Genomic DNA, 55,883 nt, shown 5'->3' with positions numbered 1-55,883 from the left:
GTTCAGTCTGCTTGGTCTCAGTGCCATTCACGGTCCGGCGGCGGCTCAGGCAGAGGCTCCGCTGCTTCCTAAGGTGCCGCCAGGCACGGTGCTGACGATCGGCGATCCGGTCACCCAGAAAGCTCTCGAAGTGTCCGGCCTCGGCAAGGAGCTCAGTTTCGAAGTCAAATGGGCCAATATCAGCGGCGGGCCGCAGACTTCGGAAGCTTTCCGCGCCCATGCGCTCGATGTCGGGTCGGTAGCCGAGATCCCCTCCATCTTCGCCAATTGGAATAACCTGCCCGTCCGCAACATCGCCTATCGCGAACGCCGTGATCCGATCGCCAATCCCATCTACCGCTTCGGCATCGCACCAGGCGCGGCCGTCAAGACGCTGGCGGATTTCCGCGGCAAACGCATCGCCTTCAGCCCGGGGCAGGCCCAGGGCACGCTCGTTCTGCGCGCGCTGCACGCGGCAGGTCTGAAGAGCAGCGACGTCACCCTGGTAGAACTGCCAAGCACCAGCGACGTCTATCCGAAGGCATTGGCGAGCAAGCAGGTCGACATCGCGCCGCTCGGCGGCGTCTACATCAGGCGCTACATCACCCAATACGGGCCTGATGGCGCAACCCTCGTCGAGCATGGCCTGCGCGACGATCCGAGCCATCTTTATGCGCCGCAATGGGTTCTGGACGACCCCGCCAAGGCGGCAGCTCTCGCCGAATATGTCGGCCTCTGGGCACGCGCCACCGAATGGGTGAACCGCAATCCGGACCTCTGGATCAAGGAATATTACGTCGGTCAGCAGGGCCTCAGCCAGGAGGACGGGGAATTTCTCGTCAAGCTGACCGGCGAACAGATCGTTCCCGCCGGTTGGAGCGAAGTGAAGAAGCGCCACCAGGAAACCATCAATCTGCTGGCGGACGAGCTCGGCTACAAGTCTTTCAATGTTGAACAGCTTTTCGACAATCGCTTCGAAAAGCTCGGCGCCGCGGCTTTGGCCAAGAGCCAGTAACGCTCGACACCCTTCGGAGAGGAGATTTGAAGCATGGCAACCACTTGGGATGCAGATGAGGCGAAACTATCCCTGACATCAAGCGGGAGAATCGCACATGCAGGTTCACGCGCGACAAGGCCGGTTGGCTCGGCCGGCTCTGCTGGCCCCCGCGCCCGACGCAGGCTGGGTCCCGGACCCGCGATCCCTTTCGGGTTGCAGATCGGGCCGCTATTGCTTGTCCTGACCTGGGTCGTCGGTTCGGCATTGGGATGGATCGACCCGCGCATCCTGTCGGCGCCGTGGACTGTCATCGAGGCTTTCGTAAGGCTCGTAGAGCAAGGTCGCCTGCAGGACAATTTCGTGACGTCGGCGACGCGCGCCCTGCTCGGCCTTAGCATCGGATTGATGATCGGCACGATCCTGGCGGTTGTCGCCGGCCTTTCCCGGATCGGCGAAGCCCTGATCGATGGCCCTGTGCAGATCAAACGCGCGATCCCGACGCTGGCCCTGATCCCCTTGCTGATCCTGTGGTTCGGCATCGGCGAGAGCATGAAGGTTACGACCATCGCGCTTGCCGTGATCGTGCCGATTTACATCCACACCCACAATGCGCTCCGCAGCATCGACAGCCGTTATGTCGAACTGGCCGAGACCCTACGGATGAGCCAGAAGGACTTCATCCTTCAGGTGGTGCTGCCCGGCGCCCTGCCAGGTTTCCTTCTGGGTCTGCGGTTTGCCGTCACCCTCTGCTGGGTTTCTCTTGTCGTGGTCGAGCAGATCAACGCCACCAGCGGCCTCGGTTACATGATCGATCTTGCCCGCAACTACGGGCAGACCGACGTCATTCTCGTCGGCCTGGTGGTCTATGTGCTGCTGGGTCTCGTCTCGGACGGTCTCGTCCGCCTGCTTGAACGGAGGATCCTCTCATGGCGCCGCACCCTGGCAAACTGAAGCCCGAAACCAAGGCCGTCCACGTGCGAAATCTCGCACGCTGGTTTGCGACGAAGACGATCCTCGACGGCGTCGATCTCGATATCGAGGAAGGCGAGTTCGTCGCCCTGCTCGGCCGCAGTGGCTCCGGCAAAAGCACGTTCCTCAAGGCTCTTGCCGGTCTCGATCATGGTGTCGAGGGAACCGGCACCCTCGAGACGCCGGAGAGCCTTTCGGTGGTTTTCCAGGACGCCCGCCTGCTGCCGTGGCGTACCGTCATCCAGAACGTCACGCTCGGCCTACGTGGACCTTCCGGCCAGGAAGCCGGACGCAAGGCTTTGGCGGAGGTAGGACTTGCAGGCCGGGAAACGGCGTGGCCGAACCAGCTTTCGGGCGGTGAGCAGCAGAGGGTCGCTCTTGCCCGTTCGCTGGTGCGCGAGCCGGCCCTGCTTCTCGCCGATGAGCCGTTCGGCGCGCTCGACGCGCTGACCCGGCTGAAAATGCACGATCTGCTGCGGGAGTTGTGTGCAAGACACCGTCCTGCCGTACTGCTCGTCACCCACGACGTCGACGAGGCGATTTCGCTGGCCGACCGCATATTGGTTCTCGACGAAGGGCGCCTCATCGAGGATCTCAAGATCGATCTGCCGACGCCGCGCGATCACGGCGATCCGCGCTTTGCGCAATTCCGAATCCATCTCCTCAGCCGGCTCGGGGTCGAGCTTCCGGGCAAGGCCGCCTGACATCAGCAACAGCTTAATTTGATCTGGAGATAAGCCAATGAGCACATCGAAACGGCAAATGCGGCTTGGCGCGTTCATCATGGCGACGGGCCATCATATCGCCGCCTGGCGCCATCCCGAGGCGCAAGCCGATGCAGGTCTCAATATCGATCACTACCGCGACCTCGCACAGACCGCCGAACGCGGCAAATTCGATCTCGTCTTCGTCGCCGACAGCCCCGCGGGATGGGACCGTGCCAAGGACCCGGAAGCACTTCGCCGCACCGCCCAGGGCGCGCATTTCGAACCCCTGACCCTCTGGGCCGCCCTCTCCCAGGTGACCAAACATATCGGCTTCGTCGCCACCGCATCGACGACCTACGAGGACCCCTACCTTCTCGCCCGCAGGTTCGCGTCGCTGGACTATATCTCCAAGGGTCGCGCGGCATGGAACGTCGTCACGACAGGTGCGGATGTTTCGAAGAATTTTTCAATCGCAGGCCATCCCGCCCATGCCGATCGTTATGAGCGGGCCGAGGAATTCGTCGACCTGGTGAAGGGCCTGTGGGATTCCTACGAGGACGATGCCTTCATCCGCGAAAAGGAAAGCGGGGTCTATCTCGACCCGGACAAGGTGCACCTTGTCGATCACAAGGGCAAATTCTTCTCGGTGGCCGGTCCGCTCAACGTCGGCCGTCCGGTTCAGGGCTATCCTGTTATCGTGCAGGCCGGTGCATCGGAGCCGGGGCGCGAACTTGCCGCCCGTACGGCTGAGATGATCTTTACCGCCAACCAGACCTTCGAGGATGCGCAAGAATTCTATTCCGACGTCAAAGGGCGGCTGGCCCGCTACGGACGCCGGCCGGACGAACTGCTGATCAGTCCCGGCATATTCCCCGTTCTCGGCGGGACGGAAGCAGAAGCCCAGGCGAACTACGACTATATCCAGTCGCTGGTTCATCCCTCCATTGCCTGGAATATCCTCGCCCGCCATTACAAGGGCGTCGACCTTTCCGGCTACTCGCTGGATGATCCTGCCCCTCCCCTGCCAGAAAATACCGAACTCAACAAAAGCCGTCTCAAGCTGGTTTCCGACCTGGTGTTGCGCAACAATCTGACGCTGCGTCAGTTCTATCTGGCGGTTGCCACCGCTCGCGGCCATCGGACGGTTGTGGGAACGCCAGAGCAGATCGCCGATGCGATGCAGAGCTGGTTCGAGAACGGTGCTGCCGACGCCTTCAACATCATGCCGCCGATCCTGCCCACCGCTCTGACCGATTTCGTCGACCAGGTCGTCCCGATCCTGCGCAAGCGCGGCCTGTTCCGGCACGAATATGAAGGCACGACGCTGCGGGAGAATTTGGGCCTTCAGCGCCCGCCGAATGGCTTTGCGCTTCAGGCAGGGCAGCAGCAGAAGGTGCAGGCGGCCGTATGATTTCCCAGGGGGCTTCCCCCTGGTTTCCTTGTTCCAATCACACAGAACTGCAGCATCGCATGAGCAATAATTCCGAATTTCTCTGGTATATTCCCAACGACGTCAAAGCCGGTCATCGCGGCGATTCCGCCGTCGAGAACCACAACAGCCTGGATACGCTGACCAGCCACGCAAGGGCGCTCGAGGAGCACGGCTGGAAGGGTGCGCTCATCGGCACCGGTTGGGGCCGTCCCGACACCTTCACCGTCGCAGCCTCGCTCGCCGCCCGGACGACCACCTTTGAACCGCTCATTGCAATCCGTCCAGGCTATTGGCGACCGGCAAACTTCGCTTCCGCGGCGGCGACGCTGGACCACCTGACGGGCGGCAGGGTGCGGATCAACATCGTGTCGGGCAAGGACAACCTTGCTGCTTACGGCGACAGCGAGGGCGATCAAGCGCATCGCTACGGCCGCACCAAGGAGTTCATGCGGCTGGTCCGCAGACTATGGACCGAAGACAATGTCACCTCCGCGGGCGAGCACTTCCGTGTTGCCGAATCCACCGTGGTGCCGCGCATCCAGGTCCGCGGCGAGCGTCGGCACCCCAAATTCTATTTTGGCGGTGCCTCGGAGGCGGCCGAACGGGTGGCCGCCACCGAGGCCGATGTCCAGCTCTTCTGGGGCGAGCCGCTCGACGGTGTCCGCGAACGTATCGCGCGGCTCAAGGCGCTGAGCAGGGAGCTGGACCGCAACCTCCCGCCGCTGGAGTTCGGCCTGCGGATAACGACGCTGGTCCGGGACACCACCGAACAGGCCTGGGCCGATGCCGAGGCGAAGGTCGCCGAGATGGCGAGAAGCAAGGGCACCGGCTGGCACGATCACCAGCGCGTGCTCGCTGTCGGCCAGCAGCGGTTGCTCGAGCTGCATGAGCGCGGCGACGTCCTCGACGACAACCTCTATACAGCGCCGGGCAAATTCGGCGGCGGCGGTGCCGGCACCACGTGGCTGGTCGGTTCGGCGGAAGACGTCGCCCGCTCGCTGCGCAAATACCAGGATCTCGGCATCACCCACTTCGTGCTGTCCGACACGCCGTATCTCTCCGAAATCAAGCGGCAGGGCGATCAGCTTCTTCCGCTGCTACGCGGCTAAAGCCGGAAGCGCCAGCGCTCCGGCACCGCAGCTGCAATTCATGCCGATTGCCGAGACCTTTCAGCAAATCACTACCGATGCCAGGACGGCGTCGGGTAGTCGCAGGCAAGCCGCAAAGCCTTGTTGCGCAGGGGAGTCCGAGGATTTCGCAACCACCGGGAGAGCGCTCCTCAAATTGTCCGTCCGAAAAGCGCAAATGCTATCCAAATATGGCGATATAGCATGCGCCGCCGGCTCCGTTTACACTCTCTAAAATATATTCCTCTAATTTTTTTTAGATATCGGGACGACGGTCTTGAGGACCGTCACCTCCGCCATGATGGCGGGTCAGGCACCCGAATTTTGCATGAAATCGGCTTTTATTGCTTTGACGGATGTCCCGTATCTCAAGCGCGATTCCGGGCACAGGGGTGCCTGTCGGATGCACTCGGAGACACCGAGGTTCTGCATTTAAACGAGATATGACGAGCAATCCTGGCTGCCGAGACATCCTTCCAACAAACCTCACCGCGAGGGGAGAGTGCATATGAAGAATATCATGAGTTTCGGGGTTGTGGCCCGCCTGGCGCTTGGCTTCAGCGTTCTCCTTTTGCTGATGGTCGGCCTGACCATCTATTCGACGGGAAAAGTAGCGCAGATCAACGATAAGCTTGGAACCATCAACGACGTCAATAGCGTGAAGCAGCGGTTTGCCATCAACTATCGCGGCAGCGTGCATGATCGGGCGATTGCCATCCGCGACGTCACTCTGGTGACGTCTCCCGATGAACGGAAGGCCGCCGAGGCATTGATCGAAAAGCTTGCGGCCTCCTACGCCGAGAATGAAAAGCGCATGGCGGATATGGTTGCATCTCCGGCCGGCGCGACGGAACAGGAAAAGACCATTCTCGGTGAGATTGCAGACATCCAGGCGAAGACCAATCCATTGGTCGCCCAGATCATTGCACTGCAGGAGAAGGGCGACGGCGAAGCCGCCCGCAAGATCCTGCTCGAACAGGCTCGACCGGCCTTCGTTGCCTGGCTTGGCGCCATCAACAAATTCATCGACTATCAGGAAGCGCTGAACAAATCGATTGGCGGCGAGGTTCGCAGCACGGCAAGCGGCTTCAAGCCGTTGGCCCTGACCGCGCTTGGCATCGCGGCTGTTCTTTCACTCGTTGCCGCCGCTGTGACCGCACGCACGATCGTCGGCCCGCTGGCGAAACTTCAGCTTTCGCTGAAAGCGATGGCAGACGGCAATCTTAACGGCGATCGCCGCCTCGAAGCGCGGGGCGACGAGATCGGGAAACTCGCACGGGCCGTCGCCGGGCTGCGCGACGCAATTTCGGCGAAGGCCGAACAAGAAGCTGACGCGGAGGCCAAGAGAGCCGTGTCGGAGCGGCATCGGCTCGAGCAGGATGCCGATGAACGCCGCACCCTTGCCGAGCAGACGGACAAGGCTGTCGGCCAGCTTGGCGATGCGCTGCAGGCGCTGGCTGACGGCGACCTTACACAGCAGATCGGCACTCCGTTCATTCCGTCCTTGGAAAAGCTCCGCGCCGACTTTAATTCTGCGGTCGAAAAGCTCCGTGCCGCCATGCAGAAGGTTGCGCAGAACGCCAGCGCCATCGCGGCCGGTGCACAGGAGATCCGCTCCGCCTCGGACGATCTCGCCAAGCGGACCGAACAGCAGGCAGCCTCGGTCGAGGAAACTGCCGCTGCCCTGGAAGAGATTACGACCACCGTTGCCGACTCGAGCAACAAGGCTCAGGAAGCCGGCCAGCTCGTTCGCAAGACGAAGGACAGTGCCGAGCGCTCGGGCAGCGTCGTTCGGGATGCGGTCGATGCCATGGGCAAGATCGAATCCTCCGCCACCGAAATCGGCAGCATCATCGGCGTCATCGATGAAATCGCGTTCCAGACCAATCTGCTGGCGCTCAATGCCGGCGTCGAAGCCGCCCGTGCCGGCGAGGCAGGCAAGGGCTTTGCGGTCGTGGCTCAGGAAGTGCGTGAACTGGCGCAACGCTCCGCCAAGGCGGCAAAAGAAATCAAGGAACTCATCAATGCTTCGAACGGCCACGTCAAAAGCGGTGTGGCCCTGGTTGGCGAGACCGGAAAGGCGCTGAAGGAGATTGCCGAGCAGGTGCAGCAGGTCGACGGCAATGTGGGGGCCATCGTCGGCGCTTCGCAAGAGCAGGCGACGGGGCTGAAAGAAATCAATACCGCCGTCAACAGGATGGATCAGGGCACACAACAGAACGCCGCCATGGTGGAAGAAGCCACAGCGGCCGCCCACAACCTCGCCAAGGAAGCCGACGCGCTGTTCCAGCTTCTGGGCCAGTTCAACATTGGCGGAGTGGTGGCACCGAAGCGCACATCGCAGCCCGCAACCGCGGCGCCCCATGCTCAACCGGCGCCCTCGCCGGCGCGCCAGATGATTGCCAAAGTGGGCAAGTCGTTCCAGACGAACGGGAATGCGGCATTGGCCGGCGACTGGGAAGAGTTTTAAGTCGCCCTCCAGCTTATGCTGGAACGCCAGAGCGGCATAATTTTGCGAAGGGCAGCGTTTGCTACCCTTCGCATTTTTGGCTCAAAGAAGGTGAGCATGTCGTGGTCCCAAGCCGCTACACACTTTTGAGCGACATTAGGCCCGGGCCGGAGCCTTGGCCGGAAGCAAGGCGTTGACAACGACCGCAACGGCAATGTTGGCGGCAAGCGCCAGCAGTCCGGTATAGACGGTGAAGGGTTCGCCGCCGAGGCTGATCAGATGCAGCGGCTTCCAACCGGCATCCCAGACGAGGAAAGTACCGCCGCCGAAGCCGACGAACCAGCCGGCAAGCAGGCCGGGGGCTCGGAACCAGTTGGTGTACAGGCCGAAGACCAGGGCCGGAAGCGTCTGCAGGATCCAGATGCCGCCGAGCAGCTGCAGGTCGAGTGCGAATTGCGTCGGCAGGAAGATGATGACGAGCAGCGCCCCAACCTTCACCACCAGCGAGGTGATCTTTGCGACCTTGGCCTCGCCTGCATCGCTGACGTCAGGATCGACATAGGCTTTCCAGAAATTGCGGGTGAAGAGATTGGCGGCGCCGATGCTCATCACCGCTGCCGGCACCAGCGCGCCGATGGCGATCGCCGCAAAGGCGAAGCCGGAGAACCAGCCTGAAAACAGTGTCTTGAACAGCGTCGGAACGACGTCATTGGCGCTGTCGAGCTTCAGGTTGGCGGCATGCCCCATATAGCCGAGCAACGCCAGAAGGCCGAGCAGCAGCGTATAGGCGGGCAGCATGATCGCATTCTTGCGGATCGTCTTGCCGCTGTTGGAGGCAAAGATGCCGGTCAGCGTATGCGGATACATGAAGGCCGCGAGCGCCGAACCCAAAGCGAGCGTGGCATAGGCGACATACTGATTGCCACCGAGCAACAGGTTGCCGGAACCCTTGGCCTGGAAAGCCGCATCGGCCGAGGCGAAGACATTCGCGTAGCCTCCGAGCTTCGACGGGATCAGCGCGACGGCTGCGATCACGACGATATAGATCATGATGTCCTTGACGAAGGCGATCAGAGCCGGCGCGCGCAGGCCCGCGGAGTAGGTGTAGAGCGCCAGCACGATGAAGGCGATCGCCAGCGGCAATTCGCCATGCAGTCCGAGCGCCTTGAGGACCGCCGTCATGCCGACGAGCTGGAGGGCGATGTAGGGCATGGTGGCGATGACGCCCGTTGCCGCCACGGCGAGTTCGAGACCGCGCGATCCATATTGACCGTGGACGACGTCGGCGGCCGTCACATAGCCGAATTCCTTGGCGCGTTTCCACAGCACCGGCATGACCATGAAGACGAAGGGGTAGACGACGATAGTGTATGGCAGCGCGAAAAAGCCGTAGGCTCCCACGGTATAGACCAGCGCCGGGACGGCAATCACGGTGTAGGCGGTATAGAAATCGCCGCCGACGAGGAACCAGGTGATCCAGGTGCCGAAGTTGCGTCCGCCGAGGCCCCATTCGTCTATACTGGCCAGCGTTTCCGGTTTACGCCAACGAGAGGCGACGAAGCCCATGACGGTGACGAGAACGAAGAAGAACAGGAAGACGGCAAGCGCCGTGCCGTTGATGTCAGTCGTCATGGCGAGTGCTCCTGTAGGCGATCCAGGTCAGCGCTGCGGTGATCGGCACCCAGAGAAGCTGATACCAATAGAAGAACGGAAAGCCGAAAAGAGATGGCTCGCGGACATTGTAGAATGGCGGCCAGAGCAGACCTAGATAGGGAATGACAAGCAGCCAGAGCGCTGCCTTGCTACGTGGTTTTTCCATGTCGGGATACCTTTCAGGCGCCGCGTCGGCGGCCGCCATGTTCCAATTGTCGGCGTGGAAGGCAGGTCTTCAGCCGGCGGCCGCGGCAGGCACGGCTCGGGTCGCTCGAGGTTTTCCGACCGATCGGAAGCTGATGTAACGCATGTGAATTCCTCCCAACGGCTCGCACTTGGCCAGCCGTGGATGGAGTCCTATGGCGTTGGTTTTGTCCTCACAAGATGGGCGCGGCGCTGAAATGCCGGGGTCTACCCAGAAGTGGGTAGACGAGAGTGTCGCGTCTTTTCAGACGCGCGAAGGACGCTTTAGGCGCTTTGAATTGTGCAGTAGATTCACCCGACCTTCGAGACGATGCCGTGATCGAGCGCATAGCGGATGAGCCCAGCCGTGGTCGTAATGCCGAGCTTCCTCTTGAGGTTCTTGCGATGGGTTTCCGCCGTGGCGGAGGTGATCCCGAGCGTTTCGGCGATCTCCCGGTTGCTTCTGCCGGCAACGATCAGCCCGAGAATGTCGCGCTCGCGCGGCGTCAGGGGGGCGCTGCCGTCCTCGGCGCGTTCGCCCATCAGCGCGTCGAACACGCCGGACGAGAAATATGTACCCCCGCCCGCCACGGTCTCGATGGCCGAGACGATCTCGTCCGTCGAAACGTCTTTCAGGATGTAACCGGCAGCGCCGTGCATGACCGAGGAGGAAATATACTCGCGGCTGTCATGCATGGAGAGCATCACCACCCGCGCCTGTGGAAGTTCGTTCCTGAACAATTCGATCGCATCGATGCCGCTCAGCTTCGGCATGTTGATGTCCATCAGCACGACCTGCGGCAGAACTTGCCGGCCGATCTCCAGTCCCGTTTGCGCGAGCCCGGCCGTGCCGGAAACTTCGATATGGTCGAATGTTTCGAGCACCGCCTTCAACCCGTCCAGCACCAGCGGGTGGTTGTCGATCAAGAGCACCCTGATTTTCGGGCGTTCCGTCATGCGGCTTCCGCCTGCTGGTCGGCGGGACGATTGGCCGATTTCGGCATCATCGCCGTCAGCGTCGTGCCGGTCTCGCTGCTGTTGATCAGCAACAAGCCGCGGAAGTGGGCCATTCGCTCCTGCATGTTACGCAGGCCGAGACCTGATCTGCCGGAGACGCCGTCCTTGATGCCGTCGAAGCCAGTGCCGTTGTCGGTAATCGTCATGCGGGCGCGGCCGCCGTCGCTCCAGAGCTTGACCGCAAGCCTGGAGGCGCCGGAGTGCCGTTCGACATTATTGAAAGCTTCCTGGGCAACGCGATAAAGCGCGGTATTGGCTTCGGCCTTCAGCGTGTCGGTGAACCCCGAAGCGTCGATTTTCGTCTCGATCCCCGTCCGCTCGGCAAAATGATAGCACAGCGCCTCCAAGGCAGCCGTCAGCCCGAGGTCGTCGAGCACGCGCGGGCGCAGATCGTGCGACAGCCGTCTGATTTCCTTGATGGCGCCGTTCAGCGCCTCGATACCGCGATCGATGGTCAGTGCTGCATCGTCGACATTGGTCCTGACCTTGCGGCCGGCAAGATCCATCGCATAGCGCACACCGACGAGATTTTGGGAAATGCCGTCGTGCAACTCGCGTGCAAGCCGCGCGCGCTCTTCTTCCTGGGTATCGATAACCCGCTGCGTCAGCTGCTTGAGCCGGCCGTCGGCCATGCGGCGCTCGTGGAACGTCAGCAGCATGCAGGTGGTGAAAACGACAAGCACCGAAGGCACGGCGATCAGTGCGACGATGATGAAGGTCCGTTTTATGTTGGCGCGCATTCCGGCATTGGCGGCAGCACTTTGGGAAAAGACGTCATCCAGATAAACGCCGGTGCCGACGACCCAGTGCCATTTGTCGAGGCTGACGACGAAGGAGAGCTTGTCGGCGATCTGTCCGGTCGATGGCTTCTGCCATTTGTACTGATGCAGGCCCCCGCCCGCTTTTGCGGTAGCGATCAGTTCGGCAATAACCTTGTCGCCATCCGGGTCGGTAAGGTCGAGCCAGTTATGCCCATGGCGGAAACTCTGGCGCGGATGGACGATGTTGTTGCCGTCGTAATCGTAGACAAAGAAATATCCGTCCTTGCCATAATCGAGCGAAGTCAGGATCGCTGCCACCTGCTGCTTGGCAGCCTCGTCGTCGGCGCCGGCTTTGTCGTAGATGGTCTGGATGGCAGACAGGGCAAGGTTGGTCAGATTGAGGATTTCGGATTCCTTGGTTTTCAGCATGTTCTGCTCGAACGTGTCGATGCTGTTCTTGGCGAGGTTTGCCGATTGCCATGTGATGAAGGTGGTGATCGCAAGGATCGAAATGACGAGCGGAACGATCGCCAATGCGATGATCTGGTGTCGTAACGTCAACGATCATTCCTCCCGAGAATTTGCGCCGGGAATTATGCCCTTTGTCAAATGCGAGTCCAGCGGCTTGTCGGAACCAACGCCGGCGGAGCCATCGCGTCTGCGCTAGTCCAGCGGGACGAACAGGCCGAGCTTGACGTCTCGCAACACGACATTCGTGTGCATGCGGCGGATCTGCGGATTGTCAGCCATGATCAGTGCGGCGATATCGTCATAATGCTCGACGTCGCGGGCGGTGACGATCGCGATCAGATCGACCGCGCCTGTGACATAATAGACCTGTTGTATGTGATCCTGCTTCTCCGCCCACAGGCGGAACTTCGCCAGCGCGTCGTAATTGTCCCGCTCGATCTCCATCCCGACGATGAACACCATCGCTGTGCCCGTCGCCTTGCGGTCGACGACGGCTACCTCCGCCTTGATGATCCCTTCTTCGCGCAGCCGCTTCAACCGCCTCTGCACGGCCGAGACCGACAGCCCGATCCGTTCGGCGATCGTTTCGGCTTTCAGCTGGCAGTCGCGCTGAACGATATCGAGAATGTCACGGTCAAAACGATCGAGTTGTTCCATTGTCCAGTCCTAGTTCTCGCCGCAGCAATGCGCGCATTCTGCCGCACTTGCCGCACGAAGAAGATTATTTTGCATAAAATATGCAGAATAGATGAAAACTGCGCGAAAAACCGCGTTATTTTATCATTATCCTTCGCAAGCTCAATTCACCCGGAACCATGCATGCCAGATCAACCCTTTCCTGCTCTTCGCGTCGAAGATCTTCATAAAAGCTTCGGCTCGCAAGAGGTTCTCAAGGGTATTTCGGCTGAGGCCCACAAGTCTGACGTTATTTCGATCATCGGCTCGTCGGGCTCCGGCAAGAGCACCTTTCTCAGGTGCATCAATTTCCTGGAAACGCCGGATCGTGGCCGCATTGCCGTAAACGGCGAGGAGATCGCGCTGAAGATGGGGCGGGACGGCCGGCTACAGCCGCGCAGCTGGCGGCAGATCGAACGGATGCGGACCGGACTGGGGATGGTATTCCAGAGTTTCAATCTCTGGGCCCATCGGACGGTGCTGGAAAACGTCATCGAGGCGCCGGTGCACGTCATGGGCATTTCGCGGCGCGAGGCCATCGAAAAGGCCGAAGCCCTGCTCCACAAGGTCGGGCTGTTCGACAAGCGCCATGCCTATCCCGCTTTCCTCTCCGGCGGCCAGCAGCAGCGCGCGGCGATTGCGAGAGCCCTCTGCGTCGACCCTGATGTCATGCTGTTCGACGAGCCGACATCGGCGCTCGATCCGGAGCTGGTCGGCGAGGTGCTGAAGGTCATCCGCGATCTCGCGGAAGAAGGCCGGACCATGCTGATCGTCACGCATGAAATGCGCTTCGCCCGCGATGTCTCAAGCCGTGTTCTGTTCCTGCATCAGGGACGGATCGAGGAAGAAGGCCCGCCGGAGCAGATATTCGGGGCGCCCGTCAGCGCCCGCTGCCGGGAGTTCACCGGCCTCAGCGCCTACTGATGCGCATCCATCTATCATCGACAACACAAACCAGGAGAATCCTGCGAATGAAACTGCTCCCCACACTGTTCGCCGGCGTAGCGCTTGCGCTTTCCGCCGTCACCGCACAGGCCGAAGTCCGCTTCGGTGTCATGAACGAATCCTATCCGCCGTTCTTCGCCAAGGACGCCTCCGGCCAATGGCAGGGATGGGAGATCGACCTGATGAACGCTGTGTGCGAGGAGATGAAGGAGAAATGCTCGATCGTCGAGATTTCCTGGGATGGTCTCATTCCGGCTCTCCAGAGCAAGAAGTTCGACGTGATCTGGTCGTCGATGTCGAACACCGCGGAACGCTCGAAGGTGATCGACTTCACCGACAAATATTACAACACTCCGAGCACCCTGATCGGTCCCAAGGACCAGAAGCCGGGCGCCACCGCCGAGGACGTGAAGGGCAAGACCATCGGCATCCAGGTGTCGACGATCCAGTCGGAATATTACAAGAAGTACTTTGCCGAGGTTGCGGAGGAAAAGACCTATCAGACGCTCGATGAGGCTTTTCAGGATCTCGCTTCCGGCCGTATCGACTATGTCTTCGGCGATTCACTGGCGCTTGACGCTTTCCTCAAAAGCGATGGCGGCAAGGATTGCTGCGCCAAGATGGGCGATGTCGCCGACGACAAGGAGATTCTCGGAGCTGGCGTTTCGGGCGGCCTGCGCAAGGAAGACACTGAGCTGAAGGCCAAGCTGAACACGGCGATCGCTGCCGTCCGTGCCAGTGGCCAGTATGACGCCATCAACAAGAAATACTTCGATTTCGACATCTACGGCGCGAAGTAAGCAGTCCTGATAATGGCGACCGCGCAACAAGGTATTCTGGACCTGCTGTCTCCCTATCCTCCGGGATGGGGCGGTGTTCTTTTGGCAGGTGCGGTCTCCACGGTCGCCATCTCGGCTTGCGCCTTCGTGATCGGCCTGCTGCTCGGCACGGGCGGCGCGCTTGGAAAGCTTTCGGGCAATCGCATGCTTCGCCTCCTGCTCGATCTCTATACCACGCTGATCCGCGCGGTTCCCGAGCTGATCCTGATCGTCGGGCTCTATTATGCCGGCACCGATGGCCTCAACCGGCTGCTCGCCGCGTTGGAACTGCCGCCGGTCAATGTGAACGGCTTCGTCGCGGCCGTCGCCGTGCTGGGTTTCGTGCAGGGTGCCTACATGACAGAGGTGCTGCGCGGCGCGATCCTCGCCATTCCCGTCGGCCAGATCGAGGCCGCCAAGGCCTTCGGCATGGGGCCGGTACTGAGGTTCCGCCGGGTCCTGCTGCCGGCGCTCCTGCCAAACGCGCTGCCGGGCCTTGCCAATCTGTGGATGTCGGTCACCAAGGACAGCGCGCTGGTGGCGGTCGTCGGCTACCAGGAACTGGCGCTCGCCACCCGTCTTGCCGGGGCAAGCACCAAGCATTACTTCGTCTTTTTCCTTGCCTCGGCCCTTCTCTATCTCGCCATCACGCTCGCTTCCAACGTCGTCTTCAAACTGATCGAGGGACGGGTACGGCGGGGGCAGCCGCGCCTTGCCTGAAGAAAGCGCCCCATGAATTTCACCTGGATCTCTTCCTATTGGCCGCTGCTTCTGACCGGCGCCTGGCAGACTGTTTGCCTGCTGGTGATCTCGGTGGTGTTCGGCTTCGTCATCGCCATCGGCCTCGCCTTTGCGCAGGTCAGCGGCGGCAGACTGACCCGGCTGCTGGCGCGGAGCTACTGCACCTTCTTTCGCGGCACGCCGCTGCTGATACAGCTATGGCTTCTCTACTACGGGGTGGGTTCGCTGCTGCCGATGGTCCCCGGCATCCGCCAGAGCCTGTTCTGGCCGATCCTGCGCGAGGGCTTCTTCTTCGCGGTGGTCAGTTTTACCCTGAACTACGCAGCCTATGAGGCGGAGGTGTTGCGCGGCGCGCTGCTTGCCGTTCCCAAGGGCGAGCTCGAAGCCGGCCGCGCCTTCGGCCTGTCACCCTGGATGCTGACCCGCCGCATCTGGCTGCCGCGCGCCATTCGCATCGCCCTGCCGACGATTGCGGGAGAGATCGTCATGCAGCTCAAGGCGACGCCGCTCGCCTTTACGGTGACGGTGATGGATCTCTACGCCGTGGCAAACAAGGTTCGGCAGGACACGCTGCTCGTCTATGAACCGCTGCTGGTCGTCACCTTCTTCTATCTCGCCCTGACCGCCGTGATCGCCCGCGTTTTTCGAAGTCTCGAAGCGCAGGTGCCGGTTCGCCGCTAGGCCGATGGAAAGGGACTGGCCATGAACTCGCCGGCGCGCCGACGCGAGCCACGCACACCTCGCCCACCTTGTTATGAAAAGCCCGTCGCCGCTAACGGCGCGACAGCCTGAATGGAGACCTCTTCATGAGCACGACACGAATTCTCGATGGCGGCATGAGCCGCGAGCTGCTGCGGCTGGGTGCCGAACTGAAACAGCCGGAATGGTCGGCATTGGCGCTGATCAACGCGCCGGATATCGTCCGTAGAGTACACCAGGAGTTCATCGCCGCCGGCTCTGAGGTCATTACGACAAACAGCTATGCGCTGGTGCCCTTTCACATCGGCGAGGACCGGTTCCAGAAGGAAGGGGCGGAGCTGATCCGTCTCGCCGGTCGCTTGGCGCGCGAGGCGGCGGATGGCGCCACGGATCAGAAGGTGCTGGTTGCCGGGTCGCTGCCGCCGATCTTCGGCTCATATGAGCCTCAGAATTTTCAGCCTTCGCGGGTGCAGGATTATCTCGAGGTGCTCGTCGAAAACCTCGGCCCCTTCGTCGATATATGGCTCGGTGAGACGTTGAGCCTGATCGCTGAGGCAGAGGCTGTCCGCAAGGCAGTGGCGACGTCAGGCAAGCCGTTCTGGATTTCGTTCACATTGGCAGACGACGAGGCAGCCATAAGGGGCGGTGAACCGAAGCTTCGCTCCGAAGAAAGGGTCGAGGACGCGGCATCCTGGGCGGTTTCATCGGGCGCAGAAGCGCTCCTGTTTAATTGCAGCAAGCCCGAAGTCATGGAGGCGGCGGTAGAGACGGCAATGCGTGTCTTCCGAAAGATGGATGCTTCCATCGAAATCGGCGTCTACGCCAATGCCTTCGAAGGGGAAACAGGCGACGCAGCCGCCAATGAAGGCCTGCACGATACCCGCGACGATCTGAACGACGACGCCTATTCGCGTTATGCCTGCTCCTGGGCCGAAGCCGGTGCGACCATCATCGGCGGCTGTTGCGGCATCGGCGCTGCCCATATCCATCGCCTGAGGAAGACGCTTTTGGATTGAAGCGCACGTCAGGAAATCGGCTATTTCGCAATTGTCATTTGGTGTTTGACGCCGTCTTCTGGAGCTCGAGGAGAAGCTCGATCAACTTTGGAGCCATCTCCCTTATTTCCGAAAGGTGGACGGCGCTCAGTCTCGTTAGAAGCGCATCCGCCTTGTCCGTCAGAAGAATCGTCTGGCGGCGTCTGTCGGCCGGATCGGCATGGCGTTCGACCAGTCCGGCATCCGACAACCGCCCGACAAGCTCGGTCGCCGTATGCGGCGCGATGATCAGCCGCTCGGCCAACATGCCGATGGTCATGGCTTCGCCGCGTTGTCCTTTGATCGCCAAAAGGGCCTGATGCTGCTGCGGGGGCAATCCCTCCGACTGGGCGGCGGAGGCGCTGAAGTCCATGAACTGGCGAAGCGCGAATCTGAGGTCGGAGAGAGCCTCGTAGTCCTCCTGTCTCAGCGGCGGCGCGGTCTTCTTCAAAGCTATTCTCCTCTGCCGCAACGGCTGCCAACGTCGGCAGCCCATGCCGCCATCATCGAATAGATGGGCAGTCGCCAGCCGGTCAAGTGAGGCATCTTCATGGGACATTTTCGTCTTCATGCTTTCACCCATTGATTTATATCGTATCACGATATATTGACGCGCCTCAAGCGTATCCATTTCCGGCGTATCAGAGGCTTCCATGGCGCAGCATCCAACCGGCCGCACGATTTCACGGGCGGTCTTTCCCGGCGCGAGGCCGGCGATTTCACCACCGACCGGCGGGTCCTCCTCCTGGTCGGCATGTCCATCATTGTCGGCACCGCCGGCGCGTTTGCCGCCTGGTGTCTCGTCAACCTCATCGCGCTGGTGACGAATATCATCTGGTTCGGAGAAATCGGCATCCAGCCCGCCTCGCTGGCGGCCGTGCCTCGCTCGCTGTGGGTGGTGCTGGTTCCGCCGCTCGGCGGACTTGTCATCGGGCTGATGGCGCGCTTCGGCTCGGAGAAGATCCGTGGCCACGGCATTCCCGAGGCCATCGAGGCCATCCTGATCGGCGGCAGCCGGTCGCCGAAGGTCGCGGTCCTGAAGCCGTTGTCCTCGGCGATCTCGATCGGAACCGGCGGGCCGTTCGGCGCCGAGGGGCCGATCATCATGACCGGCGGTGCGATCGGCTCGCTGTTCGCACAATTCTTTCACATGAGTGCGGCCGAGCGGAAGACGCTGCTGGTCGCCGGTGCGGCCGCAGGCATGACGGCCATCTTCGGTTCGCCGATCGCCGCGGTCATGCTGGCGGTCGAACTGCTATTGTTCGAATGGAAGCCGCGCAGCTTTATTCCCTTCGCCGTTGCTGCCTGCGTGTCGATCTGCTGGCGCCCGCTGCTGTTCGGCACCGGCCCGCTGTTCCCGACCCACTTCCAGGTGGCCTTGCCCTGGTGGGGGATTTTCGCCTGCGCGGCGATGGGGATCATCTCCGGCCTGCAATCGGGATTGCTGACGACGCTGCTCTACCGGATAGAGGACCTGTTCGAGGCCTTGCCGATCCACTGGATGTGGTGGCCCGCGCTCGGCGGTCTCGTCATCGGTCTCGGCGGCCTGATCGAGCCGCGGGCCATGGGAGTCGGCTACGACGTCATCGATGGCTTGCTCAACAACCGGCTGCTCGCCCCGGCAGTGATGTCGATCCTGCTGGTAAAGACCATTATATGGCTGTTTGCCCTGTCGTCGGGCACTTCCGGTGGCGTGCTTGCTCCGCTTCTGATTTTCGGCGGCGCTCTCGGATGGCTGGTCGGTCGATCCCGGCTTCTGGGCGCTGCTCGGAATGGCGGCGATGATGGGGGGAACCATGCGCGCGCCGCTGACCGGAACCTTCTTTGCGATGGAGATCACCGGTGACGTCAGCACGCTCGTTCCGCTGCTTGCCGCAACCGTGGTGGCCTATGCCGTCACCGTCCTTCTGTTGCGCCGCTCGATCCTCACCGAGAAGATCGCGCGCCGCGGTCAGCACATCACCCGCGAATATGGCGTCGACCCATTCGAACTGTGCCGCGCAAGGGAGATCATGATCAGCGATGTCGATACGCTTCCCGGCACCATGACGGTGGGAGAGGCGTGCGACTTCTTTGCCTCGCAGCAGAAAACGCACCGCATCTATCCGGTGGTCGACGCAGCGGGCAAATTGGTAGGCGTTGTATCGAGTGCTGACGCCCTGCTCTGGCAGGGGAATCGGGACCTCGCCAGTCAGACGCTTGCGGAAAACGTGACGGACGGTTCCGTTCCTGTAGGGCACCCCGACGATACGGTCGCATTCATCGCCGACCTGATGCTGTCGACGGGCGACGGACGCATTCCGATCGTCGATCCCACCTTGGGCAAGCTGTGCGGCCTGATCGCCCGCAAAGATCTGCTGCGGCTGCGCAGTTCCTACAGGTCGGCGGAACTGGATCGGCGCCCGTATCTCACCGCGGGGTCGAAGCGCAAGTCGCGATAGCCGTTTCCGGATATCAATAGCTGGACCCGCTCAGGCATCAGCCTCACTTTGGCCGGGTCGGGGCATGGTCGAGGCCGGCGGCGGCCTTCTTCAGGCAGTCGAGGTAGCGGTCGCGGTTGGCGATGCCATCGTCGCGCGGCGTGACGAGGCAGAGCGTTGCGGCTGCATGGCCTTCCTCGCCCCGCACCGGTACGGCAAAACAGTGGGTGAAGCTGTCGACGATGCTGTTGAAGGTGAAGAGACCTTCACGCTCGGCCTGGCGCACCTCGGCGATGAAGGTTTGCGGCTCGAGCCATTCGCCGTTCGGCAGGCGGAAATCCTGCGGCGGAATGAAGTTCAGGATTTCCTGATCCGACAGATGCGCGACGAGCAGGCGGCCCGAGGCCGTCCACGGGATCGGCACCGACTGCCCGACATCCGTCGAAATGCGGAACGGGCGTGCGCCTTCGCGCATGCGAACGACCGTGTATCTGTTTCCATCCAGCATGCAGAACTGCGCCGTCTCCCGCGTCTCGTCGGCAAGCTGTTCCAGCGCCGCCTCGCATTCGCGGGTGAAGTCGAAATGGTTCTCATAGGCTGCGCCGAGGAAATACAGTTTGCGGCCGAGATAGACACGCCCCTCGCCGCCGGTGAATTCCAGGATGCCATTCTGCAGCAGCAGGTTGACGAGTTCGTAAACCGATGAGCGCGGCGCGCCGATCTGCGCGGCGATTTCATTCGGCTTCAAAGCCTGCCGCTTCTGGCGCAGGAAATCGAGGATCTCGAAGGCGCGGTCGAGGCCTCGGGCGCGCTTGCCGGCTGCTTCGTCCTGAACTGCATCCATTGCTATCGATCCCTTTTTGTCCGGCCAAGCTTTTCAAGCCGTCTGCCGCATCTGTCAATCGATCCCGTCATTCATCGCGAATGAAATTTTTGCACCCCTCTTGCGAGGTAAAAAAATCGGCATAAGATCGCTTCGTCCGGTATATAGATCACATGTACGCTATATTGGACATTGATGGCAAGTCGTCAACGCTGCCGCACACAAAAAAGGGGATCGACATGAAGAATCTTGAAAACGGCATTTCCGCTTCGCTACGCCGCCGCCTTCTCGCGGGTGCCGCCGCTGCGGCGGCGCTCGTCGTCTTTTCGGCCGGCACGGCCTCGGCCGCCGCCAATTGCATCAAGGGTGACCGGAATGCGCCCTATACGATCGGCTGGGCGAACATCTATTCGGTGCCGACCTGGATGAAGCAGACCGAAGGCACCATCACGGCTGAAGTGGAGGAGCTGAAGAAGGCGGGCCTTGTGAAGGACCTGATGATCACGGACGCGCAAGGCAACGCCCAGACGCAGATCCAGCATATCCAGTCGATGATCGACGCCAATGTCGACGCCATCGTCGTGATCGCCGGTTCCTCCAACGCGCTCGACCGCGTCATATCAGATGCCTGCGACAAGGGCATCGCCGTCGTGAATTTCGACAGTCTGGTCAATACCGACAAGGTGACGGCGAAGATCAATACCGATTCCAACGAATGGGGCGCGACCGCTGCCAAGTGGATGGTCAGCCAACTCGGCGGCAAGGGCAAGATCATCATCATGAACGGCCCGGCCGGCATTTCGGTGAGCGACGACCGCCGCAAAGGCGCCCAGCCGGTCCTCGATGCCAATCCCGGTCTCCAGGTGATCACCGAGACGAACACGGAATATAACGTCGCCCCGGCACAGGAAGCGATGACCAGCCTGCTCTTCGCCAATCCCGAAATCGACGGCGTGCTGTCGCTCGGCGGTGCGCTATCGGCCGGCTCGGTGCTGGCCTTCGAGCGCCAGGGCCGCGACCAGGTGCCGACAACCGGCGAAAACGCAAGGCAGTTCCTGGAGCTCTGGAAGGAGAAGGGCCTGAAGGGCTGGGCCACCATGCAGCCCAACTGGCTCGGCGCGCTTTCCGTTTACACTGCCGTGGAGGCGCTGGAAGGCAAAGACGTTCCGGCCTTCGTCAAGGTGCCGCTGCCTGTCATCGACGACAGCACGATCGGCAGCTACCTCGCACGGGCCGACAAGTTCCCGGCTGACGGCTATATCTACTCGGACTACGATAAGGCGCTCTTCGACAAGCTGCTTGCCACCAAGTAATCCTGGGTTGAGGAAAGCCGTCATGACGGAAGAAAGACCCCTGCTGGAAGCCCGGCAGGTGTTCAGGGGATTTTTCGGCAATCCCGTTTTGAAGGGCGTCGATATCGCCCTTCTGCCGGGCAGGGTCCAGGCCCTGCTCGGCGAAAACGGCGCCGGCAAGTCTACGCTGATCAACCTCCTGTCCGGGGCTCTCAAGCCGGACGGTGGTTCCATCCTGGTCGACGGCAAGCCCGTCGGGCGCTTCAGCCCGGCGGCTGCGCGCGCGGCGGGTATCGCCGTCGTTCAGCAGGAGCTGAGCCTCACGACCAGTCTGTCGATTGCCGAAAACATCGGGCTCGGCGCCTTTCCGCGCCGGTTCGGTCTCATCGATTACAAAGCGCTCCATCGCGGCGTGTCAGATGTCTGCGACATGGTGGGGCTCACCGAGCCGCTCGACATGCCGGTCGCCGATCTGGCACTCGGCCGCCGTCAGATGGTGGAGATCGCCAAGGCACTGTTCCGCAAGCCGCGTGTGCTCATTCTGGACGAGCCGACCTCATCGCTCTCCGCGCACGAAGCCGGCATCCTTGCCCGCCTGATCGAGACGCTCAGGGACCGCGGCACGGCACTTCTCTATATTTCCCACCGCCTCAATGAGGTGCAGGCGCTCTGTTCGCATGTCACGGTGCTGAAGGACGGCTTGGTCACCGCCGACCAGTCGCTGTCCGGCATCGACGGCGAGGGCCTGGTGCGCCTGATGGTCGGCCGCGAGACCGGCGACCTGTTCCCGCCGCGCCTGGCGGCGGCACCCGGGGCGATGCGCATCAGCGTCGAAGGTTTTTCCGCCGGCATGGTGCGTGACATCGGCTTCTCCGCCCGCGCCGGCGAAATCGTCGGTATCGGCGGGCTGGTGGGACAAGGGCAGGAAGACTTGCTGCTTGGCCTTTACGGCGCGATTCCAGCCTCGGCTGGTCGGGCGGAGGTATCCGGCAAACCCGCCCTGCCCGCCCATGTCGGCGAGGCGAATGCCGCGGGCATCGTCTATGTCCCGGCCGACCGTAAGCATGAGGGGCTGGTGTTGCCCCACTCCATCGCATCCAATCTCATCCTGCCCTCGCTCGGACGGCTTGCCCGCAAGGGCTTACGCGACCGACCGGCGGAAAACGGCCTGGTCGCCGATCTCGCGCGCCGGCTGACGATCAAGGGCGACACGGCCCGCGCGGTGCAGGCGCTTTCCGGCGGCAACCAGCAGAAGGTGGCGCTCGCCAAATGGCTGCCGCTCGATCCCTCCGTTCTGCTGCTCAACGATCCGACGCGCGGCGTCGACATCGAGACCAAGCGGGAAATCTACCTCATGCTCCGCGCCTTCGCCGCCGAGGGGCGGCTCGTCATTCTGGCCAGTTCCGATACGCCGGAGCTCGTGCATCTCTGCGACCGTGTCGTGGTTCTGCGCGAGGGCCGCGTCGCCGCGGTGCTGTCGCAAGATGAAATCAGCGAAGGAGCAATCGTCGGCGCAGCCATGGGCATCACGGCCACGACGCAGGGAGAGGCAGCATGAGCACAAGTTCGTCATCCCGGCTCTACGGCTCGATCCAGCTCCGCCGCAACCGCGGCCTTGCCGGCCTCTATCTGGTTGTCGCTGCCTTTCTCATTCTCTATGCGCTGCTCTTTCCCGGCATCCTTTCGATCGGCGGCTTTTCGAAGTTCACGCAGAACTGGTTCCCGCTCGCGCTCGTCACCATGGCGCAGGCGCTGCTCATGCTGAACGGCGGCATCACGCTGGCGATCGGTCCGCTCGTCAGCCTTGGAGCGGTGATTGCCGCGACGACGATGGATGGGGCGCTCGGCGTGCCGGGTGGCATTCTTGCGGTCTCGCTTGCAGGTCTTTCGATCGGTGCCGTCATCGGCGCCATCGTTACCTATCTGAGGCTGCCTGCAATCATCGTCACGCTCGCCGGCTCCTTCATCATCGGCGGGGTCGCACTCATCCTGCTGCCGCGGCCGGGCGGGTTCATTCCCGATTGGCTGTCGACGGTACTGGCCGGCCACACGCCCGTCGCCTTCCTGCTGCTCGTCGTGATCCTGGCGCTCTGGAAGGCCTTTCTCGCAACGCCGCTCGGCCTCGGCATCTACGCTGCCGGCGACAATCCGGTCGGCGCGTTCCGCTCCGGCGTCCCGGTCGAACGGGTGAAGGTCGCAGCCTTCGCGCTGTCCGGTCTTCTCGCCGCCCTGACCGGTCTCTTCGTCGCCGCGCAGACCGGATCGGGTGATCCTGTTATCGGCACCCCCTTCACGCTGAACTCGATCGCCGCCGCGGTGCTCGGCGGCGTGGGTTTCCTCGGCGGCAAGGGCACGATGCGCGGCGCGATCTGCGGCAGCCTGCTGCTCTCGGTGATGATCAACGTCATGTTCTTCCTGGGCTTCCCGCCGGTCGCCCAATATGTCGCTCAAGGCCTGATCATCGTCGGCGCGGTCGCCGTGCCGGAGCTTCTCGGGCAATGGAGGGCGAGGCGATGAACATCATCAGGTCCGCGTTCCGCAATCCGTCGCTCCTGACCTTCCTTCTGGTCGCGCTCGTCTGGATCGTCGCAAGCTTTACGTTGCGCGGTTTTGGCGCCTATGGCCACCTGCGCTACCTGCTCGAACTCGCCGCGGTGATCGGCATTGCCGCTGCCGGGCAGACGCTCGTCATCCTGATGGGTGGCATCGATCTCTCCGTCGGCGCGGTCATCACCGTCACGGCGATCCTGCTGCCGCTGATCTCGCCCGCCTGGGACCCGACCGGCCTCGCCGGCATCGCGGCGGCCCTTGCCATCGCCACCGGCATCGGCCTGATGAACGGCGCCGGTGCTGCCTATCTTCGCGTGCCGCCGATCATCATGACGCTTGCCATGGCGACCTTCCTGCAGGGCCTGCTCGTCATCGTCGCCGGCGGCAGCGCGGTCACCGTCAGCAACCCGGCGGTCATTCTGCTCGGGCAGGCGCGGCCGTTCGGCATTCCCTCGGGCATCATTCTGTGGCTCGTCGTCTCGATCGTCGTCCTGCTGCTCGTCCATCGCATGCCGATCGGCGCCCGCTTCCTGGCGCTTGGGGCGAACCCGCTGGCGGCTCGGCTTTCCGGCGTCAGCGTCACCCGCAACACGCTGATCGTCCACACTCTGTCGGGCTTTTTCGCCGGGCTCGCCGGCATTCTCGTGCTCGGCATGAACCGGCAAGGTTATGTCGGCATCGGCGACCCCTACCTGCTGACCTCGATCGCTGCTGTCGTGCTCGGCGGCACCTCCATCCTCGGCGGCCGCGGCACCTATGCCGGGACCATTCCAGGGGCGATCCTGCTCGTCACGACGACGGCGCTGATCACCGTCGTCAATGCCTCCCCCGGCTGGCGCTCGATCATGTTCGGCACCTTGATCCTCGCTCTTCTGCTCGTTTCCGGCCGGGAGGCGCGCCGATGACGGAACTCTATGACGGGCCGGTGATCGACCCGCATCACCACCTCTGGGACCTTAAGCTGGGACGTCATCCCTGGCTGCAGAAGACCGGAGCTTCCGGCGAGGAGATGGTTTTCGGAAGCCTCGCGCCGATCCTGCGCGACTATGGCATCGACGATTATCGCGCCGATGCTGCCCGCCAGAACGTGATTGCAACCGTGCATGTGGAGGCGGGCTGGTCCGTTGCCTACCCGCTGGAGGAGAGCCGCTGGCTGGACGGCCTCGACCGCAGCTCCGGTGTGGCGCATCGTTATATCGCGCGCGTGCCCCTCGACGGGCCGGACGCCATGCGCCTGCTCGAGGCGGAGGCGGCGAACCCGAATGTCGTCGGCATCCGTGATATTTTGAGCTGGCATCCGGACGCGGCGAAGAGTTTTGCTCCGCGCCGGAACCGCATGGGCGATCCCGCCTGGCGGGCGGGGCTTGCCCATGCCACGCGGCTCGGGCTGGTCTTCGACCTGATGCTCTATCCTTGGCAGATGAATGAGGCGCTCGAACTGGTGCGCGCTTTTCCGCAAACGCTTTTCGTGCTCAACCACGGCGGCAGCCCGGCCGACCGGACGGAGGACGGCATGGCGCTCTGGCGCCGTGGTCTGCGGGCGCTCGGCAGTGAGCCGAATCTGCGCCTGAAGATTTCCGACCTCGTCGCCTACGACAACGCGTGGACGCTCGAAAGCCTGCGGCCGGTGATCGAGCATTGCCTCGATTGTTTCGGCCCGGCGCGCGCCATGTTCGCGAGCGACTTTCCGGTCGCGGGCTTGCACGCCTCTTTCGACGAGGTCTATCAGGTTTTCCGCACGGTCGCCTCGGAGCTCTCTTACGACGAGCGACGTGCCCTGTTCTTTGCCACCGCCAACGACACTTATCGCCTCGGCATCGCCGACCCGGCCGAGATCAGGAGTGGCTGCCATGTCTGACCTTCATACCGCGACGGAAAACGTGCTGATCGACGAGCGGGTGCGCGGCTTTCCGCCGGGCAATCCGCCGCTCCCGCTGGATGCAATCGGCAAGCAGGGATGGAAGCCCTATGACGGCAGGATGGCCCTGCCGCTGATCTCGCTCGACCGGCAGGCTTTCTCGGGCAATGTCGAACTGATGATGGCCTATGTGAAGAGCCACGGTGTCGACATCGCTCCGCACGCCAAGACACCGATGTCGACGGCGCTGGCGGAGGCACTTCTGGGGGCAGGCGCCTGGGGCACGACGGTCGCCGATATCCGCCAGGCCGCCGTCCTGCTCAAGGCGGGACAGCGCCGGCTGATCCTCGCCAACGAGATCGGCGGGGCCGCCGCTGCCCGCCGGCTCGCGGCCCTGCTTGCCCACTATCCCGATGCGGAACTTCATATTTTCGTGGATTCGACCGCGCTGGTCGAGGCTCTTCGCTCCGCCTGGCAGGAGCGTGTCGATCTGCCGCCCCTCGGCCTGCTGGTGGAGTTCGGTGCCGGCCGTGCCGGTGCCCGCAGCGGCGACGCCGCCGAGGCAATTCTCGACACGATCCTTGCCGTGGAGACGCCGTCCTTCAGGCTGACCGGCATCGCCGCCTATGAGGGTGCGGCGGCGACCGCCAATGCGGAAGAGACGATGCGTCGCATCGACGCGCTGATGGCGGTGACATCCGATTTCCTGCCGAAGGTGCGCGCCCGCATCGGCGACGAGCGGCCGCTCCTCGTCACGGCCGGCGGCTCGGTGTTTTTCGACCTTGTGATTGCCAGGCTTTCAGCCGCCGTTGCGGCCGATCCCGCCTGCCGGCTGGTGCTGCGCAGCGGCGCGATCTTCTTCCACGATCACGGCATCTACGAGCGCGGCCTTGCCGGCCTCGATGCACGCGGCGGCTTCCGCATCGGCGGCGAAATGGTTTCGGCGGCCGCAGCTTTCCGTCCGGCGCTGCGGGTCTGGGCCGAGGTCTTGTCACGGCCGGAGCCGCGGCTTGCGATCTGCGGCATGGGCATGCGCGACGTGGCGATGGATCAGGGCATGCCGCGGCCGCTGGCGCTCTATCACAATGGTGCGTATCTCGCCGATCTCGCGGGCGCCGAAGTTTTCCGCCTCAACGATCAGCACGCCTTCGTCGCGCTTGCCGACGGCAGCGACGTCGCGGTCGGCGACATCATCGAGTACGGCATCTCGCATCCCTGCACCTGCCTTGACCGGCATACCATCCTCTACGGCCTCGACCCGGACCATTCGGTGACGACAGCCTATCTGACCAGCTTCGGCTGAACTCTCTCTCCAAAAGCAAGAAAAGGAAAACCCGCAATGATCCAGCGTTATCAGAAAGGTTCGCGTATGAGCCAAGCCGTCAGCTACGGCGGTCTCGTTTATATTGCCGGCCAAGTCGCGGAAAATCGCAAGGCTGATATCAAGGACCAGACCCGCGACGTGCTCGGCAAGATCGACGCCCTCTTGAAGGAGGCCGGCATCGACCGCTCACGCCTCATCGCCGTCAACGTCTTCCTGCCGGCGATCGTCGATTTCGAGGCTATGAACAGCGTCTATGATGACTGGATCGACATCGAAAACCCGCCGGCCCGCGCCTGCACCGAAGCTCGTCTCGCCGATCCCGATCTGCGCGTCGAAATGACCGCGATCGCCGCGCTCTAGCGCATCGGCCCGAAAATCGGAATCGATTTTCGGAAAGCACGATGCGTAAGTTGAAAGTGTTACAGCCTCCTTTGCGCTCCCAATAAGACGCGCGGCGCTGTAACGGCATCGCAACCGCCCGCACTGGAGACATCATGCATAGCGGTCTCGTCAATCCGATCGACTTTTTGCGCGAGGGCCGGCAGGCCAGCCACCTCGCCATTCCCTATTCGATCGACCGTTCGCCCTATTATCAGATCCGCATTCCGATCCTTCGCCTGAAAAATGGCGAGGGGCCGTCTTTGCTGCTGATGGCCGGCAATCACGGCGACGAGTATGAGGGTGAACTTCAGCTCGGCCGGCTGATGCGGCTGCTTGATGTCGCCGAAATCCGCGGCGCCGTCACTATCCTGCCGATGGCGAACCTACCGGCGGTGATGGCGGCCAAGCGCTGCTCGCCCTTCGACGGCGGCAACCTCAATCGGGTGTTTCCCGGCGATCCCACCGGCTCGCCGACGGCGCGGATGGCGCATTTCCTCGAACACGAACTTTTTCCGCGCCATGACGTCGTGCTCGACCTGCATTCGGGCGGCACCTCCATGGCGCACCTGCCCTGCACGCTGATCGAGCGGCAGGCCGATGCCGCCCGCTTCGAACAGTCCGTTTCGCTGATGCGCGCCATGGGTGCGGCGCATGCCTTCATCGCCGATAACGGGCCGACCGCACCGACATCGATGGGGGCTGCGGCAAGGGCCGGAACCATCGGTCTTTCCGGTGAGTTCGGCGGCGGCGGTACCGTGACGCCTGAGACAATGGGTTTCACGGCGGCCGCGATCGACCGGCTGCTCGTCACACTCGGCATCGTGAAGCGTCCGGTCCTGTCACGCATGCCGTTCGCCGAGCCCGGACCGTTGCAACTGCTTTCGCTATCCCGGCACAGCCAGGGCATCTATGCGAATCGCAGAGGCTGGTTCGAGCCGGCCGCAGCCCTCGGTGCCACCGTTTCCGCCGGAGATCTTGCCGGATGGTATCATGACCTCGAACGCCTGGAGCAGCCGGAGGAAGAGCTGCGCTTTGCCGAGAGCGGCATTGTCATTTCCCACCGGCTGCATTGCGACAGCCAGGCCGGCGACTGCCTGATCCAGGCCGCCGAACCCATCGCATCCTGAGGTGCGCTGATCTGCTCAAGCGATTGCGTCGACCGCTGTCTTGACCCAGTCGAGACGCTTTGCCGGTATCAGGCCGTAATTGTAGAAGTTCACGCCGTCAGCGCCGGCATCGACGGCAGCCTTGGCGCGTGCGGCCAGGATCGCCGGCCCGCTGACCTCGGGATAGAAGACGCGCAGGCCAACCCCGAGGAACTTGCCCGGTCCGATTGCCGCCCGGCCGGTCCGGATGACGTCGCCCACGGCATCCGGCTCCATGTCGTAGCAGCAGAGGATCGCCCCGTCGCAGAGCTTGCCGGCGGCGGCGAGATCGACGCCGCCGAGCCAGCCGTCCTTCAGGTCGATGAGCACGATACTGGTCGCCGGGTCGGCGGCCGCCTTGATCTCGCCGATCAGGCTGGTCACCGGTTCACCGCGCCAAGTGAGATAGGCATGCAGATCGGGATGGTCGTGGAAGGCATCGATGCCGGCTTCCGGGAAGTCCTGGAATTGCCGTTCCGGTATTTCCCGTTCGCAGAGTTCGGCGATGAAGCGCGCGACCGACCGGCGCGCGCCTTCGACCGGCACGCCGGCCTTTTCGGCGCGCGCCGTGCAATGGTCGCAGAAACAGAGCGACAGCAGGAAATCGTCTTCGGCATTCAGGCCGACACCGTCTTTCTCGTGATGGTATTCATGCGCGAAGCCCATGAAGTTCGGGCTCTCGAGTTCTACCATATCGGGCCGGTAGTTCGTCGTGATGTCGCGCACGAGGGTGACGACATAATCGCGCGCCGCCGGGCTGGAGGGGCAGAGATTGTAATAGTTGGGATTGCCGAAGGCGTTCCGCGTCACGTGATCGGGATGCAGCATGCCGAGGCGGCTATTGTGGAGGCAGACCGTCCAGCAAGAGACCTTGAGGCCCGTCGCATCGCGCGCCCTGACGAGCGCATCCAGCATGTCGCCGCGCTCAGTGACATTCTCAGCCATCAGCGGCCGGATCAGCTTATCCTGCCATAGGCTTTCATCCGGCCGGAAATAGACCGTTCCGTCCTCGGGGAAATAGGCCTTCTGCTGCGGGCTCCGCGGCTGGAGGAACCGGCCGGCGTGATAGGAGGCCGCCAGGCTGACCGTCGTCAGACCGGCGCGGTCGCGAAGGTCGGCGGCGAGTGCTGCAAGCCCCTGGTCCTGGATATCCCAGGGGTAAGTCCACATGGAAAGATGCATGGCGTGCTCCCGTCGAATCTGTCCACTTTATAGAACATGTGTCCATAATAGTGTCCAGACTGATCTGTGAGCGTGGGCACCTCCAGGCGCTCACGCCGAATAGCGGGAACCCATAGGTCGAGAGCCAAGTTCCTGTCTTTCAATCAAACGCGCGTTGATTGGCGGCATTCTCGTTGTAACGCGCGCGGGCCTGCTCGAGCCGCTCCGGGCCGCCGACCTGCGGAACGGCGACGTCCCACCAATGGCCACCTGCGTCGGTTCCGGGAACCGCATCGGTGTCGATCACCAGAACGCTCGGAATGTTTCGTTCCCGCGCGGCGATGATACGTGCCTCGAGTTCGGCGATGGACCCTATCTTTTCGGCATGGGCGCCCATCGAGGCGGCATGCGCGACAAAGTCGATCTCGGGCTGCACGTCGACATTGCAGTCCTTATACATGTTGTTGAACTCAGCGCCGCCGCACTCGATCTGGAGGCGGTTGATGCAGCCGTAACCGCGGTTGTCGGTCAACACGACGGTGAACGGCACCCGCCGCATGACGGCGGTTGCGAGTTCCGAATTGGCCATCATGTAGGAGCCGTCGCCGACGAAGCAGATGACCTCCTTGTCGGGGCGGGCGAGCTTGATGCCTATGGCGCCCGCCACTTCGTATCCCATGCAGGAGAAGCCATATTCCATGTGGTATCCGCCCTTGGCAGATTGCCACAGCACCTGCAATGCGCCCGGCATGGTGCCGGCTGCGCACATGACCACGGATTTTTCCGTCGCCACCCGCTGCACGGCGCCGATGACTTGCGCATCGGTGGGCAGGTTTCCAGGCCCGTCGGCTGCCGGCGCCGCCGTCACGCGCTCGACCGTTTGGTGCCAGTCGGTCCTGCTCCCGGCATCGACGCCGGCCCCGCGATACGCCTCGAGCGCCGCGGACAGGCGCGCCAGCGTGACCTTGGCATCGCCGACACAGGGCAATGCCGAATGCTTGGTTGCATCATATCCGGCAAGGTTGATCGAAGCGAGCCGGCGCGAGGGATTACTGAAGAGCGTCCAGCTGCCTGTGGTGAAATCCTGGAAGCGCGTGCCGATGCCGATCACGAGGTCCGCGTCGGCGCAAAGGGCATTGGCCGAAGCCGATCCAGTCACACCCGGCGACCCGAAATTCAGCGGGTGCTCCCAGCTATTGGCGCCCTTCCCGGCTTGCGTTTCGACAAACGGGATATGGTGCTTCTCCGCGAATGCGGCGAGTTCGGCCTCGGCCTGCGAATAGATAACGCCGCCACCGGAAATGATCACTGGCTTGCGCGCAGCCCGGATGGCATCGGCAAGATCTGTGATCTCCCGCGGATCCGGTTCGGGACGGCGGATGCGCCACACCTTCGGTTCGAAAAAGGCTTCCGGGTAGTCGTAGAGCTCTGCTTGCACATCCTGGCAGAAGGCGAGCGTAACAGGGCCGCAGCTGCCGGGATCGGTCATGACGGCCAGGGCGCGCGGCAGGCAAGTCAGGAGATGCTCGGGACGGGCGATCCGGTCGAAATAGGCCGAGACCGGCCGGAAGCAGTCATTGGCGCTGACCGTTCCATCATTCATATCCTCGATCTGCTGCAACACCGGCTCGGGGCGGCGATTGGCGAACACATCGCCGGGTATGAAAAGAACCGGCAATCTGTTGACATGGGCAAGTGCGCAGGCCGTGATCATATTGGTGGCGCCCGGGCCGATCGAGGACGTCACGGCCTGGGCGCGCCGGCGCTTCAGTGTCTTCGCATAGGCGATCGCCGCATGCGCCATGGTCTGTTCGTTCTGGCCCCGCCATGTGGGAAGGGCGTCGCCGATCCCATGCAGCGCCTCTCCGATGCCGGCGACGTTGCCGTGACCGAAGATCGCCCAGACGCCTTCGATGAAGCGCTCGCCATCCTCGGTCATCTGGACCGAGAGCCATTTCATCATGGCCTGCGCGGCGGTCAGTCGTATCGTTGTCATTCTGCTGCCTCCTGCACGCGCGCCCGCGCGCCGTCCCAGACCGTGCAAAGCCGGGAATATCGTTTCGCCATTTCCTCGACGGCCTCTTCATCACTGATCGAGCCCTCAAACCAGCCGCGGGCGACCGAGCCGAAGATTGTCCGGCCGACGGCAAATCCCTTGACGAGCGGGAAGCGCGCGGCAACTTCGAAGCTCGCCTTCAGCACGTCCTCCGGCGCATCCAGGCCGAGGACGACGATCCCTCTTGTATGACGATCGTTGTCCTCGATGGCGGCACAGACCTGCGTCCAGGCTTCGGGCTCGTCCATTGGTTCCAGCTTCCACCAGTCAGGATAGATGCCTTCGGCGTAGAAGCTGCGGATCAGCGTCGCGGTCGTGTCCGTAGTGATGCTTGCGACCTTGGAAGGGATGACTTCGAGCAGGAATTCCAGCTTGTTGCGGCGCGAGGCCACGTAAAGCCGCCGCACTTCCGCCAGTTGCCGGGCCCAGGTCGCTTCGTCGTCATCGGGGTGGCAGAAGCAGAGCACCTTGACGACGTTCTCGCGCGCCCATTCCGAAAGTCCCCCGCAATCGGGACCAAGCGACGGCTCCAGGGTCAGAGGCCGAGACCCCGGCCACTCGCAGGGTCTGCCGATCCAGAGGCCGGTCCCGGAGGCGGCGTGGAGTGCACGTCGGCCGATCCGTTCGTCGCAGAGGATTCCGTAGCCGGAACGCCCGTTCTGCACTTTGAGGGCCGCTTCAAGGCAAAGCTCCTTGAAGGCGCCGCCCTTCGACGGCGTGTAGCCCGCCATGCTTTCGAGCTGCATCCGGTGATCGAAGGCGAAGACGCGCATCTCGGGCCAGTCGCCATGGCGGTTGGTCGACCAGTGTATCTGCTCCAGCGCGGGATCATTGCGCAGGTCGGGGCGGGTCATGCCGCGCTCGAGGAAGAAATTCAGCTCCTGAAGTGACGGATAGGCCGGCGTGCAGCCGTGACGAGAGACGGCAAAAGCGCCGCAGGCATTGGCGTATCTGAGCGCGGTCGGCCAATCTTCGCCGTCAAGCCAGCCTTTCAGCAGCCCGGCGAAAAAGCCGTCTCCGGCGCCGAGAACGTTGAAGACTTCGACCGGGAAACCCTCGCCCGAAATGCCCTCGTCCAGATTATCCGGTATCGCACTTTCGAATGCGACTGCTCCTTTGGCGCCGCGTTTGCAGACGAGCGTCGCCGAAGTCACGGCGCGCACGGCCCGCAATGCCGCCACGGTATCGGTCGTCCCGCCGGCGATGTGGAATTCTTCCTCTGTCCCGACGATCAAATCGAAGAGATGAAGCGTCGTCTGGAGCTTTTCGGTCACCTGCCCGCTTGCCACATAGCGGCTTTCCCCCTCGCCATGGCCGGCCACCCCCCAAAGATTTGGACGATAGTCGATGTCGAGAGCCATCTTGGCGCCATGCTTGCGGGCAAAGCCGAGCGCCTTGAGCACGGCCGCTTCCGTGCGCGGATGGGAGAGGTGCGTTCCCGTCACCAACACTGAACGGGCGCTGGAAACGAAAGCCTCGTCGATATCCTGCTCGCAAAGCGCCATGTCGGCACAATTTTCCCGGTAGAATATCAGCGGGAAACGTTCCTCGTCCCGGATCCCGAGAATGACGAGCGCCGTCAGGCGCTCGGGATCCGTCACGACGCCCCTGCCGTCGACGCCATGCCGGGCAAGCTCCTCGCGGATGAACCGGCCCATATGCTCATCGCCCACCCGGGAGATCAGTGCCGACTTGAGGCCCAGTCGCGCCGTGCCGCAGGCAATGTTGGTCGGACTGCCGCCGAGATATTTTTCGAAGGATCCCATATCCTCCAGCCGTCCTCCGACCTGTGCCCCATAGAGGTCGACGCCGGCTCGCCCGATCGTGATCACGTCCAATGTCTTGGTCATGTCGGTTTCCTCGCAATAGTATTGAATTCGGTCATGGTGATCGGGTTGGGCATCGTCGGCCTCTTCACAAGAAACTACGAATGCAAGGGAGCGCGGGCGAACGACCGCCCGCGCCTGTCCATCAGCGGCTGATTGTTGCCTGCAGCGCATCGATGGAGGACTGGATGCCCGCCTCGGTCGACATGGTGAAGTCTTCCATCTCGAGGCTGACCCAATCGTTGTAGCCGACCATGCGCACCACGGAGAAGAACTCCTTCCACCATTGCAGGTCATGGCCGGCGCCGACGGCGACATAGTTCCAGCTGCGGTTGGCGACGTCGGTTACGTCCTTGAGCTCGAGCAGGCCGTTGACGTCGGCGAGGCCCCGTTCGATGCGGGTATCCTTGCCATGGCAATGATGGATGGCATCGCCCAGAGCACGGGCGGAGGCGATCGGGTCGGCGCCCATCCACATCAGATGCGACGGGTCAAGGTTCATGCCGACTTTCGGACCGACTTCGTTGCGCAGGCGGAAGAGGGTCTCGGGGTTCCATACGAGCATGGCCGAGAAGTTTTCCAGCGCATATTTTTCGACGCCGACTTCATCGGCAAGCTTGACTAGGCCGCGCCAGAGCGGGAAGGCCCGGTCTTCCCACTGATATCGGTCGCGCTCAGGCATCTCGTTCGGCCAGCTCTTGGTGTAGACGAGCCAGTTCGGCACCATGTCGCCGGGCGCGGCTTCCGGCAGGCCGGACATGGTGACGATCTTCTTCACGCCGATTTCGCCGGCGAGCCGGATGGTGTCTTCCATTTCCTTACGGTGGCGCTTGCCCATGTCACCCGGATCGAGCGGGTTTGCCGAGCAATTCAGCGCGGCGATTTCCAGGCCGCGGGCTTCGATTTCCTTCAACCTGGTCTTGAGCAGGCTCCTGTCGGCCAGCAGCTCATCGGCACGGAAGTGCGGCCCGCGCGACCAGCCGCCGCCGGTCATCTCGATACCCTCGACACCAAGTTTGACGCATTTGTCGAGCATGTCCGTGAAGGAAAGGTCGCCCATCACGTCGGTGCAGATCGATAGTTTCATGTCATTGTCTTTCTAAAAAAGGGTGTCGGGGACGCGCCTGGGAGGAGGATGGAGGAGATCCGACGCGCCCCTAGAACAGGATGATTTTAGGCATCGTCTAAAATATGAATCCTGTTCTAAATTAAAGGGTTAGAGCATGATGTCGCCCGAAAACCGCTCACACTTTTCGGCATCATGCTCTAGTCGATCATTTGAACTCGACCCAGGCCGAACCTGCGTCTGCCGAGCGGACGCAGTTTTCCAGCCAGCGCACACCTTCGGTGCCGGCTTCGATGCCGGGATAGTGATGGCCCTTGAGGAAGGCGTCGTCGCCGCGGCGTTTTGCGTCGATCGCCTGGGCGATCCAGAGGTAGATGTTCGCCCAGCTGTCGCCCAGGCCTTCGGTGTGCAGCGCGCCCATGCGATCGTAAGCGAGGCTTTCCTCTTCGAGGTAGGGCATGCCGTGATGCAAGGTGCGGTTCGGTTCACCCTGCACTTCGTAAATCAACTGGTCGGGATGGGAATCGGACCATTCGACGGAGGCCTTGGAGCCGACGAAACGGTAGCACTGCGAACCCATATTCCCGGCATCCACCGAGGACACCCAAAGACGGCCGCGGGCGCCATTGTCGTAATGCATGAGAACGGTCGCGTGGTCTTCGAGCGGCGCACGGGTCGGAATGAAGGCCTTGCGGTCGCAGAGCAGCTTTTCGATCTTCATATGCGGCAGCACCACTTCGGAGAGATAGTAGAGGTGTGTGCCGATATCGCCCAGAACGAAGGTCGGGCCAGCCGTCTTGGGATTGGTGCGCCATTTCACGGCTTCGCCGGCGCCCACATCGTCGCCCGCGTTGAAGCCGTGGGAATATTGCATGTCGACGATGCGGATATCGCCGAGCATGCCCTTCTTGACCATCGCCGCCATCTGGTGAACCAGCGGATGGCCGGTGAAACCGTAGGTGACGCCGACGATCAGGCCTTTCTCTTCGGCCAGCTTGGCGACCTCGTCGCATTCGGCGACGGTGAAAAACAGCGGCTTTTCGCAGATCACGTGAAGACCGGCTTCCAGGCACGCCTTGGTGATCTCGTAGTGGGTGAAGTTCGGCGTGGCGATCGAGACGACCTCGACACCGTCCTCACGCCCGGCCTCCTTGGCGATCAGCTCCTTATAATCGCCATAGCATCTGTCCGCAGCGACGCCGATCTTCGTGCCGAAGTCGCGTCCGCGCTCGGCGTCGAGATCGAAGGCTCCGCAGATGAGCCGGTAAGTGCCGTCCCGCTGGGCGCCGGTTCTATGCTTGTAGCCCACCTGCCCGGTGCGGCCGCCGCCGACCATGCCCCAGCGCAGGGGGCGCTCGATGGATCTTTCTCCGTTGATCATCTTCTGTCCTTCCAGGAATGATGTCTGTGATGTTTAAGCGTTCCGGGCAGAACCCGGTCGCGGTCGCTTGCGCCAATCGCCTGGCTGCATCGCGACCCGCTAGAGGGGCATCGCGCGTTATTTCGCGGTCCAGTACTTGTCGACGAAGCGCTGCATTTCGGCGCGCATGAACTTGCCGGAGTGGTCGGCCTTGTCCTCCCAGGCGAAAACGCATGCGGTCATGATGCCGTCGAACCCGATCTCCGCCAGCGTGCTGAAGAAATCTTCCCAGGGAACCTCGCCCTGGCCGATGTTCAGGTGCTGATGCACCCTGGCCTGCGTGCCCGGAGGGTTGAGGATGTAGCGGAGCCCCGAAGAGGCCTTGTGATTGAAAGTGTCGCCGACATGCACATGGGCGAGCACGTCCTTTGCTTCCCGAAGCATCGCCTTGGTGTCATCGCCGAAGTAGAAGGTATGCGGCGCGCAATAGAGGAACTTGACGTTCTTCGAGTTGACCGTCCTGATGATATCCAGCGCCGGCTGCAGGGTTTCGCACCAATCCTCGGGATGCGGTTCGACGTGCAGATTTATGCCTTCCTTTTCAAAGATCGGCACCAGTTCTTCCATCGAACGCCACCAGGCGTCTTCGCAGGCCTCGATCATGGAACCGGTATGGCAGCAGTAGCACGAACCCTTGTCCGGGTGGGGGCCGCGGCCGAATTCCGAGTTCATCGTGTCGACGCCGAGTTCGACACTGATCTCGATGGCACGCTTCCAGTGCTTGACGGCAGCTTGCCGCTCATTTTCATCGTTCGAGGCCCACCGGTACATCGGCAGGATCGAGGCAATGCCGACATGGGCATCGGAAAGCGCTTTCTTGAATGCCTTGGCGCGGGCCGGAAACACGCGTGGCGCCTTGAACCATTCGAGAAAATCGGCCCGCGGGCTGAGCTCTATCCACTCGTATCCGAGTTCAGCCACTTTCGAGGGCAAGTCTTCGAGTGAGAGGTGGCGATGCATAAAGGGGTCGATTGCAATCTTCATGGCTGTTACCCGTCCGATGATTGTGCTGGGCCATCCCGCCGGGGTAGGCGAGCTCTTTAGAGTTTCTGGAGTTCATCCGCGGCGGCGGTCGGTCAGACCGGTGGGGGATGTCCGCTATGCGCCGTCGAGTACGCTTCGATTTCGGCTTCGAGTTCGGCCATGGCCTCGCCTCCTGCCATCAGGTCGGTAATCTCTTCGCGCGTCTTTTCGCCCTTGCGGAAATCGGCCGCCTTCGCACCCTTGATGAGCACCGCGAAGTGGTCTCCCACCGTCATGGCGTGAATGACGTTGTGAGTGATGAAAATGACGGCGAGGCCGCGACGGCGCGCTTCCAGGACGATACGCAGCACATGCGCCGCCTCCTTGACGCCGAGAGCGGCGGTCGGCTCGTCGAGGATCAGCACCCGGGCGCCGAAGTGGACGGCTCGGGCGATTGCCAGGGATTGCCGCTCCCCGCCCGACAGACCGCCGATCAGGCGATCGCCATCGTCGATGCGGGTGATGCCGAACTCGCGCACGGCCTTGACCGCGATTTCATTGGCGGCTTTGCGGTCGTAGATTTTAAACGGGCCGAAGCCCTTGGTCAGTTCCCGCCCGACGAAGAACGAACGGCCGATGCTCATCAGCGGAAAGGTGCCGCCGAACTGATGAACCGTTGCGATGCCGAGGTCTGCGGCTTCGCGCGGATTCTGGAAGACGATGGGTTGACCTTCGAACTTCACCGCGCCGCTCGTCGGCTTGTAGACACCGGCAAAGGTCTTGATCAGGGTGGACTTTCCGGCACCGTTGTCACCCAGCAGGCAAAGCACTTCACCGGGATGGACGCTCAACGTGATGTCGTAGAGCACATCGATCGGGCCGAAGGACTTGTTGACGTTTTCAAGTTCAAGAATTGGGCCAGCCATGTCTCAGCTCTCACTTCTTCTTCTTGGGTGAATAGGTCAGCGCCATCTGACGGAACGTATTGTTCATGAGGACGGCCACGAGCAGCATCACGCCGATGATTAAGCTCGACCAATTGCGGTCGAAGGTCGTGAAATAGATGCCTTGGTTGACGACGGCGAAGGTGATCGTGCCGAAGAAGATCCCGATCACCGACCCAAACCCTCCGGTCAGCAGCACACCTCCGACGACGACCGAGATGATCGAGTTGAAGATGAACGTCATTCCGCCCGAAACCTGCGCGGAATTGAACAGAATGGCCTGACACATGCCCACGAAGGACGCGCTCATCGCCGAGAGGACGAAGAGGACCATCGTCAGACGGGTCGTCGGAATGCCGGCGTTGCGGGCACTGACCTTGTCTCCGCCCATCGCGAAAATCCAGTTCCCGTAAGGCGAGAAATGAATGAAGAAGATGAAGATCGCGGTGATGGCCACCCACCACAGAATGATCACCTGAAACGATCCGCCCAGGAACTGCCCGAAAAGGAACTTTGCCCAGGGGTCGGCCGTCAGCGCCACGCTCGTCGTGCCGGTTACGAGAACCGAGGTGCCAAGCATCAGGCCCTGTACCGCAAAGAGGGTGCCGAGCGTTACGATCAGCGAAGGCACGGCAGTGTGCACGACGAGGTAGCCGTTGACCAGCCCGACGATGAGGCCGAAGGCAAGCGCACCGAGCATTCCGACCCATATGGGAAGATCGTAGTAGCCCGAGAGGACCGCAACCGTCATGGAGCCGGCGGGGATCATCGCGCCAATCGAAATGTCGAGATCGCCTGCGATCATCAAAAGTCCGATGGGAAGAGCGATAATGCCGAGATTGGCGGCCACGTTGAGCCAGCTTGCGGCGCCGGCGGGCTCCAGAAACTTGGTGCTGCCGAATACGACGAAGAACAGGAGGACGCCGACAAGTCCGAGGAATGCACCCGCCTCGGGACGGCGCAACAGGTTGCCGAATGAAAGATTGTTCATATGCCTACCCCAGTTTGGGCGTGAATCTCCAGGCGCGCGGACGCGGTGGTCCGCACGCTCGATAAACTTCGACCCGCGGATATCCCGCGGGCCGGAGCCCGTTTCGAACGATCAGCGAGCGCCTTCCTTGACGCCGGCCAGGGTGGCGTCGATGTTCGACGCATCGACGATGCCCGGGCCGGTCAGCACCGGTGCGGTCGGCAGGTTGGTGCCGTAGTCGATATGCGCGGCGAGAAGCGAAACCCCCAGCAGCGACTGCAGGTAAGGCTGCTGGTCGATTGCAAAGGCCTGCGAACCATCCTTGATGCGGGCAAGCCCCGATGCGTTCAGGTCGAAGGTGCCATGCGCAACCTTGCCGACTTTGTTCGCCTGAACGATCCCGCTTGCAGCCGCATCGGCGTCGGAAGCGCCGACGTTGAGGACGCCGTCGATGGTGTCGTCCTGGAGCAGTGTCGCCTTGACGGCCTCGGCGATTGCCGTCTGATCGCCGAAGCTGGTCGCCGGCAATGGCAGTTGCTTGCCAGTGCCGCCCTTTGCGGCGATGCCGTCGATGACACCCTTGCAACGGGCCTCCTGGTTTGCCGCACCCGGGACCGTATTGACGCAAATGACATTTTTCGCACCCTTGGACGCGAAATATTCGCCGCCTGCCTTGCCGGCCGTGTATTCATCCGAGCCGACATAGTTGATCGCGCCAAGCTCGCGCGCTTTGTCGATGCTGCCGGCATTCATGAGGATGACTTTGATGCCCGCGGCGACGGCAGCCTTGATGGCCTCGTCCTCTGCCTCGGGCACCCAGTCGGGCACCACGATGCCGGTCACGCCCTGGCTGATGGCCGTGCGGACGAGCTGGGCAGCGTCAGGTCCGAGATTGTCGTAGGTCTGCAGCTGCAGATAGCTGACGGAGCCGCCATTCTTCTCGACGACGAGCCGGGCGTCATCGACGCCCTTCTTGATGCGGCTCCAGAATTCGTCATCGGTCTTGCCGCCAACGACAGCAATATTCGCGGCCATGACAGAAGAAGCGCCAAGAACGAAAACAGCGCCAGCCAGCAGCCCGCGTACGGCGCGCATTGAAAAATTCATGTGATTTCCTCCCAAAAAGGCGGTCGAGAGTAACAATTCCTCAAAGCAAGGCTCCCAACTCGCTGGAATATTTGTATCAACTGACTGCTGAAAATGGAATGCCTATTGCGTTTTGATGAAATTAATGTATCATTTCATTTCATCCGAAAATGGAATGAAATCTATCATGAAGAGACCGACCATTGCCGATCTTGCCCAGGCCTCCGGCGTCAGCATCGCCACGGTCAACCGCATCCTCGGAGGTACCGGCGCAGTGCGTGCGGAAACGATCGAGAGGGTACAAAATGCCGCGGAAGAGATTGGATTTTATGGCCGCGGCGTGATCGAGGATCGCAGGCAGCGGCTCCTGCCGAATTATCGTTTCGGCTTTCTTCTCCAGCAGTCGAGCCGTGAGCTCTACCGGCTGTTCGGCTCCAAGATCACGGAGGCGGCCGCGAGACGACAGCACGAGAAAGTCGTGGCTGTGGTCGATTTCGTCGATGTCCTCGAGCCACAAAATATTGCAGATCGTCTCGAAGCGCTTGGCAAACGCTGTGATGCAGTTGCTGTCATTGCTGGCGACCACCCGTTGATCGGGCAGACCATCCAATCCCTCAAGGAGAGGGGAAAGCCGGTTGTTGCCTATATAACCGATCAGTCCGCCCGGGATCGCGCCGGCTTCGTCGGCACCGACAATTGGAAACTCGGGCGGACCGCCGCATGGTTTCTGGCTCAGACCACGCCGATGCCGGGCCGGATCGCCGTATTCATCGGCAATCATCGCTATCAGTGCCAGGATGTCTCCGATGCGAGCTTTCGATCCTATATGCGCGAGCACGCGCCCCATCTTCAGGTGGATGACAGCAGGCCGACACATGAGGAGCCGCAGGAAGCCTACCGGATCGTCAGCCAGCTGCTTTCCGAACTCGATGACCTCAGAGGCATTTTCATTGTCGGAGGGGGAATTTCCGGGGTGCTGCGCGCTCTTCGCGAGGCACCCGTCGAAAAGCGGGACAAGGTCAGGGTCGTCTGCCGCGACATCGGCCCGGAAACGCGCAAGGGCCTGACGGAAGGCCTGATCATGGCGGCATTGTGTCATCCGCTGGATCAGATATCGGACGAATTGATCGCCACGATGATCGCCGCGCTGGAACACCGCGACAGCACAACCATCCTCCAGCGCGTGGTTCCCTTCGAAACGATTACGCCCGAAAGCGTTTGAACCGTCCGGTTTGCATAGGGCGGCTGGCCGGAAAGGCCAGCCGCCCTATAAAGTGGCAGGGCTGATAACTATTGCGGTGTCGCCTCAGATGTCGACGACGAGGCCCTTGGCTTTCAGCACTGGTTCGAGATTGCTGACCTCGATGACCGATTTGCCCTGCTTGTATGCCGCGATATAGCCGGCCTCGGCATCTTCGCGGGCCTGTGACAGCCTGGCGACTTCCTGCGCTTCCTGGCGGCGCACGACCACAAGGCCGTCAGCATCCCCGGCAATAATGTCGCCGGGATGGATGATTTCACCGCCGACGATGATCGTATCGTTCACCGCCGCAATGGTCTCCTTCACCGTCCCCTTGATGCAGACGCTGAGCGAGAAGACCGGGAAACCAAGTTCCCTGAGCTGAAGTGTGTCGCGCACGCCGGTGTCGGTCACGAGACCGCCGATGCCCTTTGCAAGGCAAGCATTGGCAAGCACATCGCCGAAGGATCCGGCCTCCTCGTACTCGCCGGCCGATACGATGATGATATCGCCCGGCTTTGCGTAGTTGATGGCGAGTTGCAGCATGATGTTGTCACGCGGCGCGCATTTCACCGTGAAGGCCGGACCGCACAGTTTCATGCGATAGTCGACGGGCTTGAGGCGGGAGGAAAGGGCTCCGCGGCGCCCTTGGGCTTCATGGATCGTCGCGGGTGAAAATTTGGAAACGGCGTCGATATCGGCTTTGCTTGGCCGTTCGGCGATATCTTTAATATGGATCACGGATGCCTCCCATCGTTGGCCGACGGCGGGCATGTCCCGCCGTCTCAATTTGTTTGGACGTTGTCAGTGGATGACGCCGAAGCCGGTCGGCTTACGGGATCGGGTCGAACTTCAGCTCGGAGAGCGATACGACCTTGTCGGTACGGGTCATTTTGTATTCGGTATCCGGGCCGAGCCACTTGTCCCAGATCTTGTTGATCTCGCCCGATGTGTCGAGCTTGCGAAGGATCTCGTTGATCTTGGCGGTCAGCGCCGGCTGATCCTTGGCCATGCCGATGCCGATCGGCTGGTACAGCATCGGCTCCTCGATCATCCGCATTTCCTTGCCCTTGCTCTTCGATTCATTGACGAACTTGGTCGTCGTCATGGTGTTGGCCACCATGCCGCGCGCCTTACCCTGCTGGACGGCGAGATAGGCCGAGGCGGTATCCTGGAAGGTCAGCGGGTCGGATTTGTTGAGCTTGATCGACATCTCGGAGGTCGAACCCTTGGTCGAAGCGATGCGCTGGCCTGCGTAGTCGGCCTTCTTCTTGCCGGCATCGTCGGCCGGAACGATCAGCATTTCCTTGGCGAGATAATAGGGATCGCTGAACTGGATCTGCTCGGCGCGGCTCAGAGTATAGGCAAGGTTGGCAACGGTGATGTCGACGCGGCCGAGCTTGACCTCTGGCACACGCGCCTCGACCGAAACCGGCTTGATCTCAGCCTTTACGCCCAATTCCTTGGCGATGGCGCCACAGAGATCGACGTCGAAACCGGCCATTTCGCGGGTCTTCGGATCGGGTGAAGCGAAGGGAGGAACGTCGGCGAAAGTCGCGCAGCGCAGGGTTTTCGCCGACATGATATTGTCGAGCTGATCGGCTTGTGCGGGCAAAGCGGCCGCCATGCCGGCAAATGCGGCGGTGAGGGTTAGGCATTTCCAGTTCATTGCTGTTCTCCTTTGTTTTTGGTGGTTGGTATCAATGCCTGAGATCAGCGAGGAAACGCTGAGCCCGGGGATGGCTTGGATTGTTGAAGAATTCCTCCGGGGTCGCCATTTCGAGGATCTGGCCCGCATCGATGAACCAGACCCGATCCGCGACATCGCGCGCGAAACCCATTTCGTGGGTGACGCAGAGCATGGTCATGCCTTCGGACGCCAGACTCTTCATGACGGCCAGCACTTCGCCGACCATTTCAGGATCGAGCGCGCTGGTCGGCTCGTCGAACAGCATCACCGGCGGTTCCATGGCAAGGGCGCGGGCGATTGCCACCCGCTGCTGCTGGCCGCCCGAGAGTTGACCGGGATAGGCGCGGGCCTTGTCGGCAAGGCCGACCCGATCGAGAAGCTTGAGGGCCTTGTCCCGGGCAACATCAGGCGCCACGCCTTTCACCCGGATGGGCGACATCGACACGTTTTCGACCACCGAAAGGTGCGGAAACAGGTTGAAGCTCTGAAATACGAAGCCGATCCGGCTGCGCAGCGCATTGAGTTCCTTTGCCCGCATGGCGGCGTGAATGTCTTGCCCGTCGAGCGTGATCGATCCGCTGTTGATCTCCTCGAGGCGATTGATCGTGCGGATCAGCGTCGATTTTCCCGAACCGGACGGCCCGCAGATGACCACGACTTCGCCGCGTGTCACCTGCGCATCGATGTCCTTCAGGACCGGGTAGTCGCCGTAGCTCTTGCAGACCTGCGAAAGCCGGATCGTCTGTAATTCCTGTGCTGAAACTGACGTGGTCATGGCTGCTCCGATATGATTTTCGATGGCGCGACCAAGGCGGCGGCAGGAAGGTTGGAAAGTCCCGCACGCCGCCGCGTGATGCTCCGCTCGAGGCGATTTGCGAAGTAGGTGAGCGTCCAGCAGATGGCGAAGTAGACGATCGCCAGAATGAGGAAGACCTGGAAAGGCTGCGTCAGGAGCTGGTTGTTGACCTGGCTTGCGGCAAAGGTCAGGTCCGGCACGTTGATCACGTAGCCGAGCGTCGTGTCCTTGATCGTCGAGACGAAGGTGGAGATGATGCTCGGGATCATGTTGTAGAGCGCCTGCGGCAGGATGATGAAGCGCATTGCACCGATATAACTGTGGCCAAGCGCACGCCCCGCGTCCATCTGGCCCGGTCCGAGCGCAACGATGCCCGCACGGACGACTTCGCTCAGGAACGCGCTCTGATAGACCACGAGTGTCGTCAGCATCGTGACGAAGCTCGGCACATCGGCGCCAGTCAGCAGCGGAACGAGGAAATAGCTCCACAGAATGAGCATCAGCAGCGGCACGCCCCTGGTGAAATAGACGAGTGCCGTGACCGGCCAGCGCAGCAGCGGCGACTTGGAGAGCCGCGCCAGTGCGAACAGGATGCTGACCGGAAAGGCGAGAGTGATGCTGAGCGCCGAGAGGATCAGCGTGTTGGCGAGCCCGCCAAGTGGCCCGTTCGGATATTGGCCGATCAGCAGCAGCAGCCAGTAGTCTCGGACGATGGCGATCATGTCGTGGATCATGCGCGCGCGCTCCTGGCAGGATCTGTGCGCATCGACAGATAGGCGCCGATGCTCATGATCACGAGCGAGAAGAAAAGGTAGAGAACCGTGCCGATCAGGTAGATCTCGAATGTCCGGAAACTGAGGTTCTCGATTTCCTTGACGGCATGCGTCAGTTCCGAGGCTCCGATGACGACGGCGAGACTGCTATTCTTGAACAGGGAAACGCTGTGATTGATGAGGGGCGGCAGCGCGTTGCGCACGCCCTGCGGCATGATGACGAAACGCATCGCGGAGACATAACCGTGGCCGAGCGCGCGGGCTGCCTGCATCTGGCCGGGGCTGACCGAGCGTACGCCGGAACGAAGATCTTCGCTGAAATAGGCCGCCTGGCAAAGCCCGAGCCCGATCACCGCGAAGATGGCTTCCGCATTATGGACTGCCAGCCATGTCGCCACCCCGCTCGGCATCAGGGTGAAAATCCCGAAGTACCAAAGCATGAGCTGAACCAGGGTGGGGACATTCCGGTGGTAGGAGACGTAAGCGGCGACTAACGGATCGCCGAAGCGAAAGGGCGACAAACGCAACGCCAGCAGCAGAAGTGCCAGCGCCATCGCCATAGACCAGGAGCCGGCATAGATGATGAAGGTCATCTCGATGCCATGCAGCAGCATGGCGGTATATTCCGGATTTCCCAGGATTGCCGAAAGGTCGAAACCGCTCACGGGTTTGGCTCCCCGGATTGATCCGTCTTCGCCGCAGGTTGGGGCTTTGCCGTCTGCAGCCCGCCCATGACCTGCAGCGTCGGGGTGATCTCCATATGTCCGATATTGACGGCGACGGGGGCTGCTATGGCGAAGGCAATCGCGTCGGCGATATCGGCCGCCTGCGGCAGTTCGAAGCCGTCGATGAACCGTTCGCGGATGCTGGGGTCATCGCCGTGGACGTGATTGAAAATGTCAGTGGCGACCCGGCCGGGGCAGATTTCCGTGACCCGTACCCGCTTGCCGAAAGCGTCGATGCGCAGCTGGTTAGACAGCATGCTCACCCCTGCCTTGGTGGCGTGATAGGACGAGTTGCCGCCGAAATTGTAGGCGCCGGCGATCGACGAGATGTTGATGACGTGCCCGCGGTCGCGTGCCACCATGCCGGGCACGACCAGTCGGCAGATATGCAGGACCGCTCGGAGATTGACGTCGACGATGAGATCGATATCGCCCTCGTCGGCTTCCAGGAACTTCTTCGGCCGGTCGACACCGGCATTGTTGACGAGAATATCGAACTCCACCCGACGTGTGAGCTCTGCCATGGCCTGACGGTCGGTCACGTCGATGACGTGGGCGATGCAGCCCGTCCGCGCAGCCAGCTGCTGCAGCGCTTCGGCACTGCGGGCAACCGCATGGACCTCGATGTTCTCCCGGCGGAGCCGCTCAACCACGGCTGCGCCGATACCGGAAGATGCGCCGGTCACCAGTGCGGTCTTGTAGTCGGAGAATGGCATTGTCGTTCCCTTGTTGTTGATTGAGACAGTAGCGAAGCTTAAACCCCTTGCCTAAGACCGATTATCTCTGGAGCAATAAGCAACGGTTATGGAGCCGGCGCAGGCTGCTGAAGAAGAGAAAGAGCTGATGCCGGCATCAGCTTGCGGCGTCCGGGCCTGAGGAAAGCAGCGACGGCGTCGCGTTGCAAAAGCAATGCGTGTCTGCAAACATGTAAGCCGCGCAGATCAGAACGGTACCCCGATCCTCATGGACATCAGACGTCTTAAATCCTTCATCGTGATCGTCGACAGCGGCAGCATCACGCGAGCGGCGGACCTTTTGCATATCGCCCAGCCTGCGCTCAGCCAGCAGCTTGCGGCACTGGAGGAGCATTTCGGCCACAAGCTGCTGATCCGCAGCCAGCAGGGCGTCAGCATGACCGATGCGGGACACGCGGTGTACCGCCATGCGCAGATTATCCTTCGGCAGATGGAGCAGGCGCAAGCGGATGCATCGGCAGCCGGCAATTCGCTTGCCGGCCGTGTGTCCGTCGGTCTCGTGCCCTTCAGCAGTGCCGCCACGCTGTCGGTCGACCTCCTGGCGGAGACCCGGAAACGGCATCCCGGTATTCTGCTGCACCTGACCGAAAGCGTCGGCCAGACCTATAGCCAGATGATCATGAACGGCCGGCTGGAGATGGCGCTTCTCCACGGAACCGGACCGATCAAGGGTGTCCGGTTCGAGCCGATCCTGAGCGAAGAGTTTTTCCTTGTCGCGCATCGGGACTTTGCGATCGAAGCGGATGCGAAACCGGTTCCGGTCAATGCTCTTGACGGAATACCGCTGCTGTTGCCGCCGGCTTATAATTTCGTCCGCCGCGCGGTCGATACCGCCTTCACGCGCACCCGCACCAATTTGAAAGTCGTGGCTGAAGTCGAAATCGTCCGGACGCTGGCCCGCGCGGTGGGCAGCGGTCTCGGCGCGACGATCATGCCGAAAGCCATCGCCGATCGTATCGTATCGGAATCGAGCGAGCCGCTGATCTGCCGGCTTGTCTCGCCGCGGATCGAAGAAACCCTGTCGCTGTGCGTTTCCGACCAGAATCCCCTATCGGAACCGGCCCTTGCCGTCCGGGACATCCTTCTCGAGTTGACCGCGCGCTTGAAAAACTAATCGGGCGCTTTGCGGACCCCCGCGAAATTGCGGACGTTGTTGCATTTCTGGCAAGCCCCGACGCCAATATGATCACCGGCACCACCATTACGGTAGACGGCGGCGCAAATGCAGCGATGTGGCGACGGATCTTCGTCACCCTACCGACCACGTACTATAACCGTATCGATTGATCGATTCCGACGTAGCGATGTTCGATCCCTATGCGCGTATTCGTCAGGTCCAGCCGAGCGCACCCTGGTTCAAGACGCACCCGGCTAGAACGCTAAGGACTTATCATGGACATCGGAGTCCACAGTTTCGCCGCCATCTTCCCCGATTCCGCAACCGGTGCGCCTCCCTCCGCGGCCGACCGCATGGCCGGTCTCCTCGAAGAGATCGAAGTCGCCGATCGTGTCGGCCTCGATTTCTTCGCATCGGCGAGCATCACCGGGCAGAGTTCCTTGATTCCGCGCCTGCGGTCATTCTGGCGGCCGCTGCGGTGCGCACCAGTCGGATCAGGCACCGGTCGCGAAGCATATGAGATTGGGAAGGTGAAGGAATGGCTGAAGCGAGCTTGGGACGGACGATCGGACCTGCGATCGTTCTGATGGGAGCGGCCGTTGTCGCAGTGCCTCTGTTTCGGCGGCTCGGCCTCGGCTCTGTCCTGGGCTACTTTGCTGCCGGTGTGCTTGTCGATCCATCGGTGCTCGGACTGTTCACCGACGCCCTGTTCCTTTAGTGTGAGTTCAACGGTTAAAAGTCCGCACTTGCGAGATGAGCCGAAGGCCCGACTGCAATCGCGATTTTTCCTCGAACACCGTTGTTCGGGGTTTCAAGCCGCGCATGGGCGAGCGAGATGTCGGCAAGCGAATAGACGGCGCCAACGTGCGGCCGCAGCTGGCCACGCTCAACCAGTGTGCTCAGTTCATCAAGCTTGCCGCGGTTTTGTCTTGTGAAAACGAAGTGAATACTTGCGTTCTTGCCCCATGATTCAATGAGGTTCTGTGGCTGCGCGATGTCCACGATCGTGACAACGCGGCCAAGTTGTGCGAGCACGTCCGGGCTGCGGGACAACGTATCGCCACCGATGGTGTCAAACACGACGTCGACTCCGCGGCCACTCGTTTCCCGCATGATAGCAGCGACATAATCTTCCTTCCTGTAGTCGATGACGACGTCCGCGCCAACACTTCGTGCGAACTCGAAGTTATCTTCGCGTACGGTCGTGAACACCTTCGCCCCTATGGCTTTCGCGACTTGGATCGCCACATGACCGACCCCTCCCGCGCCGCCGTGGATCAGAATGCTTTCCCCCACTCTTAACGCCGCACGCGAGACCAGGGCCTCCCACGCCGTCCCACCAACCAAGGTCAGGCTTGCCGCCTCAAGATGACTCAGCGAGGGAGGCTTCTTCCCGATAATGCTTTCGGCAGCAACGTGGTATTCGGCATAACTTCCTGGCCCGTCAAATATTTGCGGGGTGTACCAGACTTCATCTCCTGGAGAGAACATCGTCACGCCTGGTCCGACTGCTTCGACAACCCCGGATACGTCATGACCAGTAATGGCCGGCAATGGTACCAAGTCGCGATAGTCGCCGCGCCGAACTTGGAAATCCAGTGGGTTGATCGACGTGGCATGCACGCGCACCAGGACTTGTCCTGCATGCGGAACAGGCTTTGGCACGTCGCAAAGCTCGAACGATTCCGGGCCACCAAAAGAGTTAAGTGTCATCGCTTTCATTGCAGATCCTCGTTTCGTTAAAAAGGAATATAGGGAATTGTCGATATATCACGATAAAGGATCACAGGTCTTTCCCTATGATCTCGGCAAGAGCACTGATAGTCGCCTCGTTCCGCTTGTAGTAAGTCCATTGACCGATGCGTCTGACTTCTATCAGGCCAGCCCGCTGCAGCGTTGCAAGGTAATCTGAAACCGTTGACTGCGACAGTCCGACGCCTTCTTGAATGCTACTGACGCAAACCCCCACTGTATGAACGTCACCTTCATCCTGCGGAGGGAAGTTCTCCACAGGATCCTTCAAACCCTGCACGATTTCAAGACGGGTGCGATTTGAGAGAGCTTTGAATATTTCGAGCAAATCCATACCGCATATATATCGGGATTTAGCGATATGTCAATACAGTGAATTGCAGCGGGTCTGCAGCTTGAGTGACGGCATATCGAAGGACTTTTCAGCGAGCCGGTCGACGTTGAAATGTTGACGCTAACCTTACTCCGATCGTTCGTCTTCCTTGTCGATGTTTCGCTGCGCCCTCGTTAACAGGCGGTTTAAAAACTGTTCGATGAGGATCTCAGTGAGGATTTTCACTTTCGAGAGGGATGCTGGCCGGGCGGCCGCACGACGAAAATGCCGGCTGGAGGAATCGGATGACGCGTCATGATTGGCACCAGTGCGCTCGAATAAATATGATCCGCGACGAGCGGTTCTGGCAGATAGGCGACCCCGATCCCATCCAGAGCGGCCGCTACGAGCGATATTCCGTTATCAGCCTCGAAGCGTCCCTGGGGACGCACCGTGACAATCTTTTCGCCATCCATGAGTTGCCACGTCTCGGCGTCCCGCATAACGACTTGGTGATTTACAATCTCGTCCGGTGTTCCGGGAGCGCCTTGAGCCTTGATGTAGGCAGGACTCGCGACGAGCTTGTCCGACACGTCTTGCGATAAGGGCCGAGTCCTGCAGATGCCCTCATAGGTTCTCTGCGCGAAGCACGGCAGCATTCAGCGTTGCAAGTCGCCCAAGGGCGTACTGCCAAACATTCCCTTATACTCCCGGCTGAATTGCGATGGACTTGTATAGCCTACCTCATAGGCGACGCGAGAGACATTGGTGCTTCCCGAGGCAAGAAGCTTTCGGGCCTCAAGCAGCCGAATATGGCGTTGAAAGGCGAGCGGGCTAAACCCCGTGACGGCTTTGAAGTGCCTATGGAATGAGGTGACGCTCATGCCGGAAGACGCTGCCAGGTCGGCGATGTTAACCGGTTCGCTGTGGTTGGCGGCGAGCCAATCGGCTGCGGCCTTGAGTTGCTGAAAGCGGTTATTTCGCTGACTGACCTGGCGGAGCGTATCGCCCATCGCGCTCTGGAGCAGACGATAATAAAGCTCGAACTCGTAGTGGGGAGCGAGAGCGCCGATGTCGTCAGGCGTGCCCAGTAGCCCGACGAGACGAGCGAAGGCGTCGCCAACCGTGCCGTCAAGATGGTCTGCCGCCACTGCGCATGTCCATCGATCATCGCGTTTGGGCATATCGAGCATGACGCGCGTCAGCAGGTCGGTATCAAGATGAAGGCTGATACCGACATAGGGCAGGTCGGGCTTCGCACCGGTCAATTGATGGATATAGGGCAGGCCGAAAGACGATGTCGCGCAGGAACCTGCCAGCAGTTCGAAGCGATTGGCACCCATGATCAGGACCTTGGTACCTCGCAGGACGGCATAGAACATGGGTTCGAACACTGCCGGGGTAGGGAGTGTGGCCTTCGTACTCGTCCAGAGCGTCAAGCGGGGAATGGGAGTGGGAAGGCCAACAGTTCCCCTGTGCCCGGCAACGAATGGAGCTGCGTCGTCGAGAAGGCGGGTGGTCAGTGTTACAGGATCGTTCATCACTTCAGCATGTAGTGATTTGGAAGGATCAGGCAAGTCTCTGGGAAGATCGGGAATGGTACCGGCGTTGTTTCTTCCTATTTTCAGGCTCAACGGATGAAGCTTTGATCGCCGCTGCAAAGAGGAATTCGCCTCGAACCCGCGCGTCAAGGCGACAGGACACAGGAAAGGTTTTGACTATGCAGGAACTGGCTGGGAAGAATGCCCTCGTTACGGGTGGCTCGCGCGGTATCGGCGCGGCAATTGCTCGTGCACTTTCCGACAAGGGTGCGAATATCGCCGTGACCTATGAGCGGTCTGCGGACGCTGCGGCGCAACTTGTCCGGGCCATCGAAGCGCAGGGGCGCAAGGCTGTCGCGATCCAGGCCGACAGTGCCGATCCAGGGGCGATACAGCGATCCGTGGACGAAGCCGCCCGCGCTCTGGGCGGTCTCGACATCCTCGTCAACAATGCTGCCATCGGGCGATACAACAATATCGCCGATTTCACGGTCGAGGATATCGACGCGCTGTATGCCGTCAACATACGTGGGCCGGTGCTTGCTTCGAAGGCGGCCATTCCCCATCTCAAGACAGGCAGCCGTATCATAACCATCGGATCGGCGGGAGCGGATCGTATCGCTGGCGTCCCCGGCACGGTCTATTATATGACCAAAGGCGCGCTCCAGGCATTCAATCGCGGCCTGGCGCGCGAACTCGGCCCTCGAGACATAACGGTCAATCTCGTTCAACCGGGATCGACAAATACCGACTCAAATCCGGAGACAGGCGAATCTGCCGATTATCAGCGCAGCCTCAGCGCTCTTGGCCGCTTTAACCAGCCGGAGGATGTCGCGGCTGCGGTCGCCTTCCTCGCGACACCTGCCGCCCGGCAGATCACCGGTACGATCCTCAACGTGGACGGCGGCGCGCTCGCATAGAGGTGTGGCGAGCGGTGGCGTTCCGCCTTTTGCGACAGTGTTTGGCCGATGCGGAGACTATCAAAGCCAAATCCGCAACGATACCAAGCACGGTGAAAAGAATTGTTTGGCGGGGTGAGGCTTATGATCGGCCGGCGCCCCGCGCTCAAGCAGTTGCGACCGGAAAGGCGAATGCATGGCTGACGCAAGCTTAGGACAAACGATCGGACCTGCGATCGTTCTGATGGGAGCGGCCGTCGTCGCAGTGCCCTTATTCAGGCGGCTCGGCCTCGGGTCAGTCCTGGGCTATTTCGCTGCCGGTGTGCTTGTCGGTCCGTCGGTGCTCGGATTGTTCGCCGACGCCGTGTCGATTCTGCATTTCTCGGAACTCGGGGTGGTGATGTTCCTGTTTGTAATCGGGCTGGAACTGCGCCCGCACAAGCTATGGGCTATGCGCGGGCAAATTTTCGGGCTGGGGCTGGTGCAGGTCGCCTTTGCGATCGCGGCCCTTGCGCTGACTGGCATGCTGGTCTTTGGCCTTTCCGGGCCGGTGGCCTTCATCGCCGGAGCGGGTTTCGTCCTCTCCTCGACAGCCGTTATCATGTCGGTCTTGCAGGATCGCGTTGAGACATCGAGTGTCGAGGGCCAGAAATCGGTGTCGATCCTCCTCTTCGAGGATCTGATGATTGTCCCGCTTCTGGCAGTGGTGGCTTTCCTGTCGCCTCTGTCACAGGGACAGTCGGAGTACACGGACGTCTTGCTGGCGCTTGGCGCGCTGCTGGTTCTCCTGGGCGTGGCAAGATGGGGCCTGAACCCGTTCTTCGCCCTGCTGGCGCGTTCGCGCACGCGCGAGGTAATGACGGCGGGCGCACTGCTGGTGGTGCTTGGAGCCGCATTGCTGATGGCCGGGGCCGGGCTGTCGATGGCAATGGGCGCATTCCTTGCCGGGGTCATGCTGTCGAGCTCTAGCTACCGGCACCAGATCGAAAGCGACATCGAGCCGTTTCGTGGCCTGCTCATGGGCCTGTTCTTCATCGCCGTCGGCATGTCGCTCGACCTCTCCGTCGTCGCCGCGGAATGGCGGCTTCTATTGTCCATGCTGATCGCATATACCATCGCAAAAGGCGTCGTCGTCTATGCGGTTGCACGATTATTCGGCAGCTCCGGTCATCAAGCATCGCACCGCACCTCGATGTTCCTGCAGGGCGGCGAATTCGCCTTCGTACTCTACGCCGCCGCAACCACTGGCGGCGTGATCGGCGTGCGCGAAAACGCACTCTTCACCACTGTCGTGATCTTCTCCATGGCCCTGACGCCGCTCCTCATGATAGCGGCAGAGCGGTTGCTGCGAGGCGAGCCGTCGATGGATGGCGTCGACGTGGCCCGTGATCTCGATGGACGGGTGCTCATTGTCGGTTTCGGGCGTTTCGGGCAGATCGCGTCGCAACTGTTGCTTTCCAGAGGTGTCGGTCTCTCCGTGATCGACATGAATCCCGACCGTATCCGCGAAGCCGCGCGGTTCGGGTTCAAGGTCTTTTTCGGAGATGGCACCCGGCTAGATACTCTGCACCACGCCGGGGCTGGTACGGCAGAGGCGCTGATGATCTGCGTCGACGACCCGAAGGCCGCCATCCAGATCGTGGAACTTGCGCAGCATGAATTTCCGCAAGCTAGGATACTTGTGCGCAGCTATGATCGCGGCCATGCGGTGGAGCTGATCCGCGCCGGCGTGGACTATCAGATCCGCGAGACGGTCGAATCCGCTTATCTGATGGGAGCGGAGGGCCTGCGGGCATTGGGTTACGCCGAGATGGATGTGGAGGAAGCTGGCGAAGACGTTCGCCGGCGGGACAATGAGCGACTATCCGAGCAGGTGCAGGGAGATGCCATGTCCGGCCGCGACCACCTGCACATTCGCCCTGTTCCGGAGCCGCTTATAGGACCGGCGGCGTCGCGATAAGGTGAGGCGTCTGCAGGCGAAAGAGCCTAGGTGAAGATGAAGACCTACAAAATCGCCATCGCAGGTTTCGGGGGCGTGGGACGCGCGACGGCAAGCCTGCTTCTGTCCCGGCGGATGCGCTATCGCGACGTTTACGGCGCGGATGTCCGGCTGGTCGCGGTCTGCGGATCGCGGTCGGGCGTTGCGGATGTGGACGGTCTTGAAGAGGAACAGCTGCTCACGCTCGAGGACGGTTTCTCCGGCCCGGCCTTCATAGAGGCGAGCGGCGCCGATATCCTGATTGAGGCGGGGCCGAGCGATTTCCGAACCGGTGGCCCGGGGCTTGCCTATATCCGTTCGGCATTGTCGGCCGGGCGTGACACGATCGTCATCTCGAAAGGCGCGCTGGCCCATAGCGGAAGGCAGTTGCGCGAGCTTGCCCGGGGCTCCGGCGCGATGCTGAAACTCAGTGGTGCCGCCGCGGCCGCCCTGCCGACCATCGATCTCGTCGGCCATAGTCTTAAAGGTTGCGAGGTGCTTTCGGTCGAGGGCATTCTGAATGCCACCACAAACTATCTGCTCGACGCCATGACGACACGCGGGATCGGTTTCGACACGGCCTTGCGCGAGGCACAACAGGGCGGTTTCGCCGAGGCCGATCCGCGCAACGACACGGAAGGCTGGGACACCGCCTGCAAGCTGCTGATCCTCGCCAATTTCGGCCTCGGTGCCGATCTGGACATGAACGATCTGACCGTCGAGGGCATCCAGTCGATCACCGGGGACCGTATCGAGGCATGGCGCAGCGAGGGGCTCGTTCCGAAACTTGTCGGAAGCCTGACGCGCGTTAACGGCGCGTTCCGCGCCGGGGTCGGCATCCGGACATATCCGCTGGCCGACCCGTTCGCGAACATCCGCGGAAAGGACAAGGCGATCCGCATCGTCACCGACGCAATGGGCGAGACGATCGCGATCGGATCCGGCAAGGAGCCGCTTGCCACCGCCGCCGCTGCGCTGAAGGATCTCGAACACATCCTGACGGCGCGGATCGCAAACCCCTTTCGGTATTGAAGGCAATATCATGACGAAGCGCAGCGTACAGGCCATTCGCCATATAGGCTTCGAGGACCTCGGCAGCTTCCAGGCGCCATTGCGCGAGGCTGGCTATGAGATCGAGTATGTGGACGTGGCGGAGCAGGAGGAGAGGAATCTCGATCCGCTGGCTGCCGATCTTCTCGTGGTCCTGGGCGGCCCGATCGGCGTCAACGATCATCAGGCCTATCCGGTAATCACAGAGGAGATCGAGCTGCTGCGGGCGCGTCTCGCCGCCGACCGGCCGACGCTCGGCATCTGCCTCGGCGCGCAGGTGATGGCTGCCGCCCTCGGTGCTCGTGTCTATCCCGGGTCCGCGAAGGAGATCGGCTGGTCACCGCTCGAACTCGCCGCGACCGCCGCTCCCAACCCTCTTGCCGGGCTGAAAAATGTCCCGGTTCTGCATTGGCATGGCGATACGTTCCATCTGCCTGACGGATGCGTGCTTATCGCCTCCACCCCGATCTGCCGCAACCAGGCCTTTTCCCGTGGACCGAACATTCTTGGCCTCCAGTTCCATCCCGAGGCCCTTGCCGCACGGTTCGAGCATTGGCTTTTGGGCCATGCGAGCGAGCTGGCGACGGCGGGCATCAGTCCCGTGGCGCTGCGCCGCGACACCGAACTTAACGGGAAAATGCTCGAAGAGGCCGGCACCCGCCTGCTGGCCGAGTGGCTGGCAAGGCTCACCTGAGCAGTGTAAGCAAGAAAAAATCGATGAAAGCGTCAGTCTATGACAATCCCGGTCGCGGCAGCCGGGACCGAGGTATCGGTCGATAAGAACGTGAGCACCCGCACGGTCGGGCAAAAAGTTGCGGCCTTCGATATGCAGGGGTCGCATGCGGAACTTACTGCTGGCCCGCAAAGCCATTACCGTGCGTGCTATCCGTTTGCCACGGGACCTTGCTCGAAGCACTCGATCAGCATTTCCGTCAGGACACGGACCTTGCGGGCAGGATGCTGTCCTGGCGGACGGATGACATAGATGCCGGCGGGCGGAGGTGGATGGCGCGGCATCACGGGAACCAGCGCGCCGGAAGCGACATACTGATCGGTGATGCCGTCGGGGAGCCAGGCGATGCCAAGCCCTGCGACAGCCGCAGCGGTAAGGGCTATCGCGTTGTCAGCCTTGAAGCGCCCTCGCGGATAAACCGTGACGATCCCGTCTCCATCCATCAATTGCCAGGCTTCCGTTCCCTGCATGAGCGCCTGATGGGCGGCAATGTCCTCCGGCTTCTCGGGGGAACCATGCTCTTTGATATAGCCTCGACTCGCGACCAGCTTTCCGTAGATCGGTCCGACGCGTCTCGCG

At 61.7% G+C, this 55,883-nt stretch carries 52 protein-coding genes and 4 pseudogenes (2 of these 56 cut by a window edge); 29 read left to right on the top strand and 27 right to left on the bottom strand.

The annotated features are described in order from the left end of the window. From B5P46_RS26395 to B5P46_RS26370, 6 genes are all read left to right on the top strand, one after another. A protein-coding gene (locus tag B5P46_RS26395; protein WP_129421302.1) for an ABC transporter substrate-binding protein crosses the window boundary here: on the top strand, positions 1–994 show its 3' portion. It extends 32 nt beyond the left edge of the window; the window shows 994 of its 1,026 coding nt (coding positions 33–1,026); the start codon falls outside the window, past its left edge; it ends in the stop codon at positions 992–994. Positions 995–1,027: 33 nt separating this feature from the next. Beyond that, entirely contained in the window at positions 1,028–1,927 is a 900-nt protein-coding gene (locus B5P46_RS26390; protein WP_129421301.1) for an ABC transporter permease, read from the top strand. Next, a complete protein-coding gene (locus B5P46_RS26385) occupies positions 1,903–2,649 on the top strand; it encodes an ABC transporter ATP-binding protein (RefSeq protein ID WP_129421300.1) in 747 nt (248 codons plus the stop codon). The genes B5P46_RS26390 and B5P46_RS26385 overlap by 25 nt, the downstream gene beginning before the upstream one ends. Positions 2,650–2,686: 37 nt before the next feature. Continuing rightward, entirely contained in the window at positions 2,687–4,063 is a 1,377-nt protein-coding gene (locus B5P46_RS26380; RefSeq protein ID WP_129421299.1) for an LLM class flavin-dependent oxidoreductase, read from the top strand. Between the two features lie 59 nt (positions 4,064–4,122). After that, complete coding sequence (locus B5P46_RS26375; RefSeq protein ID WP_129421298.1) at positions 4,123–5,193, top strand: LLM class flavin-dependent oxidoreductase; 1,071 nt, start codon at positions 4,123–4,125, stop codon at positions 5,191–5,193. A gap of 526 nt (positions 5,194–5,719) precedes the next feature. Next, positions 5,720–7,681 (top strand): HAMP domain-containing methyl-accepting chemotaxis protein, encoded by a 1,962-nt coding sequence (locus B5P46_RS26370; RefSeq protein WP_129421297.1) that lies wholly within the window; start codon positions 5,720–5,722, stop codon positions 7,679–7,681. A gap of 135 nt (positions 7,682–7,816) precedes the next feature. On the opposite strand, the gene mctP is transcribed toward B5P46_RS26370, so the two are convergent. The 5 genes from mctP to B5P46_RS26345 all read right to left on the bottom strand — a co-directional run bounded on the left by mctP (position 7,817) and on the right by B5P46_RS26345 (position 12,402). After that, positions 7,817–9,292: a sodium:solute symporter family monocarboxylate transporter gene (gene mctP / locus B5P46_RS26365; protein ID WP_129421296.1), complete on the bottom strand. Its 1,476-nt coding sequence runs from the start codon at positions 9,290–9,292 to the stop codon at positions 7,817–7,819. Beyond that, the gene (locus B5P46_RS26360; RefSeq protein WP_003555492.1) at positions 9,282–9,479 is read right to left on the bottom strand and encodes a DUF3311 domain-containing protein; all 198 of its coding nucleotides are present in this window, start codon (positions 9,477–9,479) and stop codon (positions 9,282–9,284) included. Before B5P46_RS26360 ends, mctP begins: the two co-directional genes overlap by 11 nt. Positions 9,480–9,808: 329 nt before the next feature. Next, positions 9,809–10,453: a two-component system response regulator MctR gene (gene mctR / locus B5P46_RS26355; RefSeq protein WP_129421295.1), complete on the bottom strand. Its 645-nt coding sequence runs from the start codon at positions 10,451–10,453 to the stop codon at positions 9,809–9,811. Then, on the bottom strand, positions 10,450–11,835 hold the full coding sequence (gene mctS, locus B5P46_RS26350; RefSeq protein ID WP_129421294.1) for a sensor histidine kinase MctS: 1,386 nt from the start codon (positions 11,833–11,835) through the stop codon (positions 10,450–10,452). The genes mctR and mctS overlap by 4 nt, the downstream gene beginning before the upstream one ends. Before the next feature lie 102 nt (positions 11,836–11,937). Continuing rightward, positions 11,938–12,402, bottom strand: coding sequence for an Lrp/AsnC family transcriptional regulator (locus B5P46_RS26345; protein WP_003555489.1), 465 nt, complete (start codon positions 12,400–12,402; stop codon positions 11,938–11,940). A gap of 162 nt (positions 12,403–12,564) precedes the next feature. On the opposite strand from B5P46_RS26345, the gene B5P46_RS26340 reads away from it, so the two are divergent. The 5 genes from B5P46_RS26340 to B5P46_RS26320 all read left to right on the top strand — a co-directional run bounded on the left by B5P46_RS26340 (position 12,565) and on the right by B5P46_RS26320 (position 16,639). Further along, on the top strand, positions 12,565–13,344 hold the full coding sequence (locus B5P46_RS26340) for an ABC transporter ATP-binding protein (RefSeq protein WP_129421293.1): 780 nt from the start codon (positions 12,565–12,567) through the stop codon (positions 13,342–13,344). A gap of 47 nt (positions 13,345–13,391) precedes the next feature. Next, positions 13,392–14,165 (top strand): transporter substrate-binding domain-containing protein, encoded by a 774-nt coding sequence (locus B5P46_RS26335; RefSeq protein WP_129421292.1) that lies wholly within the window; start codon positions 13,392–13,394, stop codon positions 14,163–14,165. 12 nt (positions 14,166–14,177) lie between these two features. Beyond that, positions 14,178–14,903 carry an ABC transporter permease gene (locus B5P46_RS26330; protein WP_129421291.1) on the top strand — a complete coding sequence of 242 codons (726 nt, stop codon included), beginning with the start codon at positions 14,178–14,180 and terminating at the stop codon, positions 14,901–14,903. Between the two features lie 12 nt (positions 14,904–14,915). After that, positions 14,916–15,605: an ABC transporter permease gene (locus B5P46_RS26325; RefSeq protein ID WP_129421290.1), complete on the top strand. Its 690-nt coding sequence runs from the start codon at positions 14,916–14,918 to the stop codon at positions 15,603–15,605. A 125-nt stretch (positions 15,606–15,730) separates the two neighbouring features. Beyond that, positions 15,731–16,639, top strand: coding sequence for a homocysteine S-methyltransferase family protein (locus B5P46_RS26320; RefSeq protein ID WP_129421289.1), 909 nt, complete (start codon positions 15,731–15,733; stop codon positions 16,637–16,639). A 34-nt stretch (positions 16,640–16,673) separates the two neighbouring features. Here the strand turns inward: B5P46_RS26320 and B5P46_RS26315 are convergent, their stop codons facing one another. Continuing rightward, a complete protein-coding gene (locus B5P46_RS26315; protein ID WP_129421288.1) occupies positions 16,674–17,108 on the bottom strand; it encodes a MarR family winged helix-turn-helix transcriptional regulator in 435 nt (144 codons plus the stop codon). Positions 17,109–17,297: 189 nt separating this feature from the next. On the opposite strand from B5P46_RS26315, the pseudogene B5P46_RS35575 reads away from it, so the two are divergent. Then, positions 17,298–19,098 (top strand): annotated as a pseudogene (locus B5P46_RS35575) (chloride channel protein). Positions 19,099–19,141: 43 nt separating this feature from the next. Here B5P46_RS35575 and B5P46_RS26305 read toward each other — a convergent pair. Beyond that, complete coding sequence (locus B5P46_RS26305; RefSeq protein ID WP_047612216.1) at positions 19,142–19,921, bottom strand: IclR family transcriptional regulator; 780 nt, start codon at positions 19,919–19,921, stop codon at positions 19,142–19,144. A 218-nt stretch (positions 19,922–20,139) separates the two neighbouring features. Between B5P46_RS26305 and B5P46_RS26300 the strand changes: the two genes are divergently transcribed. From B5P46_RS26300 to B5P46_RS26265, 8 genes are all read left to right on the top strand, one after another. Continuing rightward, complete coding sequence (locus tag B5P46_RS26300; RefSeq protein WP_129421287.1) at positions 20,140–21,213, top strand: ABC transporter substrate-binding protein; 1,074 nt, start codon at positions 20,140–20,142, stop codon at positions 21,211–21,213. A 22-nt stretch (positions 21,214–21,235) separates the two neighbouring features. Then, the gene (locus B5P46_RS26295) at positions 21,236–22,750 is read left to right on the top strand and encodes a sugar ABC transporter ATP-binding protein (RefSeq protein ID WP_129421286.1); all 1,515 of its coding nucleotides are present in this window, start codon (positions 21,236–21,238) and stop codon (positions 22,748–22,750) included. Beyond that, positions 22,747–23,709 carry an ABC transporter permease gene (locus B5P46_RS26290; protein ID WP_129421285.1) on the top strand — a complete coding sequence of 321 codons (963 nt, stop codon included), beginning with the start codon at positions 22,747–22,749 and terminating at the stop codon, positions 23,707–23,709. The genes B5P46_RS26295 and B5P46_RS26290 overlap by 4 nt, the downstream gene beginning before the upstream one ends. Next, positions 23,706–24,647 carry an ABC transporter permease gene (locus tag B5P46_RS26285; protein ID WP_129421284.1) on the top strand — a complete coding sequence of 314 codons (942 nt, stop codon included), beginning with the start codon at positions 23,706–23,708 and terminating at the stop codon, positions 24,645–24,647. Before B5P46_RS26290 ends, B5P46_RS26285 begins: the two co-directional genes overlap by 4 nt. After that, positions 24,644–25,600: an amidohydrolase family protein gene (locus tag B5P46_RS26280; RefSeq protein WP_129421283.1), complete on the top strand. Its 957-nt coding sequence runs from the start codon at positions 24,644–24,646 to the stop codon at positions 25,598–25,600. The genes B5P46_RS26285 and B5P46_RS26280 overlap by 4 nt, the downstream gene beginning before the upstream one ends. Next, the gene (locus B5P46_RS26275; protein ID WP_129421282.1) at positions 25,593–26,903 is read left to right on the top strand and encodes an alanine racemase; all 1,311 of its coding nucleotides are present in this window, start codon (positions 25,593–25,595) and stop codon (positions 26,901–26,903) included. Before B5P46_RS26280 ends, B5P46_RS26275 begins: the two co-directional genes overlap by 8 nt. Positions 26,904–26,939: 36 nt before the next feature. Beyond that, positions 26,940–27,284, top strand: a complete 345-nt coding sequence (locus B5P46_RS26270) for a RidA family protein (RefSeq protein WP_018246876.1) — start codon at positions 26,940–26,942, stop codon at positions 27,282–27,284. A 134-nt stretch (positions 27,285–27,418) separates the two neighbouring features. Then, positions 27,419–28,432 (top strand): succinylglutamate desuccinylase/aspartoacylase family protein, encoded by a 1,014-nt coding sequence (locus tag B5P46_RS26265; RefSeq protein WP_129421281.1) that lies wholly within the window; start codon positions 27,419–27,421, stop codon positions 28,430–28,432. Positions 28,433–28,447: 15 nt separating this feature from the next. Here B5P46_RS26265 and B5P46_RS26260 read toward each other — a convergent pair whose 3' ends face one another. From B5P46_RS26260 to B5P46_RS26220, 9 genes are all read right to left on the bottom strand, one after another. Continuing rightward, a complete protein-coding gene (locus B5P46_RS26260) occupies positions 28,448–29,632 on the bottom strand; it encodes a hypothetical protein (protein ID WP_129421280.1) in 1,185 nt (394 codons plus the stop codon). Between the two features lie 139 nt (positions 29,633–29,771). After that, positions 29,772–31,607 (bottom strand): 3D-(3,5/4)-trihydroxycyclohexane-1,2-dione acylhydrolase (decyclizing), encoded by a 1,836-nt coding sequence (iolD, locus tag B5P46_RS26255; RefSeq protein WP_129421279.1) that lies wholly within the window; start codon positions 31,605–31,607, stop codon positions 29,772–29,774. After that, on the bottom strand, positions 31,604–33,517 hold the full coding sequence (locus tag B5P46_RS26250) for a bifunctional 5-dehydro-2-deoxygluconokinase/5-dehydro-2-deoxyphosphogluconate aldolase (RefSeq protein WP_129421278.1): 1,914 nt from the start codon (positions 33,515–33,517) through the stop codon (positions 31,604–31,606). Before B5P46_RS26250 ends, iolD begins: the two co-directional genes overlap by 4 nt. Before the next feature lie 121 nt (positions 33,518–33,638). Next, positions 33,639–34,580, bottom strand: coding sequence for a sugar phosphate isomerase/epimerase family protein (locus tag B5P46_RS26245; protein ID WP_129421277.1), 942 nt, complete (start codon positions 34,578–34,580; stop codon positions 33,639–33,641). Between the two features lie 187 nt (positions 34,581–34,767). Then, positions 34,768–35,940 carry a Gfo/Idh/MocA family protein gene (locus B5P46_RS26240; protein WP_129421276.1) on the bottom strand — a complete coding sequence of 391 codons (1,173 nt, stop codon included), beginning with the start codon at positions 35,938–35,940 and terminating at the stop codon, positions 34,768–34,770. 117 nt (positions 35,941–36,057) lie between these two features. Next, complete coding sequence (locus tag B5P46_RS26235; protein WP_129421275.1) at positions 36,058–36,963, bottom strand: sugar phosphate isomerase/epimerase family protein; 906 nt, start codon at positions 36,961–36,963, stop codon at positions 36,058–36,060. A 92-nt stretch (positions 36,964–37,055) separates the two neighbouring features. Then, positions 37,056–37,868 (bottom strand): ATP-binding cassette domain-containing protein, encoded by an 813-nt coding sequence (locus B5P46_RS26230; protein ID WP_129421274.1) that lies wholly within the window; start codon positions 37,866–37,868, stop codon positions 37,056–37,058. A 10-nt stretch (positions 37,869–37,878) separates the two neighbouring features. Next, positions 37,879–38,877, bottom strand: coding sequence for an ABC transporter permease (locus tag B5P46_RS26225; RefSeq protein ID WP_129421273.1), 999 nt, complete (start codon positions 38,875–38,877; stop codon positions 37,879–37,881). 111 nt (positions 38,878–38,988) lie between these two features. After that, positions 38,989–39,963, bottom strand: a complete 975-nt coding sequence (locus B5P46_RS26220) for a substrate-binding domain-containing protein (RefSeq protein ID WP_129421272.1) — start codon at positions 39,961–39,963, stop codon at positions 38,989–38,991. A gap of 163 nt (positions 39,964–40,126) precedes the next feature. On the opposite strand from B5P46_RS26220, the gene B5P46_RS26215 reads away from it, so the two are divergent. After that, complete coding sequence (locus tag B5P46_RS26215; protein WP_081250661.1) at positions 40,127–41,164, top strand: LacI family DNA-binding transcriptional regulator; 1,038 nt, start codon at positions 40,127–40,129, stop codon at positions 41,162–41,164. Between the two features lie 84 nt (positions 41,165–41,248). Here B5P46_RS26215 and B5P46_RS26210 read toward each other — a convergent pair whose 3' ends face one another. The 6 genes from B5P46_RS26210 to B5P46_RS26185 form a co-directional block, all read right to left on the bottom strand. Beyond that, complete coding sequence (locus B5P46_RS26210) at positions 41,249–41,923, bottom strand: 4-carboxy-4-hydroxy-2-oxoadipate aldolase/oxaloacetate decarboxylase (RefSeq protein ID WP_129421271.1); 675 nt, start codon at positions 41,921–41,923, stop codon at positions 41,249–41,251. Positions 41,924–42,014: 91 nt separating this feature from the next. Further along, positions 42,015–42,851 (bottom strand): ABC transporter substrate-binding protein, encoded by an 837-nt coding sequence (locus B5P46_RS26205; RefSeq protein ID WP_129421270.1) that lies wholly within the window; start codon positions 42,849–42,851, stop codon positions 42,015–42,017. Between the two features lie 31 nt (positions 42,852–42,882). Further along, positions 42,883–43,647, bottom strand: a complete 765-nt coding sequence (locus B5P46_RS26200) for an amino acid ABC transporter ATP-binding protein (protein WP_129421269.1) — start codon at positions 43,645–43,647, stop codon at positions 42,883–42,885. Then, complete coding sequence (locus tag B5P46_RS26195; RefSeq protein ID WP_129421268.1) at positions 43,644–44,402, bottom strand: amino acid ABC transporter permease; 759 nt, start codon at positions 44,400–44,402, stop codon at positions 43,644–43,646. Before B5P46_RS26195 ends, B5P46_RS26200 begins: the two co-directional genes overlap by 4 nt. Beyond that, positions 44,399–45,106: an amino acid ABC transporter permease gene (locus B5P46_RS26190; RefSeq protein ID WP_017968717.1), complete on the bottom strand. Its 708-nt coding sequence runs from the start codon at positions 45,104–45,106 to the stop codon at positions 44,399–44,401. Before B5P46_RS26190 ends, B5P46_RS26195 begins: the two co-directional genes overlap by 4 nt. Next, the gene (locus B5P46_RS26185; protein WP_129421267.1) at positions 45,103–45,882 is read right to left on the bottom strand and encodes an SDR family oxidoreductase; all 780 of its coding nucleotides are present in this window, start codon (positions 45,880–45,882) and stop codon (positions 45,103–45,105) included. Before B5P46_RS26185 ends, B5P46_RS26190 begins: the two co-directional genes overlap by 4 nt. A 193-nt stretch (positions 45,883–46,075) precedes the next feature. Between B5P46_RS26185 and nac the strand changes: the two genes are divergently transcribed. The 4 genes and pseudogenes from nac to B5P46_RS26165 all read left to right on the top strand — a co-directional run bounded on the left by nac (position 46,076) and on the right by B5P46_RS26165 (position 47,756). Then, on the top strand, positions 46,076–47,035 hold the full coding sequence (gene nac / locus B5P46_RS26180) for a nitrogen assimilation transcriptional regulator NAC (RefSeq protein WP_027667339.1): 960 nt from the start codon (positions 46,076–46,078) through the stop codon (positions 47,033–47,035). 17 nt (positions 47,036–47,052) lie between these two features. Beyond that, positions 47,053–47,208 (top strand): annotated as a pseudogene (locus B5P46_RS35570) (SDR family oxidoreductase); the annotation flags it as partial. 105 nt (positions 47,209–47,313) lie between these two features. Continuing rightward, a pseudogene (locus tag B5P46_RS35150) lies at positions 47,314–47,537 on the top strand (LLM class flavin-dependent oxidoreductase); the annotation flags it as partial. A gap of 39 nt (positions 47,538–47,576) precedes the next feature. Beyond that, positions 47,577–47,756: a hypothetical protein gene (locus B5P46_RS26165; RefSeq protein ID WP_129421265.1), complete on the top strand. Its 180-nt coding sequence runs from the start codon at positions 47,577–47,579 to the stop codon at positions 47,754–47,756. 14 nt (positions 47,757–47,770) lie between these two features. On the opposite strand, the gene B5P46_RS26160 is transcribed toward B5P46_RS26165, so the two are convergent. The 4 genes and pseudogenes from B5P46_RS26160 to B5P46_RS26145 form a co-directional block, all read right to left on the bottom strand. Beyond that, positions 47,771–48,760, bottom strand: coding sequence for a zinc-dependent alcohol dehydrogenase family protein (locus B5P46_RS26160; protein ID WP_129421264.1), 990 nt, complete (start codon positions 48,758–48,760; stop codon positions 47,771–47,773). Positions 48,761–48,821: 61 nt separating this feature from the next. Next, positions 48,822–49,124 (bottom strand): ArsR/SmtB family transcription factor, encoded by a 303-nt coding sequence (locus B5P46_RS26155; protein WP_129421263.1) that lies wholly within the window; start codon positions 49,122–49,124, stop codon positions 48,822–48,824. A 126-nt stretch (positions 49,125–49,250) separates the two neighbouring features. Continuing rightward, positions 49,251–49,730 (bottom strand): annotated as a pseudogene (locus B5P46_RS26150) (substrate binding domain-containing protein); the annotation flags it as partial. A 32-nt stretch (positions 49,731–49,762) separates the two neighbouring features. After that, the gene (locus B5P46_RS26145) at positions 49,763–50,644 is read right to left on the bottom strand and encodes an AraC family transcriptional regulator (RefSeq protein WP_129421391.1); all 882 of its coding nucleotides are present in this window, start codon (positions 50,642–50,644) and stop codon (positions 49,763–49,765) included. Positions 50,645–50,823: 179 nt separating this feature from the next. On the opposite strand from B5P46_RS26145, the gene B5P46_RS26140 reads away from it, so the two are divergent. The 4 genes from B5P46_RS26140 (at position 50,824) to B5P46_RS26125 (ending at position 55,265) form a co-directional block, all read left to right on the top strand. Then, positions 50,824–51,564, top strand: a complete 741-nt coding sequence (locus B5P46_RS26140) for an SDR family NAD(P)-dependent oxidoreductase (RefSeq protein WP_129421390.1) — start codon at positions 50,824–50,826, stop codon at positions 51,562–51,564. A 175-nt stretch (positions 51,565–51,739) separates the two neighbouring features. Further along, complete coding sequence (locus B5P46_RS26135) at positions 51,740–53,503, top strand: monovalent cation:proton antiporter-2 (CPA2) family protein (RefSeq protein WP_129421262.1); 1,764 nt, start codon at positions 51,740–51,742, stop codon at positions 53,501–53,503. A 36-nt stretch (positions 53,504–53,539) separates the two neighbouring features. Continuing rightward, complete coding sequence (locus B5P46_RS26130; RefSeq protein WP_129421261.1) at positions 53,540–54,553, top strand: homoserine dehydrogenase; 1,014 nt, start codon at positions 53,540–53,542, stop codon at positions 54,551–54,553. A gap of 10 nt (positions 54,554–54,563) precedes the next feature. Next, positions 54,564–55,265, top strand: a complete 702-nt coding sequence (locus B5P46_RS26125) for a glutamine amidotransferase (protein ID WP_129421260.1) — start codon at positions 54,564–54,566, stop codon at positions 55,263–55,265. A gap of 188 nt (positions 55,266–55,453) precedes the next feature. On the opposite strand, the gene B5P46_RS26115 is transcribed toward B5P46_RS26125, so the two are convergent. After that, positions 55,454–55,883, bottom strand: the end of a protein-coding gene (locus B5P46_RS26115; protein ID WP_129421259.1) for a LysR family transcriptional regulator. 455 nt of this gene lie beyond the right edge of the window; 430 of the gene's 885 nt are visible here — the last part of the coding sequence; the start codon falls outside the window, past its right edge — the gene reads right to left on this strand; its stop codon occupies positions 55,454–55,456.

The sequence above is a fragment of the Rhizobium leguminosarum genome (assembly GCF_004123835.1).
GTDB lineage: Bacteria > Pseudomonadota > Alphaproteobacteria > Rhizobiales > Rhizobiaceae > Rhizobium > Rhizobium leguminosarum_M.
The sequence above is the reverse complement of the archived record's forward strand: the minus strand, read 5'-3'. Positions and strand labels throughout refer to the sequence as shown.

Excerpts from the sequence above, each read along its gene's own strand:
- B5P46_RS26295 (WP_129421286.1), top strand. The coding sequence starts at position 21,236 with ATGACGGAAGAAAGACCCCTGCTGGAAGCCCGGCAGGTGTTCAGGGGA.
- B5P46_RS26230 (WP_129421274.1), bottom strand. The coding sequence starts at position 37,868 with ATGGCTGGCCCAATTCTTGAACTTGAAAACGTCAACAAGTCCTTCGGC.
- B5P46_RS26195 (WP_129421268.1), bottom strand. The coding sequence starts at position 44,402 with ATGATCCACGACATGATCGCCATCGTCCGAGACTACTGGCTGCTGCTG.
- B5P46_RS26330 (WP_129421291.1), top strand. The coding sequence starts at position 14,178 with ATGGCGACCGCGCAACAAGGTATTCTGGACCTGCTGTCTCCCTATCCT.
- B5P46_RS26155 (WP_129421263.1), bottom strand. The coding sequence starts at position 49,124 with ATGGATTTGCTCGAAATATTCAAAGCTCTCTCAAATCGCACCCGTCTT.
- B5P46_RS26325 (WP_129421290.1), top strand. The coding sequence starts at position 14,916 with ATGAATTTCACCTGGATCTCTTCCTATTGGCCGCTGCTTCTGACCGGC.
- B5P46_RS26140 (WP_129421390.1), top strand. The coding sequence starts at position 50,824 with ATGCAGGAACTGGCTGGGAAGAATGCCCTCGTTACGGGTGGCTCGCGC.
- B5P46_RS26130 (WP_129421261.1), top strand. The coding sequence starts at position 53,540 with ATGAAGACCTACAAAATCGCCATCGCAGGTTTCGGGGGCGTGGGACGC.
- B5P46_RS26390 (WP_129421301.1), top strand. The coding sequence starts at position 1,028 with ATGGCAACCACTTGGGATGCAGATGAGGCGAAACTATCCCTGACATCA.
- B5P46_RS26285 (WP_129421284.1), top strand. The coding sequence starts at position 23,706 with ATGAACATCATCAGGTCCGCGTTCCGCAATCCGTCGCTCCTGACCTTC.
- B5P46_RS26125 (WP_129421260.1), top strand. The coding sequence starts at position 54,564 with ATGACGAAGCGCAGCGTACAGGCCATTCGCCATATAGGCTTCGAGGAC.
- B5P46_RS26280 (WP_129421283.1), top strand. The coding sequence starts at position 24,644 with ATGACGGAACTCTATGACGGGCCGGTGATCGACCCGCATCACCACCTC.
- B5P46_RS26250 (WP_129421278.1), bottom strand. The coding sequence starts at position 33,517 with ATGACCAAGACATTGGACGTGATCACGATCGGGCGAGCCGGCGTCGAC.
- B5P46_RS26265 (WP_129421281.1), top strand. The coding sequence starts at position 27,419 with ATGCATAGCGGTCTCGTCAATCCGATCGACTTTTTGCGCGAGGGCCGG.
- B5P46_RS26205 (WP_129421270.1), bottom strand. The coding sequence starts at position 42,851 with ATGAACTGGAAATGCCTAACCCTCACCGCCGCATTTGCCGGCATGGCG.
- B5P46_RS26320 (WP_129421289.1), top strand. The coding sequence starts at position 15,731 with ATGAGCACGACACGAATTCTCGATGGCGGCATGAGCCGCGAGCTGCTG.
- B5P46_RS26165 (WP_129421265.1), top strand. The coding sequence starts at position 47,577 with ATGGCTGAAGCGAGCTTGGGACGGACGATCGGACCTGCGATCGTTCTG.
- nac (WP_027667339.1), top strand. The coding sequence starts at position 46,076 with ATGCGTGTCTGCAAACATGTAAGCCGCGCAGATCAGAACGGTACCCCG.
- B5P46_RS26260 (WP_129421280.1), bottom strand. The coding sequence starts at position 29,632 with ATGCATCTTTCCATGTGGACTTACCCCTGGGATATCCAGGACCAGGGG.
- B5P46_RS26340 (WP_129421293.1), top strand. The coding sequence starts at position 12,565 with ATGCCAGATCAACCCTTTCCTGCTCTTCGCGTCGAAGATCTTCATAAA.
- B5P46_RS26345 (WP_003555489.1), bottom strand. The coding sequence starts at position 12,402 with ATGGAACAACTCGATCGTTTTGACCGTGACATTCTCGATATCGTTCAG.
- B5P46_RS26270 (WP_018246876.1), top strand. The coding sequence starts at position 26,940 with ATGATCCAGCGTTATCAGAAAGGTTCGCGTATGAGCCAAGCCGTCAGC.
- B5P46_RS26275 (WP_129421282.1), top strand. The coding sequence starts at position 25,593 with ATGTCTGACCTTCATACCGCGACGGAAAACGTGCTGATCGACGAGCGG.
- B5P46_RS26220 (WP_129421272.1), bottom strand. The coding sequence starts at position 39,963 with ATGAATTTTTCAATGCGCGCCGTACGCGGGCTGCTGGCTGGCGCTGTT.
- B5P46_RS26160 (WP_129421264.1), bottom strand. The coding sequence starts at position 48,760 with ATGAAAGCGATGACACTTAACTCTTTTGGTGGCCCGGAATCGTTCGAG.
- B5P46_RS26135 (WP_129421262.1), top strand. The coding sequence starts at position 51,740 with ATGGCTGACGCAAGCTTAGGACAAACGATCGGACCTGCGATCGTTCTG.
- B5P46_RS26145 (WP_129421391.1), bottom strand. The coding sequence starts at position 50,644 with ATGAACGATCCTGTAACACTGACCACCCGCCTTCTCGACGACGCAGCT.
- B5P46_RS26185 (WP_129421267.1), bottom strand. The coding sequence starts at position 45,882 with ATGCCATTCTCCGACTACAAGACCGCACTGGTGACCGGCGCATCTTCC.
- mctR (WP_129421295.1), bottom strand. The coding sequence starts at position 10,453 with ATGACGGAACGCCCGAAAATCAGGGTGCTCTTGATCGACAACCACCCG.
- B5P46_RS26240 (WP_129421276.1), bottom strand. The coding sequence starts at position 35,940 with ATGATCAACGGAGAAAGATCCATCGAGCGCCCCCTGCGCTGGGGCATG.
- B5P46_RS26375 (WP_129421298.1), top strand. The coding sequence starts at position 4,123 with ATGAGCAATAATTCCGAATTTCTCTGGTATATTCCCAACGACGTCAAA.
- B5P46_RS26235 (WP_129421275.1), bottom strand. The coding sequence starts at position 36,963 with ATGAAGATTGCAATCGACCCCTTTATGCATCGCCACCTCTCACTCGAA.
- B5P46_RS26335 (WP_129421292.1), top strand. The coding sequence starts at position 13,392 with ATGAAACTGCTCCCCACACTGTTCGCCGGCGTAGCGCTTGCGCTTTCC.
- B5P46_RS26360 (WP_003555492.1), bottom strand. The coding sequence starts at position 9,479 with ATGGAAAAACCACGTAGCAAGGCAGCGCTCTGGCTGCTTGTCATTCCC.
- iolD (WP_129421279.1), bottom strand. The coding sequence starts at position 31,607 with ATGACAACGATACGACTGACCGCCGCGCAGGCCATGATGAAATGGCTC.
- B5P46_RS26370 (WP_129421297.1), top strand. The coding sequence starts at position 5,720 with ATGAAGAATATCATGAGTTTCGGGGTTGTGGCCCGCCTGGCGCTTGGC.
- B5P46_RS26200 (WP_129421269.1), bottom strand. The coding sequence starts at position 43,647 with ATGACCACGTCAGTTTCAGCACAGGAATTACAGACGATCCGGCTTTCG.
- mctP (WP_129421296.1), bottom strand. The coding sequence starts at position 9,292 with ATGACGACTGACATCAACGGCACGGCGCTTGCCGTCTTCCTGTTCTTC.
- B5P46_RS26305 (WP_047612216.1), bottom strand. The coding sequence starts at position 19,921 with ATGGATGCAGTTCAGGACGAAGCAGCCGGCAAGCGCGCCCGAGGCCTC.
- B5P46_RS26225 (WP_129421273.1), bottom strand. The coding sequence starts at position 38,877 with ATGAACAATCTTTCATTCGGCAACCTGTTGCGCCGTCCCGAGGCGGGT.
- B5P46_RS26380 (WP_129421299.1), top strand. The coding sequence starts at position 2,687 with ATGAGCACATCGAAACGGCAAATGCGGCTTGGCGCGTTCATCATGGCG.
- B5P46_RS26300 (WP_129421287.1), top strand. The coding sequence starts at position 20,140 with ATGAAGAATCTTGAAAACGGCATTTCCGCTTCGCTACGCCGCCGCCTT.
- B5P46_RS26290 (WP_129421285.1), top strand. The coding sequence starts at position 22,747 with ATGAGCACAAGTTCGTCATCCCGGCTCTACGGCTCGATCCAGCTCCGC.
- B5P46_RS26385 (WP_129421300.1), top strand. The coding sequence starts at position 1,903 with ATGGCGCCGCACCCTGGCAAACTGAAGCCCGAAACCAAGGCCGTCCAC.
- B5P46_RS26245 (WP_129421277.1), bottom strand. The coding sequence starts at position 34,580 with ATGAAACTATCGATCTGCACCGACGTGATGGGCGACCTTTCCTTCACG.